This window comes from Kitasatospora sp. NPDC056731, from assembly GCF_040687675.1.
In the GTDB taxonomy this organism is placed as follows: domain Bacteria; phylum Actinomycetota; class Actinomycetes; order Streptomycetales; family Streptomycetaceae; genus Kitasatospora.
The window spans coordinates 1-57671 of sequence record NZ_JBFBNR010000005.1 but is presented as its reverse complement, the minus strand read 5'-3'; the positions used below and the strand labels follow the sequence as shown (position 1 = coordinate 57671).

32 protein-coding genes (1 of these 32 running past the window's edge) are annotated in these 57671 nt (G+C 72.4%); 19 read left to right on the top strand and 13 right to left on the bottom strand.

Translation table 11 applies throughout. The features are described 5' to 3' along the window. Positions 1-1160, bottom strand: the 5' portion of a protein-coding gene (locus AB0R04_RS06825) for an ROK family transcriptional regulator (protein ID WP_063349467.1). 19 nt of this gene lie to the left of the window's left edge; the window shows 1160 of its 1179 coding nt (coding positions 1-1160); the start codon lies at positions 1158-1160; the stop codon falls past the left edge of the window. Positions 1161-1566: 406 nt separating this feature from the next. Here AB0R04_RS06825 and AB0R04_RS06820 point away from each other — a divergent pair, with 406 nt between their 5' ends. Further along, positions 1567-3258 carry a PQQ-binding-like beta-propeller repeat protein gene (locus tag AB0R04_RS06820; RefSeq protein ID WP_363368834.1) on the top strand — a complete coding sequence of 564 codons (1692 nt, stop codon included), beginning with the start codon at positions 1567-1569 and terminating at the stop codon, positions 3256-3258. Positions 3259-3422: 164 nt separating this feature from the next. Beyond that, complete coding sequence (gene pepN, locus AB0R04_RS06815; protein ID WP_363368832.1) at positions 3423-6005, top strand: aminopeptidase N; 2583 nt, start codon at positions 3423-3425, stop codon at positions 6003-6005. 164 nt (positions 6006-6169) lie between these two features. Here the strand turns inward: pepN and AB0R04_RS06810 are convergent, their stop codons facing one another. Then, the gene (locus AB0R04_RS06810) at positions 6170-6403 is read right to left on the bottom strand and encodes a hypothetical protein (RefSeq protein WP_079135908.1); all 234 of its coding nucleotides are present in this window, start codon (positions 6401-6403) and stop codon (positions 6170-6172) included. A 132-nt stretch (positions 6404-6535) separates the two neighbouring features. Beyond that, positions 6536-8623, bottom strand: a complete 2088-nt coding sequence (gene malQ, locus AB0R04_RS06805; RefSeq protein WP_363369117.1) for a 4-alpha-glucanotransferase — start codon at positions 8621-8623, stop codon at positions 6536-6538. Positions 8624-8930: 307 nt separating this feature from the next. Between malQ and AB0R04_RS06800 the strand changes: the two genes are divergently transcribed. Further along, positions 8931-12959: a beta-N-acetylglucosaminidase domain-containing protein gene (locus AB0R04_RS06800; RefSeq protein WP_363368830.1), complete on the top strand. Its 4029-nt coding sequence runs from the start codon at positions 8931-8933 to the stop codon at positions 12957-12959. A 112-nt stretch (positions 12960-13071) separates the two neighbouring features. On the opposite strand, the gene AB0R04_RS06795 is transcribed toward AB0R04_RS06800, so the two are convergent. Next, positions 13072-13716 (bottom strand): HNH endonuclease, encoded by a 645-nt coding sequence (locus AB0R04_RS06795; protein ID WP_063349454.1) that lies wholly within the window; start codon positions 13714-13716, stop codon positions 13072-13074. 532 nt (positions 13717-14248) lie between these two features. On the opposite strand from AB0R04_RS06795, the gene AB0R04_RS06790 reads away from it, so the two are divergent. The 8 genes from AB0R04_RS06790 (at position 14249) to AB0R04_RS06755 (ending at position 23417) form a co-directional block, all read left to right on the top strand. Next, positions 14249-15334 carry a mechanosensitive ion channel family protein gene (locus AB0R04_RS06790; RefSeq protein ID WP_363369115.1) on the top strand — a complete coding sequence of 362 codons (1086 nt, stop codon included), beginning with the start codon at positions 14249-14251 and terminating at the stop codon, positions 15332-15334. A 235-nt stretch (positions 15335-15569) separates the two neighbouring features. Next, entirely contained in the window at positions 15570-16760 is a 1191-nt protein-coding gene (locus tag AB0R04_RS06785; protein ID WP_244293469.1) for an ROK family transcriptional regulator, read from the top strand. Between the two features lie 161 nt (positions 16761-16921). Continuing rightward, the gene (locus tag AB0R04_RS06780; protein WP_363368827.1) at positions 16922-18277 is read left to right on the top strand and encodes an ABC transporter substrate-binding protein; all 1356 of its coding nucleotides are present in this window, start codon (positions 16922-16924) and stop codon (positions 18275-18277) included. Positions 18278-18300: 23 nt separating this feature from the next. Continuing rightward, the gene (locus tag AB0R04_RS06775; protein WP_363368825.1) at positions 18301-19299 is read left to right on the top strand and encodes a sugar ABC transporter permease; all 999 of its coding nucleotides are present in this window, start codon (positions 18301-18303) and stop codon (positions 19297-19299) included. A 41-nt stretch (positions 19300-19340) separates the two neighbouring features. Next, positions 19341-20249 carry a carbohydrate ABC transporter permease gene (locus AB0R04_RS06770; RefSeq protein WP_063351434.1) on the top strand — a complete coding sequence of 303 codons (909 nt, stop codon included), beginning with the start codon at positions 19341-19343 and terminating at the stop codon, positions 20247-20249. Then, the gene (locus tag AB0R04_RS06765; RefSeq protein WP_363368823.1) at positions 20249-21538 is read left to right on the top strand and encodes a 6-phospho-beta-glucosidase; all 1290 of its coding nucleotides are present in this window, start codon (positions 20249-20251) and stop codon (positions 21536-21538) included. The genes AB0R04_RS06770 and AB0R04_RS06765 overlap by 1 nt, the downstream gene beginning before the upstream one ends. 153 nt (positions 21539-21691) lie before the next feature. After that, a complete protein-coding gene (locus AB0R04_RS06760; RefSeq protein ID WP_363368821.1) occupies positions 21692-22711 on the top strand; it encodes a BadF/BadG/BcrA/BcrD ATPase family protein in 1020 nt (339 codons plus the stop codon). 130 nt (positions 22712-22841) lie between these two features. After that, on the top strand, positions 22842-23417 hold the full coding sequence (locus AB0R04_RS06755) for a hypothetical protein (RefSeq protein WP_363368819.1): 576 nt from the start codon (positions 22842-22844) through the stop codon (positions 23415-23417). Positions 23418-23472: 55 nt separating this feature from the next. Here the strand turns inward: AB0R04_RS06755 and AB0R04_RS06750 are convergent, their stop codons facing one another. Both AB0R04_RS06750 and AB0R04_RS06745 read right to left on the bottom strand, forming a co-directional pair. Beyond that, positions 23473-24135 carry a response regulator transcription factor gene (locus AB0R04_RS06750; protein ID WP_350884773.1) on the bottom strand — a complete coding sequence of 221 codons (663 nt, stop codon included), beginning with the start codon at positions 24133-24135 and terminating at the stop codon, positions 23473-23475. Next, the gene (locus tag AB0R04_RS06745; protein ID WP_363368817.1) at positions 24132-25310 is read right to left on the bottom strand and encodes a histidine kinase; all 1179 of its coding nucleotides are present in this window, start codon (positions 25308-25310) and stop codon (positions 24132-24134) included. The genes AB0R04_RS06750 and AB0R04_RS06745 overlap by 4 nt, the downstream gene beginning before the upstream one ends. Positions 25311-25444: 134 nt before the next feature. Here AB0R04_RS06745 and AB0R04_RS06740 point away from each other — a divergent pair, with 134 nt between their 5' ends. Next, a complete protein-coding gene (locus AB0R04_RS06740; protein WP_363368815.1) occupies positions 25445-26359 on the top strand; it encodes an ATP-binding cassette domain-containing protein in 915 nt (304 codons plus the stop codon). Further along, complete coding sequence (locus tag AB0R04_RS06735; RefSeq protein ID WP_363368813.1) at positions 26356-27219, top strand: ABC transporter permease; 864 nt, start codon at positions 26356-26358, stop codon at positions 27217-27219. Before AB0R04_RS06740 ends, AB0R04_RS06735 begins: the two co-directional genes overlap by 4 nt. Before the next feature lie 20 nt (positions 27220-27239). Here AB0R04_RS06735 and AB0R04_RS06730 read toward each other — a convergent pair whose 3' ends face one another. Continuing rightward, complete coding sequence (locus AB0R04_RS06730) at positions 27240-28007, bottom strand: tyrosine-protein phosphatase (protein WP_063349445.1); 768 nt, start codon at positions 28005-28007, stop codon at positions 27240-27242. Between the two features lie 362 nt (positions 28008-28369). On the opposite strand from AB0R04_RS06730, the gene AB0R04_RS06725 reads away from it, so the two are divergent. The 4 genes from AB0R04_RS06725 (at position 28370) to AB0R04_RS06710 (ending at position 37494) form a co-directional block, all read left to right on the top strand. After that, positions 28370-29485 (top strand): helix-turn-helix domain-containing protein, encoded by a 1116-nt coding sequence (locus AB0R04_RS06725; protein ID WP_363368811.1) that lies wholly within the window; start codon positions 28370-28372, stop codon positions 29483-29485. 155 nt (positions 29486-29640) lie between these two features. Further along, positions 29641-30375: a hypothetical protein gene (locus AB0R04_RS06720; RefSeq protein WP_363368810.1), complete on the top strand. Its 735-nt coding sequence runs from the start codon at positions 29641-29643 to the stop codon at positions 30373-30375. Positions 30376-30507: 132 nt separating this feature from the next. Further along, positions 30508-32526: a flotillin family protein gene (locus AB0R04_RS06715; RefSeq protein WP_363368808.1), complete on the top strand. Its 2019-nt coding sequence runs from the start codon at positions 30508-30510 to the stop codon at positions 32524-32526. A gap of 72 nt (positions 32527-32598) precedes the next feature. Beyond that, on the top strand, positions 32599-37494 hold the full coding sequence (locus AB0R04_RS06710) for a DNA repair ATPase (protein ID WP_363368806.1): 4896 nt from the start codon (positions 32599-32601) through the stop codon (positions 37492-37494). A 58-nt stretch (positions 37495-37552) separates the two neighbouring features. On the opposite strand, the gene AB0R04_RS06705 is transcribed toward AB0R04_RS06710, so the two are convergent. The 3 genes from AB0R04_RS06705 to AB0R04_RS06695 form a co-directional block, all read right to left on the bottom strand. Beyond that, positions 37553-38668 (bottom strand): hypothetical protein, encoded by a 1116-nt coding sequence (locus tag AB0R04_RS06705; RefSeq protein ID WP_363368804.1) that lies wholly within the window; start codon positions 38666-38668, stop codon positions 37553-37555. A gap of 363 nt (positions 38669-39031) precedes the next feature. After that, positions 39032-40762, bottom strand: coding sequence for an FAD-dependent oxidoreductase (locus AB0R04_RS06700; protein WP_363368802.1), 1731 nt, complete (start codon positions 40760-40762; stop codon positions 39032-39034). An 80-nt stretch (positions 40763-40842) separates the two neighbouring features. Further along, entirely contained in the window at positions 40843-41772 is a 930-nt protein-coding gene (locus AB0R04_RS06695) for a diiron oxygenase (protein ID WP_363368800.1), read from the bottom strand. 186 nt (positions 41773-41958) lie between these two features. Here AB0R04_RS06695 and AB0R04_RS06690 point away from each other — a divergent pair, with 186 nt between their 5' ends. Further along, positions 41959-42654: a tyrosine-protein phosphatase gene (locus tag AB0R04_RS06690; protein WP_363368798.1), complete on the top strand. Its 696-nt coding sequence runs from the start codon at positions 41959-41961 to the stop codon at positions 42652-42654. 95 nt (positions 42655-42749) lie between these two features. Here the strand turns inward: AB0R04_RS06690 and AB0R04_RS06685 are convergent, their stop codons facing one another. The 3 genes from AB0R04_RS06685 to AB0R04_RS06675 form a co-directional block, all read right to left on the bottom strand. Further along, complete coding sequence (locus AB0R04_RS06685) at positions 42750-43802, bottom strand: alpha/beta hydrolase (RefSeq protein ID WP_363368796.1); 1053 nt, start codon at positions 43800-43802, stop codon at positions 42750-42752. A 437-nt stretch (positions 43803-44239) separates the two neighbouring features. Next, positions 44240-45301: an RNA ligase family protein gene (locus AB0R04_RS06680; protein ID WP_363368794.1), complete on the bottom strand. Its 1062-nt coding sequence runs from the start codon at positions 45299-45301 to the stop codon at positions 44240-44242. A gap of 215 nt (positions 45302-45516) precedes the next feature. Further along, positions 45517-49143, bottom strand: coding sequence for a ricin-type beta-trefoil lectin domain protein (locus tag AB0R04_RS06675; RefSeq protein ID WP_363368792.1), 3627 nt, complete (start codon positions 49141-49143; stop codon positions 45517-45519). A 549-nt stretch (positions 49144-49692) separates the two neighbouring features. Here AB0R04_RS06675 and AB0R04_RS06670 point away from each other — a divergent pair. Next, positions 49693-56934, top strand: a complete 7242-nt coding sequence (locus AB0R04_RS06670) for a polymorphic toxin type 43 domain-containing protein (protein ID WP_363368790.1) — start codon at positions 49693-49695, stop codon at positions 56932-56934. Positions 56935-57671 lie beyond the last annotated feature (737 nt).

The window sequence follows — 57671 nt, the reverse complement described above, 5'->3', positions numbered from 1 at the left end:
CCGGACTCCCCCATCTCGCTCATCACCAGCGCCAGCGCGCCGAGCACCTCGGCCCGGCCGCCCAGCGTGCCGGGGACCACCGAGAGCTGGCGGGCGGCGCTCGGGATGGCGTAACGGGCCACCGAGTCGCGGATCGGGGAGAGCACCAGCTCACCGGCCTCGGCGAGGTCGCCGCCGAGGATCACCCGGCGCGGGTTGAGCAGGTTGCACAGGGTGGCGACGCCGGTGCCGATCTGCCGGCCGGCGTCGGCGATCACCCGGCGGCAGCCGAGGTCACCCTGATGGGCCAGCTCGACCACCCGGGGCAGGGTGAGGTCCGGACCGAGGGTCGGGGTCAGCAGGGAGAGCAGGTAGCGGGAGCCCACGAAGGTCTCCAGGCAGCCGCGGTTGCCGCAGCGGCAGACCGGCCCGGCCTCGTCCAGGGTGATGTGCCCGATCTCACCGGCGGTGCCGCCCGGCCCGCGGTAGATCTGGCCGTTGACCACCAGTCCGGCGCCGACCCCGCTGGCGACCTTGATGTACGCGAGGTCGCTCAGCCCCCGCCCGGCCCCCCAGACCAGTTCGCCGAGCGCGCCCAGGTTGGCGTCGTTGTCCACGTGCACCGGCATGCCGAGCCGCTCGGCCAGCTCCCGGCCCGGGGCGATGCCCGTCCAGCCGGGCAGGATCGCGGTGGAGCCCAGCGCGCCGGTCTCCACGTCGATCGGGCCGGGCACGCCGAGGCCGACGCCGATCACCTTCTCCGGGCGGAACCCGGCCTGCCGGAGCAGCCGTTCCACCATCGCCTCGGCCCGGTCGAAGCCCTGCGCGGCGGAGACGTCCACGTCGATCGGGGCGCTCTCCTCGGCGAGCACCCGGTGCGCGAGGTTGCCGACCGCGACCCGCAGGTGGGTGTGGCCGAAGTCGATGCCCACCACGATGCCCGCGTCCCCGCTGAGCGAGACGCTGCGCGCCCGCCGGCCGCCGGAGGAGGTGTCGGCGACCACGACGGTGCCGCTCTCCTTCAACTCCCGCACGATGTTGGAGACGGTGGCCGCGGACAGGCCGGTGCCGCGGGCGATCTCGGCCTGGGTCAGCGAACCGGCCGTCCGCACCGCGCGCAGCACCCGCTCCAGGTTCGCCCGGTGCAAGGACGACTGCGAGCCCGGTGTGTCCGTCGACATGATCCACCCTCCCAGGGCGGGGACCCCTCCGCCGGACGTCCCCTTCAACTCCTGAAGGGTAGGGCCTGTGCCGTGGATCGGCGCGGATCGGGCCTGGGAGGTACGACGGGGGCCGGTGGCGGCGGGCCCGGAAGCGGCGGGGGAACGGACGGAAACGGGCCTGCGGAGTCCTGGGTTCGACCGAAAAACACTCGCCACTAGCATGGTGCCCTATCTCACGCGTCCCCCCGGACCGCGGGGCGGTATCGGCAGGGGGACGCTTCCAGGAATGACGGGGAATCAGATGGCAGGGGATCACCCTACGCCGGGGGCAGGCGAAGCGTCGGGCAGCAGCCCGCAGGACAATCGGGGCGTCTCGTTCGGGCGCCCGCCCGGCGGCGTGGACCCGGCCGCCGTGGCGGACCAGATGACACAGCTCGACGGCGCGGCGATCCCGCGCCCGGCCTCGCCCGCCGGGCCGCCGCCGGCCCAGCCGCCGGCTCCGCCCGCGCAGCCGCCCGCTGCCGGTGCCGGCTACCAGCCGTACGCGCCGACCGCGGCCGCCTTCCCCAGCCAGGCTCCGCCGCCGCCGGCCGGTGCGCCGGTCGGCCCGTACGACCCGATGCCCGGTGGCGCCTACGGCGCGCCGGACGGCGGGCAGGCCTACGGCGCCGGCTACGGATACCCGCAGCAGCAGCCCGGGTACTACCCGGGCGCGCCGGTGCCCCCCGCGCCCAAGCAGCGCAACCCCGTGATGCTGTGGGGCGGGATCATCGGCGGAGTCCTGGCGATCGCCATCGTCGCCGGGCTGGTCGTGCTCCTCAAGGGCAACGACCCCGACCCCACGCCGAACGCCACCTCCGGAGGCACCACCACGTCCGGCGGCACCGCCACCTCCGGAGGCACCGTCACCAACGCCCCGACCGCCGACAGCACCACCGGCAGCAGCACCGGTGGCAACACCGGCGGGGCCGGCTACAACATCGCCTGGAACGCCCCCAAGGCCGCCACCGGGGACAGCGGCTCGCAGCTGCTCGGCATCTGGGGCAGCGACAAGGTCGCGGTGCGCGCCGACAGCACCGGCATCCGGGCGTACAACACCTCCGACGGCAAGGAGGCCTGGAACATCCCGGTCCCGGCCGGCAGCAAGGAGGTGTGCACCGCCTCCTACTCGACCAACTCGAAGAACATCGCCGCCGTCTCCTTCAACACCGGTGACAGCGACTGCTCCACCATCGGCGCCGTCGACGTCAGCCAGGGCAAGCTGCTCTGGAGCGTCAAGGTCTCCACCGACCGGATGTCCTCGCCGACGCTCAGCGTCACCGACAAGGTGGTCGCCATCGGCGGCAACGTGGTCGGCGGCCTGAACATCGACAACGGCTCGGCGGCCTGGCAGTTCCAGCCGCGCGACAAGGACTGCAGCCTCTACGGCCGCGCGGCCGGCAGCCAGATCGCGGTCAGCGACCGCTGCTACGGCGGCTCCGGCCCGAAGTCGCAGCTGGTCGTCGTGGACGCCGACAGCGGCAAGGCCGCCAGCACGCCGATCACCCTCACCGGCAGCATCGAGCGGATCGACAAGGTCGTCCAGGACCAGCCGCTGGTACTGCTGATGAGCAGCGGCCCCAACGGCGACTACATCCTGCCGTTCGACAAGAGCAACAAGCCCGGCAACCAGATGTCGGTCAAGGAGCCCGGCGCGGACAGCCTGCGGCTGTCCGGCCAGTCCGACGCCTACACCCAGAACGTGGTCAGCGGCACCACCCTGTACGCCCAGATCACCGGCGCCAAGTCGGCCGTCAACGCGTACGACCTGACCACCGGCAAGCGGATCTGGTCCGCCGCCAGCGCCACGTCCAACCAGGACATCCGGCTGGTGTCCGGCACCGACAAGGACGGCAAGGTCCGCGCCATCGTCAGCCAGGGCTACAACAAGCCCGCCCGGCTGGTGACGCTCTCGCCGGCCGACGGCTCGATGACCGACCTCGGCACCATGGCCATGCCGAACGGCCTGGACATCGGGATGAGCATGTCCGAGTACGTCCTCTCCAGCGACGGCAGCGCGGTGTACGCCTTCCGCCGCGGCAGCTCCGACGCGCCGCTGACCAAGTGGAAGAAGTGACACCGGAGGGCTGAGCACTCCTCGAACGCGGGCCCTCGGGCCCGTACTGGCGGGGCGGGAACGGGCGATCTGTCCGTTCCCGCCCCGCCTGTGATTATTCCGGGAGCCCGTCCGTTGGGTCATGGGAGGATTCGCCCCATCAGCCTGACGAAGGAGTGCAGCGAGTGCCCGGCACCAACCTGACCCGCGAGGAGGCCCGCACCCGGGCCGACCTCCTCCACGTGGACGCGTACGACATCGAGCTCGACCTGAGTTCGGCCCGCGAAGGAGGCACCTTCCGGTCCACCACCGTGGTCCGGTTCACGGCCACGACCCCCGGCGCGGACACGTTCATCGACCTCGTCGCGCCGAGCGTCGAGGAGATCACCCTCAACGGCGCGCCGCTCGACCCGGAGAGCTTCGCCGACAGCCGGATCCCGCTGCCGAACCTGGCCGCCGAGAACGAGCTGCGGGTCGTCGCCAACTGCGCCTACACCAACACCGGTGAGGGCCTGCACCGGTTCGTCGACCCGGTCGACGGCGAGACCTACCTGTACACCCAGTTCGAGGTGCCGGACGCCCGCCGCGTCTTCGCCTCCTTCGAACAGCCCGACCTGAAGGCCGCGTTCGCGTTCACCGTGACCGCCCCCACCGGCTGGGTCGTGGTCTCCAACTCGCCCACCCCGACCCCGGTCGGCGAGGGCGCCGCGCAGGTCTGGACGTTCGAGCCCACCGGCCGGATCTCCACCTACATCACCGCGCTCGTCGCCGGCCCGTACGTCGGGGTCTTCGACACCTACGAGAACGGCGACCAGAAGGTGCCGCTGGGCGTCTACTGCCGCCCCTCGCTGCGCGAGTTCCTGGACGCCGAGGACATCTTCGCCGTCACCAAGCAGGGCTTCGACTACTTCCAGGAGAAGTTCGACTTCCCCTACCCGTTCGCCAAGTACGACCAACTGTTCGTCCCGGAGTTCAACGCCGGCGCGATGGAGAACGCGGGCGCCGTCACCCTGCGCGACCAGTACGTGTTCCGCTCCAAGGTCACCGACGCCGCCTACGAGGCCCGCGCGGCGACGATCCTGCACGAGCTCGCCCACATGTGGTTCGGCGACCTCGTCACCATGGAGTGGTGGAACGACCTCTGGCTCAACGAGTCCTTCGCCACCTTCGCCGAGGCCGTCTGCCAGGCCGAGGCCCCCGGCTCCAAGTGGCCGAACTCCTGGACCACGTTCGCCAACCAGATGAAGACCTGGGCCTACCGGCAGGACCAACTGCCCTCCACCCACCCGATCATGGCGGACATCAACGACCTGGAGGACGTCCAGGTCAACTTCGACGGCATCACCTACGCCAAGGGCGCCTCGGTGCTCAAGCAGCTGGTGGCGTACGTCGGCCAGGACGCCTTCTTCCAGGGCGTGCAGGCCTACTTCAAGCGCCACGCCTGGGGCAACACCCGGCTCGCCGACCTGCTCGGGGCCCTGGAGGAGGCCAGCGGCCGCGACCTGCGGACCTGGTCCAAGGCCTGGCTGGAGACCGCCGGCATCAACGTGCTGCGGCCCGCCATCACGCTGAACACCGACGGCGAGATCGAGTCCTTCGCCGTCCTCCAGGAGGCCCCCGCGCTGCCCGCCGGCGCCAAGGGCGAGGCCGTGCTACGCCCGCACCGCATCGCCATCGGCCTGTACGAGCTCGCCGACGGCGCGCTGGTGCGCACCGACCGGATCGAGCTCGACGTCGACGGCCCGCGCACCGAGGTGCCCGAGCTCGTCGGCCGGCACCGCCCGGCCGTCGTGCTGCTCAACGACGACGACCTCTCGTACGCCAAGATCCGGCTCGACGAGGACTCGATGGCCGTCGTCACCGAGCACCTCGGCGGCTTCACCGAGTCGCTGCCGCGCGCCCTGTGCTGGGCCTCCGCCTGGGACATGACCCGCGACGGCGAACTCGCCGCCCGCGACTACCTGGCGCTCGCCCTCTCCGGCATCGGGCGGGAGAGCGACATCGGCGTCGTGCAGTCCGTGCAGCGCCAGGTCCGGCTCGCCCTCGACGCCTACACCGACCCCGACTGGCGCGAGCAGGGCCTCGCCCAGTGGGCCGACGCCGCCGAGGAGCACCTGCGCTCCGCCGAGCCCGGCAGCGACCACCAGCTCTCCTGGGCCCGCACCCTCGCCTCCGTCGCCCGCACCGACGGGCAGCTCGGCCTGCTCGACGGCCTGCTCGACGGCACCGCCGAGATCAAGGGCCTCGCCGTCGACACCGAGCTGCGCTGGACCCTGCTCACCCGGCTCTGCGCCACCGGGCGCGCCGACGAGGCCGCCGTGACGGCCGAGCTGGCCCGCGACAACACCGCGGCCGGCCAGGAGCACGCCGCCACCTGCCGCGCCGCCCGGCCCACCGCCGAGGCCAAGGCCGAGGCCTGGACCGCCGTCGTCGAGTCGGACACCCTCACCAACTACGTCCAGGAAGCGACCATCGCGGGCTTCCAGCAGTCCGACCAGCGAGAGCTGCTCGCGCCGTACGCGGCCAAGTACTTCGCCGCCGTCAAGGAGGTCTGGGAGACCCGCAGCCACGAGATCTCGCAGCAGATCATCGGCGGGCTGTACCCGGCGCTGCAGGTCACGCAGGCCACCGTGGACGCGACCGACGCGTGGCTGACCGAGGCCGAGCCGGCACCGGCGCTGCGGCGCCAGGTCGTCGAGGCCCGGGCCGGGATCGAGCGCGCGCTCAAGGCCCAGGCGGTCGACCGGGCGGCGGGCGCCAGCCGCTGACCTGCTGAGGCGCCCGTCGGGGCCCCGGTCGGGGTCCCTTCGGGCACCGACGGGGCTCCGTTGGGGCGCCGTCGGGCGCCGTCAAGGTGATGGAAACGCCTGAAGGGGCACCGGAGATCTCCGGTGCCCCTTCGGGGTCGTGCAGGTCCTGGTGGACGCGGTGGTTACTTCTTCTTGCCCTTGCCCTTGCCGTACGGCAGGCCCGCGAGGGCGGCGATGATCACGAAGGCGGCGATCGGGATCAGCACGTACAGCCCGATGGTCTGGCCGACGCTCAGGCCAGGACCCGGGTCGTCGCCGTCGTCCCTGGTGAGGGCCATGGCGGGCGACGACAGCAGCATCATCAGCGTGACCGTTGCGGAGACCGCGCCGGCTCGCAAAGCGTTCCTCTTGTCCACGTTTCCAACTTACCCGCCGCTTATGACCCCCCGCGCGTCGGGGTCTGCCTTCCGGAAGGGGGCCGTCCGCAGTGCCGGGGTCAGGCGGCGGGATCAGGTGCCGGGATCAGGTGCCGGGGTCGGACGGCGAGGTCAGACGGCGGGGTGGGCGCCGGGCGGGGCCAGCAGGTGGGCGAGCAGGCGGGCGGCCGGGGTGGCGGCCAGGCGGTCGAGGGTGACCGGGTCGCCGGCGCCGTCGGCGACCGGCAGGCGCCAGTTCGGGTACTGGTCCCAGGTGCCGGGCAGGTTCTGCGGGCGCGGATCGCCGACCAGGTCCGGCAGCCAGACGCCGACCAGCTCCGCCGGGGTCGCGCGCAGGAAGCGGTACAGCACCGGCATCGACAGCGGCTCGCCCGGCGCGAGCAGCCCCCGCGCGGTCAGCTCGGCCCGCCAGTCCGCCAGCTCGGCCACCGCCTCCTCCTGCTCCTCGCCCAGCGGACGGACCAGCAGCCCGAGCCGGTGCCGCAGCTCGACGTGCTCGCCGGAGAGCCGGGCGGCGGTGCTCGGCAGGTCGTGGGTGGTGAGGGTGGCCAGACAGCCCGGGCGCCAGCGGTCCGGGGCGAGGATCTCCCCCGCCGCCTGCCAGTCCCGCTCGAACCAGAGCACGGAGGTGCCGAGGATCCCGCGCGCCGCCAGCTCCTCCCGGACGCCCGGCTCCACCGTGCCCAGGTCCTCGCCGATCACCGCCGTCCCGGCCCGGTGCGCCTCCAGGGCCAGCACGCCGAGCATCGCCTCGGCGTCGTAGCGCACGTACGCGCCCTCGGTCGGCGGGTGGCCGTCCGGCACCCACCAGAGCCGGAACAGGCCCATCACGTGGTCGATCCGGACCGCGCCCGCGTGCCGGGCCGCCGCGCGCAGCAGCTCCGCGTACGGGGTGTAGCCGGCCGCCGCCAGCGCGTCCGGGCGCCAGGGCGGCAGGCCCCAGTCCTGGCCGTGGGCGTTGAAGGCGTCCGGCGGGGCGCCGACGGAGATGCCGCCGGCCAGCACATCCTGGAGCGCCCAGGCGTCCGCGCCGTCCGGGTGGACGCCGACGGCCAGGTCGTGGATCAGGCCCACCGGCATGCCGGCCTGCCGGGCCGCGCCCTGGGCCTCGGCGAGCTGCTGGTCGACCTGCCAGGCGAGCCAGCGGTGGAACTCGACCCGGTCGGCGAGCTCCCGGGAGGCGCGCCCCACCTGTGGGCCGTCCGGGTGACGCAGCCCCTTCGGCCAGCCGTGCCAGTCGGCGCCGTGCACCTCGGCGAGCGCGTTCCACAGCGCGTTCCGGCGCAGCCAGTCGCCCTCGCGGCGCTGGTAGGCCTCGTACGCGGCCTGGCGGCCGGGGCCGCGCGGCACCTCGTGCAGCAGTTCCAGCGCCTCGCGCTTGAGCACCCAGACGGCGTCCCGGTCGATCAGGCCGTCGTGCCCCAGCACCTCGTCGCGCAGCCGGGCGGCCCGGCGGCCCAGCTCCTCCGCCTCGGCGCGCTGGTCGCCCGTCAGATAGGCGTACTCGGGGACGGCCTCGACCCGCAGGTGCACCGGATCGGCGAAGCGGCGGGAGGAGGGGCGGTAGGGGGACGGGTCGGTGGGGGCGGCGGGGGCGGCGGTCAGCGCCTGGTGCAGCGGGTTGATCTGGACGAAGCCCGCGCCGAGGCCGGCGCCCGCCCACCGGGCCAGCTCGGCGAGGTCGCCGAGGTCGCCCATGCCCCAGGAACGGTCGGACAGGACGGAGTACAGCTGGGCGAGGAAGCCCCAGCTGTAGCCGGGCAGCGGGGGCAGCTTCTCCGGTGCGACGATCAGCGCCGCCTGGGCCTTGCCCTCGCCGCACTCCGCCCTGAGCGTGTGCCGCCCCAGCGGCAGGTCCGGCGGCAGCCAGTGCGAGTGGCCGCGCGGCAGCTCCCACACCCCGCCGTCCTCCAGCTCCACGTGCAGCCGCGCGTCGGCCGGCACGTCCAGTGCCGTCCGCCGCCCTTGACGGACCACCACGCAGGGCGGCAGCAACCGGGCCTGCTGCGCGGCCCGGTGACGCTCCAGCGCCTCGCGCGCCTGCTCCGGCGTCCCCGCCGCCACCCCCAGGGCCCCCAGCACCGCGACCAGCGTGCGCGCCCCCACGGTCACACCCCCCGGCCCGGGGTACCGGGTGTCCACCCCGTACGCCTGCGCCAGCGCCACCAGTTCGGGCGGTGGCGGCGGCGCGTCCTGCATCGGCACCCTCAGCCCGTCGGCTCCGTCACGGTCGAGATAAGCGGCCACTCGCGGCTCCTGCGATGTCTCGGCAACGCCTGGTCAGGACGACCACAGTCCTACCCGGGTGACGGCCCGACGACGCTGCGCGACACGACCGCGCGGTCGGATCGGCCTGGCGGCCGGGGGCTGCCGCGACCCCGGACCGAATGCTCGAACCGGGGCAGACCCGGCATAGCGGGCGGCCGCGTTGACACCGGGTTGGGTAGCTGGTGGGGTTGCGGCGATGTGGTCCAGGCCTGGCGAGGAGGCTCCTGTGGAAGCCCGAGTGTCCGTTGTGGCCGGGCGGCGGCTGCGGCAGCGGTTGGAGCGGAGTGCGGCGTTGCGGGAGGTGCTGTACCACCCGGCGGCGCTGGCGGCGCGGCGGGCCACGGCACGGACGTGCCGTCAACTGGCGCCCAGGACGGCGGACCGGCTGATCGCCGGCCTCAAGGGGACGGAACCGCTGCTGGCGTCGGTGCGGGCGGAGCGGGCCCGGCGGGCGGCGGGGCGGCCGGGGCGGCGGACCCTGCAGATCGCGGCGGGGGTCGCGGCGGCGGCGGTGGTCGGCGGGCTGCTGGCCGGGCCGATGCCGTCGGCGGCGTACGCGGCGTCGGCGGGGCCGGACGTGGTGAGCAGCGCGCCGCAGACGCCGCTGGGGAGCATGACGAACCCGCAGGTGTTCCCGCGGCCGCAGGAGCAGACGGTGGCCGGCAAGCCGGTCGCGGTGCCGGCCGCGGTGACGCTGGTGCCGGCGCCGGACGCGGACCTCGGGGCGTTGGACGCCGTCCGGGAGGTGCTGGAGGTCGCCGGGGCGACGACCGTGACCCCGGAGCCGGACGCCGACGCGCCGGCCGCCGGGTCGCTGGTGGTGTACGTCGGCGGACCGGCCGAGGGCGCCGACGGCCGGACGGACCGGGCGCTGCGCGCACTGTCCGCCGCGGCCGGCGACAAGGACGGCGCCGCCCCCTCGACCGCGGGCATGCCGGCCGGCGGGTACGTGCTGTCGGTCGGTCAGCTGCCGGCCCAGGGCGGCGGGACGTACGGCGCGGTGGTGCTGGCGGGCGCGGATGCGGTGGGCACCTTCTACGCCGCGCAGAGCCTGCGCCAGCTGCTTGCCGCCGTCCCGGCCGGGCAGGGGCAGGCGCCGGGCGTCGCCGGGCTGGGCCTGCCCGGGATCACGCTGCGGGACTGGCCGAGCGGCGCGCCGGTGCGCGGCACCGCGGAGGCGTTCTACGGCAGCCCGTGGACGGCGCAGCAGCGGCTCGACCAGGTGGACTTCCTCGGCCGCTCCAAGCAGAACTTCTACCTCTACGCCCCCGGTGACGACCCGTTCCGGCTCTCCCGCTGGCGCGACGCCTACCCCGCCGCCCAGGCCGACGAGCTGCGCGAACTGGGCGGCCGGGCCCGGCGCGACCACGTCACGCTCGGCTACGCGATCGACCCAGGGCAGTCCCTCTGCTTCAGCTCCGGCAAGGACGTGGACGCGCTGGTGGCCAAGCTGGACGGGCTGCGCAAGCTCGGCTTCACCGCCTTCCAGCTCCAGTTCCTGGACGTCAGCTACGACGAGTGGCACTGCGGCGACGACCGCGACACGTACGGCACCGGCCCGGCCGCGGCCGCCAAGGCGCAGGCCGCGCTGGTGACCAAGGTGCGGGACCGGCTGATCGCGCGCAACCCGGGCCTGGCGCCGCTGTCCGTGGTGCCCACCGAGTACCACAAGCAGGGCGTCACGCCGTACCGCAAGGCGCTGGCCGCGGCGCTGCCGGACGGCGTGCAGGTGGCCTGGAGCGGGGGCGGGGTGATCCCGGAGAAGATCACCGGCGCCCAGGCCGCCGAGACCGGCGACCTGTACGGCCACCCGCTGGTCACCATGGACAACTACCCGGTCAACGACGCCAGCCCGGACCGGCTCTTCCTCGGCGCCTACACCGGGCGCGAACCGGAGGTGGCCACCCGCTCGGCGGTGATGCTCACCGGTGCCATGCAGCAGCCGGTGGCCTCCCGGATCGCCCTCGCCACGGCCGGCGACTTCGCCTGGAACCCGGCCGGCTACCGGCCGGAGGACTCCTGGCAGGCCGCGGTGCGCTCGCTCGCCGGCCCGACCGGCGCCGGCAGCACGCCCGTCGGCACCGCCCTGTCCGCGGTCACCGCGCTGGCCGGCAACAGCTCCTCCTCGCCGCTGTCCAAGCAGGAGTCCGGCTACCTGACACCGCTGCTCGACCGGTTCTGGGCCGCCGCCGAGCCCACCTCGGGCACCGCGTCGGACCTCGCCAAGCTGATAGAGGCCGCCGCGCCCCTGCGGGACGCCTTCGCCGCGATGGCCACCGCCCAACAGACCCTCGCCGGCACCCAGGCCACCGCCCAGCTCGCCGCCGAGGCCGCGCCCTGGCTCGCCCCGCTGCACGACTACGGGCTGGCCGGGCAGTCCTCGCTGGACATGCTGCTGGCCCAGCACGGCGGCGACGGCGCGGCCGCCTGGAAGGCCCGGGTGGAGCTCAACCGGCTGCGCGAGCAGCTCGCGCAGAGCCCGGCCACGATCGGCGCGGACGTGCTCGCCCCGTTCCTGGAGCGGGCCGTCCAGGCCGCCGACAACTGGGCCGGGGTGGCCGGCGGCGGGATCACCCCGACCACCACCATGGGCACCGCGCACGACCACCTGCCCGCGCTGATGACCGACGGCGTGGCCGACACGTTCTACTGGAGCTCCGCTCCCCCGCAGCCCGGCGACGCGGTCGGCGTCGACCTCGGCGGCGGGCGCCCGGTCGGCGCCGTCACCGTGCTGATGGGCTCCTGGGGCAACGGGCCGGACGGCCGGAGCGCGGTCGACGACTACCTCCACGACGGCGTGCTGGAGTACAGCACCGGCGAGGGCGGCTGGAAGCAGCTCGCCGTGGTCAAGAACCAGAAGTCGGTCAGCGCCAAGCTGCCGGCCGGCCCGGTGGTGCGGGCGGTGCGGCTGCGGGCCACCGCCGCCCAGAAGACCGCCGTCGCGGTGCGCGAGTTCACCGTCACCGCGCCCGACGACGCCCCCGCCAGCGTCACCGGCGGCCCCGCCGCGCTGCCGGGCTCCTCGGCGTCCGCGGTGCTGGACGGCAATCCGGACACCGCGTACCGGGCCGCCAAGCCGCCCACCGCGCAGGACGAGCCGCTCACCGTCGAACTGGGCGCCGCCCGCCCGCTCGACCGGCTCACCGTGCTCACCGACCCGGGCGTGCACGCCACCGCCACCGTCTCGGTGCGCCGCTCGGACGGCGGCTGGACGGACATCGGCACCGTGCAGCCCGGCTACAACGAGCTGCCGGCCGGCGGGCAGGCCGCCGACGCGTTCCGGCTGACCTGGAAGCCGGGCGGCGACCCCCCGGTGGTCAACCAGGTGATCCCCTGGTACGCGGACGTCCCGGCGGCCCGGCTCAGCCTGTCCGACCCGACCCTGGACGTGGTGACCGGCGCCGCCGCGCCCGCCCAGACCCGGGCCACCGTCGAGGCCGGCCGCCCCGAGGGGACCAGCGGCGAGCTGCGCACCGAGGTGCCGGCCGCGGCCAAGGGCCTGACCGTGACCCCGGCGGCCGGGGTGACCGTGCCGCGCGGCGGCCGCATCGGCGTGCCGCTGCTGGTCAGCGCCGATCCCGGGACGCCGTTCGGGACGTACCAGGTGCCGGTGCAGTTCGTGGCCGGCGCCACCACCGTGAAGCAGGTGCTCCAGGTGCGCGTGGTGCCGCCGACCAGCGGTCCGGACCTGGCGCTCCACGCGAAGGCCACCTCCTCGGGCGACGAGACGCCGAACTTCCCCGCCGCGGCGGTCACCGACGGTGACCCGAAGACCCGCTGGTCCTCCCCCGCCAAGGACGACGCCTGGGTGCAGCTGGAACTGCCGCAGACGACCCACCTGGGCGCTGCGGTGCTGCACTGGCAGGCCGCGTACGCCGCCGCCTACCGGCTCCAGGTCTCGGCGGACGGCACCACCTGGACCGACGTGGCGACGGTGGACAACGGCAGGGGCGGCGACGAGACCGTGCGCTTCGACGCGCCGGGCGCCCGGTTCCTCCGGGTGCAGGGCGTGGCCCGGGCCAACAAGTACGGCTACTCGCTGTGGGGCGTCGAGCTGTACGCCGTCACCCCGCCCGCCCCGCCGCAGCCGCCGACCGTCCCCCCGGCCCAGCCGGACGGCGGCGCCACCACCGCGCCCACCACCGCGCCCACGGCCCCGACCACGGCTCCGACCGCTCCGAGCGCCCCGGCCACGCCCCCGGCGGGCGGGACTCCGGGCGGTACGACAGGCGGCACGACGGGCGGGACAGCGCCGCCGAAGAAGTAGCCGCCGCGCTCCCCAGCGGACAACGCGGCGGGCCGCCGTGCTCCCCGGTGGGGGGCGCGGCGGCCCATGAGGCGTACCGACAATATGACGGGCTGGCCCTTGTGGAGCGGGGTCAGGCGGAGAGCGGTTCGGGCTGCTCACCGCGGCGGACGGGGGCGGAGTGGGCCGAGTGCGCCCGGCCGAGCGGGACGGGAAGGCCCTGCTCGGTATGGTCGAGGTGCTCGTACTCGCCCCACTGCGGGGCGCGCAACTGGTCGGAGCCGCCGTACGGCTCCAGGTAGGGGCGCCAGCGCGGGTCCTTGATACCGGTGCCGATGATCCGCCAGGCGAGGCCGCTGGGCGGGGCCGGTGGGCGCTTCATCCGCCAGCCGAGTTCGGTGAGGTGGCGGTCGGCCTTGGTGTGGTTGCAGCGGCGGCAGGCCGCCACCACGTTGTCCCACCGGTGCTGGCCGCCCCGGCTGCGCGGGATGACGTGGTCGACGCTGGTGGCGGCGGCCCCGCAGTAGACGCAGCGGCCGTGGTCACGGGCGAACAGCGCCCGGCGGGTGAGCGGGACGGGCCCGCAGAACGGGACCCGGACGAAGCGGGTCAGGCGGACGACGGACGGCGCCGGAAGGGCGCTGGTGGCGCTGTGCAGAGTGACTTCCGAGTCCTCCAGGCTGACCGCCTTGTGGTTGAGGACCAGGATGAGTGCGCGGCGCATCGATACGACGCCGAGTGGCTCGTAGGACGCGTTGAGGACCAGGACATGCGGCACGGATGCCTCCTTGGACGCCTGCGGCGCGTGGCTCGCGCCGGGACGAGCGGTTGGATCGCACAACTGGTGCGCGATCTCCCCCAGTGTCGCCTTACGCCTTTGTACGGCGCCACCACTCCTGTGTAACGGACCTGGTGTGAACTTCGGGTGTGGCTTCTGTCATAGCCGGTATGCCCTGGGGAAGGTCGGGTTGCACCCGGGTGCCCTCGGGGTGCCGCCCGTGGCCCTCCCGGGGGAGCGCTCGGCCGGTCGGAGCAGCGGTCGACCCCGTCGTCCGGGGGAGCGCACCGGTGCGCTGACGGGGCGTTCGCGTTGCTCCGTACGCCCTTCGGCGTGTCCGGTCGGGTGTTCGGCGCCGGTTAGGCTGAGGCGGACGGTCCGCGGGCCGCGTGCCGCGGCGCGGGCCCGCCACGCCCCCTTGCAGGAAGGCCCGCACGTGTTCCGCTCCGGCGCCACCGGTATCGCCGACGCGTCCTCGACGCTCTCCACTCCGACACCGGCGCCCAGCCCGACCGCGCCGCAGCTGCCGCAGCTGGACCTGAGAATCCCGACCAGCGCGCAGGAGGTCAGCGACACCACCAAGCAGGCCGCCAGCTGGTTCGACACGCACTGGCAGGGCTGGCTGGCCGGCGGGGTGCGGATCGTCTTCATCGTGCTGCTGGCACTGGTGCTGCGCGCCGTGGTGCGCAAGCTGATCACCCAGCTGATCACGCGGATGGCGCGCTCGCACGACCACCACGAGGAGAGCCGGCTCGGCGGGCTGCTGGCCAACACCGGGGTGGTGAACCCGGAGCGGCGCCAGCAGCGGTCGGAGGCGATCGGCTCGGTGCTGCGCAGCGTGGCGTCGTTCTCCATCCTGGGCACGGCCGCGCTGATGGTGCTGTCCGCGCTGGGCGTGAACCTGGCGCCGCTGCTGGCCAGCGCCGGTGTGGCCGGTGTGGCGATCGGTTTCGGCGCCCGCAACCTGGTGACGGACTTCCTCTCCGGGGTCTTCATGATCATGGAGGACCAGTACGGCGTCGGCGACGAGATCGACACCGGGGTGGCCGCCGGCACGGTGCTGGAGGTCGGCCTGCGGGTGACCAAGCTGCGCGGGGCCAACGGCGAGATCTGGTACATCCGCAACGGCGAGGTGAAGCGGATCGCCAACATGAGCCAGGGCTGGTCGACCGCCTCGGTGGACGTGCAGGTCGGGTACAAGGAGGACCTGCTGCGGGTCGAGGACCTGATCCAGGAGACGGCCGAGGCGCTGGCCAAGGAGTCGCCGTACGACGAGTTGGTCTGGGCGCCGGTGTCGATCCTGGGCGTGGAGTCGGTCGCGGCGGACTCGGTGATGGTGCGGATCGAGGCGCGGACCGCGCCGGGCAAGGCGCCGGCGGTGTCCCGGGCGCTGCGCCAGCGCCTGAAGACGGCCTTCGACCAGGCCGGGATCAAGGTCAAGGAGGAGGCCGCGCCGGTGGCCGCCGCGGCGACGACGGCCCCGGCCACCGGGGTGGTGATCTCCCCCGCGACCGAGTCGGCGCCGCCGTCCGCGCTGTCCGACCCGACCTCGCCCCGGTACCGGGCGACCGAGCCGATACCGGCACCGAGGCCGGCCGACGACCTCGCGAAGCCGTAGGGCGCCCCCAGGCCCGGCAGCGCGAAGCCCCGTTCCCAAGACCCTTGGGAACGGGGCTTCGTGCTGCCTGGTAACGCTTCGGCATCCTCCGGGCCGCGGACCATTGACACCCCGCTGACGGGGCCCGTACGGTCCTTCCCAAGCGACTGGAAACTTTCCTAACAGTTCGGCTCCCCGAATCCGAGGGTTCACCCTCGTCGCTCCCCCCACCAGCCGGAAGAGGAGGATTTCGCGCGTGACCAAGACCACCGCCAAGGCCCCCCTCGCCGGCACCCCCAGCCTGCTGCGCGCCATCAACGACCGCGCCGCCCTCGAACTGCTGCTGGAGAACGGACCGCTCTCCCGCACCCAGATCGGCACCCTGACCGGCCTCTCCAAGCCCACCGCCTCCCAGCTGCTGGCCCGCCTGGAGGCGGCCGGACTGGTCCTGCCGGTCGGCACCACCGCCGGCGGACCCGGCCCCAACGCGCAGCTGTACGAGGTGAATCCGGCCGCCGGCCACGTCGCCGGACTGGACGTCACCAACAGCGAGATCAGAGTCGCCGTCGCCGACATCACCGGCTCCACGCTGGCCGAGCACGCCGTGCCGACCAAGGGCGTGCCGGCCGCCGAGACCGTCGCCAAGGTCGCCGCCGCCGTCGCCGAGACCGTCCGCGCCGCCGGGCTGGCCGCGGGCAGCCTGCGCACCGCTGCGATCGGCGTCGGCGGCGCCCCCGACCCGGTCACCGGCAAGCTGCGCTACGCCTCCCACCTGCCCGGCTGGCACTCGCCGCGGCTGGTCGAGGAGCTGTCCGAGGCGATCGGCGCGCCCGTGTCGATCGAGAACGACGTGAACCTCGCCGCCGTCGCCGAACAGGCCTCCGGCGCGGCGCGGGGCTCCGAGGACTTCGTCCTGCTCTGGGCCGGTGCGGGCACCGGCGCCGCGATCGTCATCGCCGGCCGGCTGCACCGCGGCTTCACCGGCGGCGCCGGGGAGGTCGGCTACATGCCGGTGCCCGGCTCACCGGTCGCGCGGGACGTGCGCCGCCGCAAGTTCGGCGGGTTCCAGGAGCTGGTCGGCACACCCGCCGTCCGGACCCTGGCCCGCGAGCACGGGCTCGGCGCGCCCACCGCCGAGGACTCGATCGCCAAGGCCCTGGAGACCCCGGGCGCCGGCGACGCCTTCCTCGTCGAACTGGCCGGCCGGCTCGCCGTCGGACTGGCCGCGATCGTCGCCGTCGTCGACCCCCAGCTGGTGGTCCTCTCCGGCGCGGTGCCCACCGCGGGCGGCGAACGCCTGCGCGCCCTCGTCGAGGACGAACTGGCCAGGCTCTCCATCGCCCGGCCCGAGGTCCGCAGCAGTGCCCTGCCCGGCTCGCCCGTCCTGCTCGGCGCCCTGCAACGCGCGCTGGCGGACGCCCGCGAGGCGGTCTTCTCCACCCACTGACAGCCACCCACCGACGCTCACCGACGTTCACCGACGCCCACCCGCCGACGCTCCCCGGTCGCCCGCCACCCCGCACGCACCCTGCACCCACCTCTCCCCACCCCCGAACGCGGGCCCCGAGGCAATGACGCCTGCCCGCGCACCCCCAGGAGGACCTCGAAGTGCACTCCACCACCTCCCGCAGAGGCCGTCGCACGATCGCCGCCGTCACCGGCACCGCCGTCCTGGCCCTGCTCGCCACCGCCTGCACCGGCAGCAGCGAGAGCAGCGGCAGCGACGACTCGGCCAGCGGCAAGGACGTCACCATCACCTTCTGGCACGGCTGGAGCCAGGACAACGAGGTGAAGGCGATCAACGACAACATCGCCGCCTTCGAGAAGGCCCACCCCAACATCCACGTCAAGGCCGTGGACAACATCGCGGACGACAAGGTCAACCAGGCCCTGCGGGCCGGCGGCGACGACGCGCCGGACGTGGTCTCCTCCTTCACCACCAACAACGTCGGCATGTTCTGTTCGACCAAGGCGTTCACCGACCTCAAGCCGCTGCTGCAGAAGAGCGGCATCGACCCGGTCAAGACCTTCCCGGCCGCGATGCTCAACTACACGCAGTTCCAGGGCAACCAGTGCTCGCTGCCGCTGCTCGGCGACGCCTACGGCCTCTACTACAACAAGAAGGCCTTCGCCGACGCGGGCATCGCCAACCCGCCGAAGACCTTCAGCGAGTTCGCCGAGGACGCCAAGCGGCTGACCCTCGCGGACGGCGACGGCTACAAGCAGCTCGGCTTCATGCCGCTGTACCACGGCTACGAGTCGACCACCGAGCACTTCCTGGGCCAGTACGGCCCGACCTACTTCGGCGCCGACGGCAAGTCGAACGTCGCCGCCGACCCGAAGGTCGCCGCGATGCTCAAGTGGCAGAAGGGCATGGTCGACCAGCTCGGCGGCTACACCAAGCTGGAGAAGTACCGCGCCACCTTCGGCGAGGAGTTCAGCGCCAAGAACCCCTTCCTCACCGGCCAGGTCGCGATGGCCATCGACGGCGAGTGGCGCACCGCCGCCCTCGCCGACAACAAGCCCGACTTCGACTGGGCCACCGCCGCGTTCCCCGTCCCGGACGACCAGGCCGACACCTACGGCCGCGGCTACCAGACCGGCACCATCGTCGGCATCGCCAGCAGCAGCAAGAAGCAGGCCGCGGCCTGGGAGCTGGTCAAGTACCTGACCACCGACACCGACGCGGTGGTCGGCTTCGCCAACGCGATCCACAACGTGCCCAGCACCTTCGACGCGCTCAACTCGCCGAAGCTGACGAACGACCCGAACTTCAAGACCTTCATCGACGTCGCCAAGAACCAGTACTCGGGCACCACCCCGGCGGCCGTCAACGGCAGCGGCTACATCGCCTCCCTGCAGAACCTCGGCTACGACTACGAGTCCGGCAAGCAGCCCGATCTCGCGGCCGGCCTCGCGGCCACCGCCAAGGAGATCGACGCCGCCATCGCCCAGGCGAAGTAGCGGAAACGGTCCACGGAGCTCCCATGTCACTCGCGTTCGGCACCCGCAAGGGCACCGGATCGACCGACCCGGCGGCGCCCTCCACGCAGCACCTGCTGCGCCGGAAGCGCCGCCGGGAGGCGGCCCGCACCCTCGCCTTCCTCTCCCCCTGGCTGATCGGCTTCGGCGTCTTCTTCCTGTACCCGCTGATCTCCACCGCCTACTTCTCCTTCACCAAGTACAACGGCTTCGGCGCCCCCGCCTTCAGCGGCCTGAAGAACTGGGACTACGTCTTCAACGACCTCCCGGCGTTCTGGCAGGGCCTGCGCAACACCGTGTGGCTGGTCTTCATCATGGTGAGCCTGCGGGTCGCCTTCGGCCTCGGCATCGGCCTGCTCATCACCAAGGTCAAGACCGGCGCCGGCTTCTTCCGCACCGCGTTCTACCTGCCGTACCTGGCACCGCCGGTGGCCGCCACCGTCGCCTTCGCCTTCCTGCTCAACCCCGGCACCGGCCCGGTCAACCACTTCCTCGGCGAGCTCGGCCTCCCGCAGCCCGGCTGGTTCGCCAGCGCCGACTGGTCCAAGCCCGCGCTCACCATGCTCGCCATGTGGGGCATCGGCGACCTGATGGTCATCTTCATGGCCTCGCTGCTCGACGTCCCCAAGGAGCAGTACGAGGCCGCCGAACTGGACGGCGCCGGACCCTTCCAGCGGTTCCGGTACGTCACGCTGCCGAACATCTCGCCGATCATCATGTTCGCCGTGGTCACCGGCGTCATCCAGACCATGCAGTACTACACCCAGGCGATCGTCGCCGGGAAGGTCGCCGGCGGCATCGCGGGCAACTCCGGCCAGCAGTTCGAGCCCGGATTCCCGCAGGGCTCCACCTGGACCCTGCCGCAGATGGTCTACAACCTCGGCTTCCAGCGCTTCAACTACGGCGCGGCGTGCGTCGTCGCCCTGGTGCTGTTCGCCATCTCGATGGCCGTCACCTCGCTCCTGCTCCGCCGCAAGTCCGGCTTCATGGCGAGTGACGACTAGTCCGTGTGCTGCGGACCCAGCGGACCGATGAGGACCCGATCATGACTCTCAGCTCCACACTCACCAAGGCGCCCGCCCCGGCCGGCCCCTCCCGCGCCTCCGGCCCGGCCGCCCGGGCGGCCCGCCGCCGCGCGATGCTCCACTGGGTGGCCGTGCACTCGCTGGCCATCGCCGCCGCGCTGTTCTTCCTGCTGCCGTTCGTCTTCGCCTTCCTCACCTCGGTGATGACCGACCAGCAGGCGCTCACCACCGACTACTGGCCGACCTCCTGGCAGTGGGGCAACTACGGCAAGGTCTGGGACACCCCCGGCTTCCTCACCTGGTGGCGCAACACCCTGCTCTACGCGGGCCTCGGCACCGTACTGACCATCGTCTCCAGCCTGCCGGTCGCCTACGCGCTCGCCAAGTTCCGCTTCCGGGGCCGCAACCTGGCGCTGATGGCCGTCATCGCCATGATGATGCTCCCGCCGCAGGTCACCGTCATCCCGATGTACCTGTTCTGGGCCAAGCAGCTCGGCCTCGGCGGCTCGCTCTGGCCGCTCATCATCCCGATGGCCTTCGGCGACGCGTTCTCGATCTTCCTGCTGCGCCAGTTCCTGCTGACCATCCCCAAGGAGTACATCGAGGCCGCCCGGATCGACGGCTGCGGCGACCTGCGCACCCTGCTGAAGGTCGTGCTGCCGATGGCCAAGCCGGCCATCGCCGCCGTCGCCCTGTTCCAGTTCTTCTACTGCTGGAACGACTACTTCGGCCCGCAGATCTACGCCAGCAACAACCACGCGGCCTGGACGCTCTCGTACGGCCTGGAGTCGTTCAAGGGCGCCCACCACACCAACTGGAACCTCACCATGGCCGCCACCCTCCTCGTGATGGCACCGGTGATCATCCTCTTCTTCTTCGCACAGAAGGCCTTCATCGAAGGCGTGACACTGACAGGGGTCAAGGGCTGATGTCCGCACTCAAGTTGGCAATCGTCGGCGGCGGTTCGACGTACACCCCGGAGCTGATCGACGGCTTCGCCCGGCTCCGCGACACCCTGCCGATCGGCGAGCTGGTGCTCATCGACCCGGCCGCCGACCGGCTGGAGCTGATCGGCGGGCTCGCCCGGCGGATCTTCGCCAAGCAGGGGCACGCTGCCGTCGTCACCACCACCGTCGACGTCGAGGCCGGTGTCGCCGACGCCGACGCCGTGCTGCTGCAACTGCGCGTCGGCGGGCAGGCCGCCCGCAACCGGGACGAGACCTGGCCGCTGGAGTGCGGCTGCGTCGGCCAGGAGACCACCGGCGCCGGCGGCCTCGCCAAGGCGCTGCGCACCGTCCCGGTCGTCCTCGACATCGCCGAGAAGGTCCGGCGCGCCAACCCGGACGCCTGGATCGTCGACTTCACCAACCCCGTCGGCATCGTCACCCGCGCGCTGCGCAACGCCGGCCACAAGGCCGTCGGCCTGTGCAACGTCGCCATCGGCTTCCAGCGCAAGTTCGCGACCCACCTCGGCGTCGACCCGGAGCTGATCCGGCTCGACCACGTCGGCCTCAACCACCTCACCTGGGAGCGCGGCGTCACCCTCCTCGACGCCCCGGGATCGGCGACGGGCCGGGAAGTGCTGCCGGAGCTGCTCGCCGCGCACGGCAAGGCGATCGCCGAGGACCTGCACCTGCCGCAGCCCGTCATCGAGCGGCTCGGCGTCGTACCGTCCTACTACCTGCGCTACTTCTACCAGCACGACGCCGTCGTCGAGGAACTCAAGGTGCAGGGCTCGCGGGCCGCCCAGGTCGCCGAGATCGAGCGGCAGCTGCTGGAGATGTACGCCGACCCGGCCCTCGACACCAAGCCGGAACTCCTCGGCCAGCGCGGCGGCGCGTTCTACTCCGAGGCGGCGGTCCAGCTGATCGCCGCGCTGCTCGGCACCGGCGGCGGGACGTCCGTACAGGTCGTCAACGCGCCGAACAACGGCGTGCTGCCGTTCCTGCCCGACGACGCCGTCATCGAGGTCCCGGCCGAGGTCGACGCCAACGGCGTCCGGCCGCTCCCCCAGCGGGCCGTCGAGCCGCTGTACGCCGGCCTCATCGCCGCCGTCACCGCGTACGAGCAGCTCGCCCTCGACGCCGCCCTGCACGGCGGCCGCGACCGGGTCTTCGACGCCCTGCTCGCCCACCCGCTGGTCGGCCAGCTCGAACTCGCCGACCAGCTCACCGATCGGCTGCTCGCCCACAACCGCGAGCACCTCGCCTGGGCCTGACGGCCCGGGGCCCGGCTACGCCCCCGGGCCCCGCCGGGAAAGCCGCCCGGCCCGCGATATGAGGGTGTCGCGGGCCGGGCACTGCGAGGAGACCGACCACCCCCGGCCGGGGACAACGCCACGGCCGGGCCACGTACGAGCCGCGGGGACCTGATGACCCACCAGCCCGAACCGATCCTGCCAGGCGTCCTCGCCATCGACGCCGGCAACTCCAAGACCGACGTCGCCCTGATCGGCGCCGACGGCACCGTCCACGGCACCGCCCGCGGCGGCGGCTTCGCACCCCAGAAGATCGGCGGCGCCGCCGCCGTCGCCGGCCTCGCCCCGCTCGTCGAACAGGCCGCCGCCGCGGCCGGCCACCCCGCCTGGAGCGGCGTCCTCACCAGCCACGTCAGCGCCTGCCTGGCCAACGCCGACCTGCCCGTCGAGGAGGAGGCCCTGCGCGCCGCGCTGGAATCCCACCCCTGGGGCGCCAGCAACACCGTCGTCAACGACACCTTCGGCCTGCTGCGGGCCGGCACCGACGGCCCGCGCGGCGTCGCCGTCGTCTGCGGCGCCGGCATCAACTGCGTGGGCCTGCTGCCCGACGGCCGCACCGCCCGCTTCCCCGCCCTCGGTGAGCTCACCGGCGACTGGGGCGGCGGCGGGGGCCTGGCCGTCACCAGCATGTGGCACGCCGTCCGCCACGAGGACGGCCGCGGCGGCCCCACCGGGCTCTCCCGCGCCATCGCCGAGCACTTCGGCCTGCCCAGCGCCGGCGACGTCGCCGAGGCCGTCCACCTCGGGCACCTGCCGACCAGCCGGCTGCACGAGATCGTCCGGGTGCTGTTCGCCGTCGCGGAGCAGGGCGACGAGGTCGCCCTGGGGCTGATCGACCGCCAGGCCGACGAGATCGTCCGGCTCGCCGTCGTCGCCCTTCGGCGGCTGGAACTGCTCGACACGCCCACCCCGCTGGTGCTCGGCGGCGGCGTGCTCGCCTCCCGGCAGCCGCTGCTGATCGACAACCTGACCGCCCGTCTGGCCGAGGCCGCGCCGCTCGCCGAACCGCGGGTCGTCGTCGCGCCGCCCGTCCTGGGCGCGGCCCTGCTCGGACTCGACCACCTCAGGGCGGGCCCCGCGGCCCAGGCCCGGCTGCGCGAGGCGTACGAGGCGCAACGGCCCGTCGCCGCCTGACCGTTACGCCGCCCCTCAAGACTCCCGCCGCCGCCGGATCCGCACATCCGGCGGCGGCGGGAACCACAGCCCGTGCACCAGTCGTCTACCTGTGTGACGAGTTCCGCCGTTGTCCGGGGAGACTAGTGCCATGGCCGTGCCCCGAACCCTCCTCGCCGCGCTGCTCTGCTGCACCGCCGCAGCCGCCCTCGCCGCCTGCACTCCCGCCGACTCCGCGCCCACCATCGCCGCCGCCTCCGCCGCCGCCGTCGCCGACGGGGCGTACGACGACGAGGACGACCTGCTGGACGACGACCTCGCCGGCCCCGAGCCCAGCATGGACACCTCCCCCTCCCCCGCCGCCGACTGCGCCACCCCGACCCCGACCGAACGCCCCGGGCACACCGTCCTCGTGGTCCTCGCCACCGAGGACGGCGACGTCACCGCCCAGCCCGCCCGCTACTCCTGCGACGAGGCCCGCTACGAGGGGACGGGGGCGCCGGCCCGCTACGGCTTCGCGACCGCCGGGGTCGAGGCCACGCTCGTCGACCACCCGCACGCCGACCCGACCAGACCCGTCCGGCTGGAGGACGTGCTCGGGCACCTGGAGGACTGTCTGGCCGAGCACGAACCCGACCCGCCGTACGGGTGCTACGGCAACGTGTACGACGTGGTGCTGGACTCGCACGGGCGGATCATGCGGATCGGGGAGCTGGTCGGGCCGTGATCCGGCCGTGGACCGGCCGTGGTGCGGCCGTGATCCGGCTGGGCTCGGAACCGGCTCAGGACGGGGCGACGAGGCCGAACTCGTAGGCCTGGATGACCAGGTGGACCCGGTCCCGGGCGTCCAGCTTGGTGAACAGCCGGGCCACGTGCGCCTTGGCGGTGGCCACGCTGATGGTCAGCTCCTCGGCGATCTCGCCGTTGGACAGCCCGCGGCCGACCAGCGTCAGCACCTCGCGCTCGCGCTCGGTGATCCCGTCGACCGTCGCCCGGCCGGACCGGGCGGCGGCGGGCTGCGGGCGGGCGGCGAACTCGCCGATCAGCCGGCGGGTGATGCTCGGCGCGATCAGGGCGTCCCCGGCGGCGACCACCCGGACGCCGTCGAGGATGGTCTCCAGGGCGAGGTCCTTGACCAGGAAGCCGGCCGCCCCGGCCCGCAGCGCGCCGTACACGTAGTCGTCGTCGTCGAAGGTGGTGAGGACGAGGACGTGGGTCGGCAGGCCGGGGTCGGCGGTGATCCGGCGGGTGGCCTCGATGCCGTCCATGCCGGGCATCCGGATGTCCATCACGGCGACGTCGGGGCGCAGCCGGCCGACCAGTTCCACCGCCTCGGCGCCGTTGCCGGCCTCGCCGACGACCTCCAGGTCCGGGGTGTCGGCGATGAGCACGCGCAGACCGGTGCGGATGAGCGGCTGGTCGTCGACCAGGACGACACGGATCACGGGGAGACCTCCACGGGGAGCGGCAGTCGGGCGGCGACCTGGAAGCCGCCCGCGGGGCGCGGGCCGGCGCTGAACTCGCCGTGCAGCAGGCCGACCCGCTCGCGCATGCCGGCGATGCCGTAACCGGAGCCGGCGGACGGCCCGCCGGCTCCGGCGCCGAGGTCGACGACGGTGACGGCGACCTCCTCGGGGCCGTAGTCGACGGTGACCCGGCAGTCCCGGGTGCCGGAGTGCTTGACCACGTTGGTGACCGCCTCCTGCACGATGCGGTAGGCGGCGAGGTCCACCTCGGGCGGCAGCGGGCGGGGCTCGCCGAGGCGGGTGAGCGCGACCCGCACGCCCGCGCCGGCCGTCTGCTCGACCAGCCGGTCCAACTCGCCCAGCCCCGGGGCGACCTCCATCGGCGCGGACTCCGGCTCGCCCTGGCGCAGCGCCCCGAGCATCCGGCGCAGCCCGGCCAGGGTCTCCCGGCTGGTCGCCTCGATGGCGTTCAGCGCGTTGCGGGTCTCGGCGGGCTGGGTGTCCATGACCCGGCTGCCCATCCCGGCCTGGATCGCGATGATGCCGATGCTGTGGGCGACCATGTCGTGCAACTCGCGGGCGATCCGCAGCCGTTCGGCGGTGATCGCCTGCTCGGTGGCGCGGCCGCGCAGGGCCTCGACGTGTGCCCGGCTCTGCCGGACGGTGTTGCCGACCAGCCAGGCGATCGCGACGGTCGCGGCGAGGGCGCCGAAGGCCAGCGGGTTGACGGGGTACTCGCACACGGCGCCCCAGGCCAGCATCGTGGTGACCATGGCGACCGGCATCCCGGCGGCGCACAGGGAGACGAGGCGGGACCGGGTGGCGGCGCAGTAGCCGACGATCACGTCGGCGATCAGGAACTGCACCACCGGCGTCTCCTGGACCTCCCGCATCCCGATGGTGTAGGCGCAGCCCGCGAGCGCCACCGCGACGGCGGCCAACGGCACGCGGGCCAGCAGCAGCGCGACCAGGGTGGTGACCACCGCGGTGACCAGGAGCGGCATGTCCTCCAGGTTGCCGTTGTACTGGAAGAGGTGGTGCAGCTCGTCGGCGCGCGTGAGCACCCGGATCCCGATGACGGTCAACCAGAACGCCGCCACCCACACGCCCAGGGGCAGGCGTCTGAACAGGGGCGGACGAGGGTTGGTGATCATCGCCCGATGGTAGCGGCGGCCCGTGCGGCGGCGCATTGGCCCGAGGGCGTAATCCCCCGGGCCAGTGCGGCCGCGGGCGGTTGTGGCCCGCGGCCCGATGCCCGGCCGGGGCCCCGGACGGCACCGTTGTCCCCGTGATCGAGATCGAGCGACTGACCAAGCGGTACGGCGCCACCACGGCCGTCGACCAGTTGACCTTCACCGTCCGGCCGGGCACCGTCACCGGCTTCCTCGGCCCCAACGGCGCCGGCAAGTCCACCACGCTGCGGATGATCCTGGGGCTGCACACCCCGACCGAGGGGTCCGTCACGGTGGACGGCGTGCCCTTCGCGGACCGGCCGCGCGGACTGCGCCACGTCGGCGCCCTGCTGGACGCCCAGGACGTGCACGGCGGGCGCAGCGCCCGAGCCCACCTGTCGGCGCTCGCCCGCGGCAACCGCATCCCGCTCCGGCGGGTGGACGAGGTGCTCGCCGAGGTCGGCCTCGGCAAGGCCGCCGGGCGCCGGATCGGCGGCTACTCGCTGGGCATGAAGCAGCGGCTCGGCATCGCCGGCGCGCTGCTCGGCGACCCGCCGGTGCTGCTGTTCGACGAGCCGCTCAACGGCCTCGACCCGGAGGGCGTGCTGTGGGTGCGCGGCCTGTTCCGCCGCCTCGCCGAGGAGGGGCGGACGGTCTTCGTCTCCAGCCACATGATGGCCGAGATGGAGCACACCGCCGACCGGCTGGTGGTGATCGGCCGGGGCCGGCTGATCGCGGACGAGAGCCTGGCGGAGTTCTCCGCCCGCAACGCCGTCACCAGCGTGGCCGTCCGGACGCCCGAACTGCCGTCGCTCGCCGAGGTGTTGCGGGCCGAAGGGGCGGCCGTACGGCAGGCGCAGGAGCCGGACGGGGCGGTGGTGACCGGGCTGCCCGCCGCCCGGATCGGCGAACTCGCCCTGCGGCACGGCCTGGTGCTGCACGAGCTCGCCACCCGTACCTCGTCCCTGGAGTCGGCGTTCATGTCGCTGACCGCCGACAGCGTCGAATACCTGGCAGGAGATGCCCGATGAGTACCGCCGCCCTCACCCCCGCCCGCCCCCACACCCGCCCGGCCGAGCCGCGGGCCCGGTTCGGCGACCTGCTCGCCGCCGAGTGGATCAAACTGCGCTCGCTGCGGTCCACGTACTGGGTGCTGGCGCTGGCCTCGCTGGCCTCGATCGTGGTCAACCTGAACGCCGTCCACACCGACCTGACCTACATCGACCATCCCCGCCCGCCAGTGCCCGGCTTCCCGCCGTACCGGTACGACCCGCTGTACCACGGCCTCAGCAGCATCTCCGGCGCCCTGATGGCCGTCGCGGCCGGCAGCCTCGGCGCGATCACCGTGTTCGGCGAGTACACCACCGGCATGATCCGCACCACCTTCGCCGCCGTGCCCGACCGGCGGGGCGTGGCCGTGGCCAAGGTGGTGCTGGTCGCCGGCCTCACCTCGCTCGCCGGGGCGGCGGTGTCCGCGGTGTCCTTCTTCGGCAGCAACGCCATGCTGGCCTCCCGGCACGCCGGGCTCTCCATCACCGACGAGGGCTGCCTGCGGGCCGTCCTCGGCTACGCGGCGATCGTGCCCGTCTGCGCGCTGATCGGGATGGCCCTCGGCGCCCTGCTGCGGCACGCCACCGCTTCGATCGTCTCGCTGGTCATGCTGCTGTTCATCGTGCCGATGCTGTTCGGCGGCGACCGCTACCGCTGGTTGAAGGAGATCGGCAACCACCTGCCGCTCGCCGCCGAGGGGAGGCTGACGATCAACCCCAACTCCTCGACGACGATGGGCAAGTACGCGCCGAGCGTGCTCGACTCCTGGATCACCCTGGGCGCCTGGGCGGCCGTCGCGCTGGCGGCGACGGTGGTCCTGATGCGGCGGCGGGACGTCTGAGCCCGACGGAAGCCGGGGTGTCAGGCGGCCGAGGTCGCCGCGGCGGCCGCCTTGGCGCGGAAGGCTCCGAGGGTGGCGGCGGGGACGCCGCAGGCGGGGAGGAAGGCCTCGGCGCCGCCGTGGCGGGTGCGGACGCGGTCGAGGAAGACGGCCATGGCCTCCGCCGGGGCGTCGAGGAGCGGGGCGGGGATGGTGAGTTCGCGGCCTTCGGAGTCGGTGACCCGGGCGCCGCGGGCGTTGAGCGCGGTGCGGTGGCGCTCGGAGAGGCCGGCGAAGATCTGCGGCAGGGCGTCGGCGGTGCGGGCGTAGTCGGCGACGATCCGCTCGGCGGGCACGCCGAGGAGGTCCAGCAGCAGGGCGGTCAGCAGGCCGGTGCGGTCCTTGCCGGCGGCGCAGTGCAGGAGGACGGCGCCCGGACGGGCGGCGGCCTCGACGGCGGCGGTGACGGCCTCGGGCGCGGACTCGGCCAGCAGCACGTAGTAGTCGCCGAGGTCGGCGGCGGTGGCCATGGTGCGCATCCGGGCGGCGAGGCCGTCGCCGGTGGGGTTCACCGGGGCCGCGACGACGGCTATCCCGGCGGCCTCGGCGGCGGCCCAGTCGGCGGGGTCGGTCTCGCGGGTGTCGCGCAGGTCGACGATGGTGCGGATGTCGCAGGCGCGCAGCTGGGCGACGGTGGCCTCGTCGGCGGCCGGGAACGGCTGGGCGGAGCGGTACAGCACGCCGGGGCGGATCCGCCGGCCCTCGGGGTCGCCGAGGACGGCGGGGTCGCGGAAGTTGACCAGGGACATGCGCGGGGCCTTTCGGTGGGGCCGTGGGGGGAGGGGGCCAGACATCCAGACGTCCATCTAGACGTCTAGATGTCTAGTCCCTCCCCGGGGTGCGGAGCAAACCACGGTCGCCCGCACCCCTCCATCCCACCCCTGCCGACCGGTCCCGTCGACCGGAGGGAGGGGACGGGAAGAAGGAGGGCGGGGAACCGGCGGTGGACGGGCGGCGGCCGAGCCGCCCCGGATGGACACGGTGATCCGGGCCTCCGCCCGGCCCGCGATAGCGCCAGGTCAGCCGCCCACCCCGCACCGTTCGGCGCCGTATCGATCCTGCTAAAGTTCCGCGCCGGATCATCACGCGTCACGGGGGGCGGAGTACCGCGGTGTCCGAGGGGACCGAGCACGACATACCCACCGAACTCGCCGAGGTCTACCTCGGGCTGCTCGCCGACGCCTCCCGCACCGGGAGGCTGCTGCGCCGGGACGAACTGGAGTGCCTGCGCACGCTCGGCGAGCACTGCGCCGAGGCCGGGTACGGGCTGCGCGACGTCGTCGCGCACTGCCTGTCGGCCACCCGGCGGGCCTGGCAGACACTACCGGGCATCACCGCGGCGGGCGGCGTCGGGGAACTGCGCCGGACCGGCGACGCCGTGCTCGCGGCGACCGAAGCCGCACTGGCCGCACTCGGCGAGGGGCACGATCGCGCACAGCGCATGGCGGTCCGCCAACAGGAGTCCGCACGGCGCGAGTTCATCGACGACCTGCTGTACGGCCGCAGCGACCTGGGCCTGCTGGCGGAGCGCGCCGAGCGGTTCGGGCTGCGGCTGGCGGGCGCGTACGCGGTGGCGGTGGCGGTCGGCGACACGCCGTTCGCGGACGTCCACCCGCTGGTGCACCGGGTGGAACGGGAGCTGGTCGGGCGGTTCGGCGAACGGGACGTCCTGCTCGCCGGCAAGGACGGCCGGCTGGTGTGCATCGCCCCGGACACCGAGCGCGCCGTCCTGGAGGCCTTCGCCGACCTGACGCTGCGCCCCGGCCCCGGCTACCGCCCGGTGCTGCGGGTGGCCACCGGGCGCCGGCACTCGGGGGCCACCGGGGTGCTGCGCAGCTACGAGGAGGCGCTGGGCGCGCTGGACTACGCGGACCGGCTGGACCTGCCGGCGCAGCAGCTGAAGGCCGAGGAACTGCTGGTCTTCCCCGTGCTGATGCGCGACCGGGCGGCGATGGCCGACCTGGTGCGCAGCGTGCTGGGCCCGCTGACCGAGGCGCGCGGCGGCGCCCGCCCCCTGCTGGACACCATCGCGGTGCAGGCGGAGGCCGCGTACGTGAACGCGGAGGCGGCCCGGCGGCTGGGGCTGAGCGTGCGCACGCTCGGCTACCGGCTGGAGCGGATCAAGGCGCTGACCGGCTACGACCCGTCGGACGCCCTGCAGCGGTTCACCCTGGAGACGGCGGCGATGGGGGCCCGGCTGCTCAACTGGCCGGAGCAGCCGCTGTAGACGGCGGCCAAACGCCCCCGGGCGGTGCGTTCCAGGGTGTCAAAGGGCCGTAAAGATTGCCGGATCCTGGCAATGTGCGAACGGCCCCTCCGCTGTCACGATCTCCATGGCGCCGAGGTGCGGTGCCGTGGGAACAGCGGGGGAGCGTGGCCGGGATGGGGGGATTCGTCGCGGCCGCGCTGGCTTTTCCGACGGCGCTGTTCAGCTTCGCGCTGGTGGTGGTCGTCGGGTACTGGCTGCTGATGCTGGTCGGCGGCCTGGGCTTCGACGCCCTGCACGGGGGACACGGCGTCGGGCATGCCGGTCACGTCGGCCATGCCGGTCACGCGGGCGACCTGGGCCACGGTGCCGGGGGGCACGCGGCCCACGCGACCCACGGGGGACACGGTGCCCAGGACGGGCACGGCGCCGACGGCCGGGGCGCCCACCACCACGGAGGCGTGCTGGGCGCGCTGGGGCTGGGCGGGGTGCCCGTGACGGTGGCGGTGTCGCTGCTGGTCGCGCTCGCCTGGTTCGTCAGCCTGGCTGGCACCGTCCTCACCTCGGGGGCACCGGCGCGCGGCGGCGTGTTCGCCGTCGCGCTGGTCGCCTCCTGGGCGGGCACCCGGCTGCTGGTCCGGCCGCTGTCCCGGCTGTTCCCCGAGGACCGCCCGGCGACCCGGGGGGACTTCGTCGGCCGCGTCTGCGTGATCCGCACCGGCCGGGTGACGGCCGACTTCGGGCAGGCGGAGGTCACCGCCGAGGACGGCTCCACCGCGACCGTCCAGGTCCGCACGCTCACCGAGGAGCCCGGACTGGCGGCCGGCCGCACCGCCCTGATCTTCGACTACGACGCCGACGGCGAGCACTTCCTGGTGGCGCCGTTCGACCCGGCGCTACCGGGCGACTGACTCCCCCGGGCGTTCCCTTATCCCCTTATCCCCTTTGTTCTGCTTGCTCCGTTTGTTCTGCTTGCTCCGCCCTCATCCGCTTTCATCCGCTCGACTTCGCACCATCTCGTCATCTCGTCAAAGGACTCCGTGATGGACACCATCGCCGTGGGTTTCGGCATTCTCGTCGCCGTCGTACTGCTCATCGTGCTCGCCATGCTGCTGTTCGTGGGCCGCCTGTTCCAGAAGGTCGAGCAGGGCAAGGCGCTGATCGTCTCCCGCACCAAGAAGGTGGACGTCACCTTCACCGGCGCGATCGTCCTCCCGGTGCTGCACAAGGCCGAGTTGATGGACATCTCGGTGAAGACGGTGGAGATCCACCGCGCCGGCCGGGACGGGCTGATCTGCCGGGACAACATCCGGGCGGACATCCGGATCTCCTTCTTCGTGCGGGTGAACAAGACCGTCGAGGACGTCATCAAGGTCGCGCAGGCCATCGGCACCGCCCGCGCCAGCGACCCGTCCGCGATCCAGGACTTCTTCGCGGCCAAGTTCGCCGAGGCGCTGAAGACCGTCGGCAAGCAGCTCGACTTCACCGACCTCTACACGCACCGGCACGAGTTCCGGGACCAGATCATCGCGGTCATCGGCACCGACCTCAACGGCTACACCCTTGAGGACGCGGCCATCGACCACCTCGAACAGACCCCGATGAACCAGCTGGACTCCGACAACATCCTCGACGCCCAGGGCATCCGCAAGATCACCGAGCTGACGGCGATCGAGCACGTGCGCACCAACGAGTACCAGCGCACCGAGGAGAAGGAGATCACCCGGCAGAACGTGGATGCCCGGGAGGCCGTCCTCGAACTCCAGCGCCGCCAGGCCGACGCCGAGATCCGCCAGCGCCGCGAGATCGAGACCCTGCGGGCCACGGAGGACGCGGTGATCGCCCGGGTCCAGGAGGAGGAGCGGCTGAACGCCCAGACCGCCTTCCTCCGGACCGAGGAACTGCTCGGCGTGCAGCGCGAGAACCAGGCCCGCGAGGTCGCGGTGGCGCAGAAGAACCGCGAGCGGGTGATCGCCGTGGAGAACGAGCGGATCGAGAAGGACCGCCTGCTGGAGGTCATCGGCCGCGACCGGGAGACCGAACTCGCCACCATGGCCAAGCAGAAGGAGGTCGAGTCCCGCCGGCGGGAGGTCGCCGACGTGGTCCGCGAGCGGGTGGCGGTGGAGCGCACCGTCGCCGAGCAGGAGGAGGCCGTCAAGACGCTGCGCGCCACCGAGGACGCCGAGCGCACCCGCCGCGCGGTGATCATCCAAGCCGAGGCGCAGGCGCAGGAGAAGCTCGTCAAGGACATCAAGGCCGCCGAGGCCGCCGAGCAGGCCGCCTCGCACAAGGCCCGCGAGTCGCTGGTGCTGGCCGAGGCCCGGCAGCAGACCGCCGAACTGGACGCCACCGCCAAGATCCGGATGGCCGAGGGCATCCGGGCGGAGGCCGCCGCCGAGGGGCTGGCCCAGGTGCAGGTGCGCGAACAGGAGGCCGCGGCGGTGGAGAAGGTCGGCCGCGCCGAGGCCGCCGTCCAGGCCGAGAAGGCGAAGGCCGCCGCGCTGGAGATCGGCGCCAAGCTGAAGGCCGAGGCCGAGGGCCTCACCGAGAAGGCCGCGGCGATGGCGAAGCTGGACGAGGCCTCGCGCGGGCACGAGGAGTACCGGCTGCGGCTGGCCGCCGAGAAGGACGTCCGGCTGGCCGGGCTGGACACCCAGCGGCAGATCGCCGAGGCGCAGGCCGCGCTGGTCGCGGCCGGGCTGGAGAAGGCGAAGATCGACATCGTCGGCGGGGACGGGGTGTTCTTCGACCGCCTGGTGCAGTCGGTGACGGCCGCCAAGAGCGTCGACGCCTTCGTCGGGCACTCGCAGACCGCCCAGGCCCTGGCCGGGCCCTGGCTCGACGGCAGCGCCAGCTTCACCGAGGACCTCACCCGGGTGCTGTCCTCGGTGTCCACGGCGGACGTGCAGAACCTGACGGTGTCCGCGCTGCTGATGCGGATGATCGGCGCCGGGGGCGGCGAGCAGGCCGGGCAGCTGCGGCAACTGCTCACCTCGGCGCAGAAGTTGGGGCTCGCAGAGACGTCGATCGGGGCGCTGGCGTCGGTCAACGGCTCCAGGTGAACGTGAACGCCTGAGTCGCCTGAGTACCCGACCTCCTGAGTAGTCGAGAAACTGAGTAGTTGAGGAACTGACGTGGTGGACGCCCTCGACGCCCGGCTCGACGCCGGCACCTACGAGGTCCTGCGCGGCCGACTCGCCCGGTCCGCCGCCGAACTCGCCGACCGCGCGCAGGCGTTGAACGCCCGCCGGGTCGGGGAGTTCGGCGGCGGGGAGCTGCGGCTGGCAAGCACCGGCCGGCTCACCACCGGCCGGGCCTGCCTCCCGCAGGACCTCACCGCCGCCGGCGGGCTGCTCCTGCTCGGAACCCGCCCGGGCGGCGCGCCCGACGCCGCCGTCTCCGCTTCCGCCGTCTCCGCCTCCATCTCCGCTTCCGCCATCTCCGCCGCCGCTTCCGCCGGCGCCCCGGCCGAGGGCTCCCCGGGCGCCGGGCCGCTCGGGGAGGTCCTGAGCGTCCACCACCCCGACCTCACCCCCGCCCCCGCCGAGGGCACCCTGCTGGACGACCCGCGCCTGCGCCAGGACCTCGCCGACCTGCACCGCTACTTCCGCGACGCCCGGCTGGAACGACTGCGCCCCGTCGGCGGCCGCCTGCTCGCCGTCTTCCGCACCGGCCCCGCCGCCGCCGACGTCCGGGTGCTGCGCTGGCGCCCCGTCGACGACCTCGCCGACGACGGGCCCCTTGCCTACCAGGACGGCCGCGGCGAACGCGACCACACCGCCGCCGACGGCCAGCAGCTCGCCTGGACCGCCCTCACCCGGGACGACCAGCTGCCCGCCGCCCCCGGCAGCCCGCCGCGCGCCGACCTCGGCGGCGAACTCCGGCTCGGCATCGACGGCGGCCGGCTGACCGTCACCGCCCCCGACGGCCGGGAGCTGCACCACGAACCCCTCGCCGAGGCCCTGCAGACCCTCGCCGACACCCAGATCGCCCACGCCCGGCTCGGCACCCTGCTGCTGGTGCGCGTGCGCCCGTACCAGGAGGAGACCGTCCGGCACCTGGTCTGCCACCTGCCCACCGGCCGGGTCACCCGGATCGACGCGCTCGGCCAGGCCTGCCTGCGGCTGCCCGCCGACCAGGGCGTGGCCTTCCCCGGCGGCTGCCACCTCACCGACGGCACCGTGCGCAGCTACGACCAGCCGGTGGACGGCCTGGTCTACGAGCGCACCCTCGTCTCGCCCAACGGCGAGGACGTGCTGTACGAGTTCCGCTCCCCCGCCGACGGCCGCGCCCTGCTCCAGCCGTACAACAGCGTCCGCCAGGAGGCCGCCGCCCCGCTGCCCTGCCAGGGCTACGCGCTGCTCGCCGACGGCACCCTGATCGCCCTCCGCCCGGCCGAGGACGGGCCCACCCGGCTGCACCCCGTCCAGCTGTGGCAGACCCCGTTCACCAGCGAGCGCCACGCCGCCGCGCAGCCGCCCGGCACCGGCCCGCTCGCCCGGATCGGCAACGCCGACCTCGTCCGCGGCCTCGCCGACTGCCTCTCCCTGGCCCGGCTCGCCGCCGCCGGCGCCGACACCCCGGCCGGCCACCAGGCCGTCCTCGCCGCCTGCACCCGCACCGCCGACCGGCACCACTGGCTGGGCCAGCCCGGCCTCGGCGACCTCGCCGCCCCGCTCGCCGAGATCCGCGACACCGCCCGGCAGGTCATCGCCGAGTACGAGGCCGTCGCCGAACTCACCGCGCACGCCGCCCGGCAGACCGAACAGGCCGCCGAGCACGTCGAAGGCCTGCTGCGCACCGCCCGCGGCGAGACCCTCGCCGACGCCGCCGAATGGGTCGACCGGCTCGCCGGGCTGCGCCGCGCCCAGGGCCGGGTCGAGGCGCTGCGCGACCTGCCGCGCGCCGAGCCCGCCCGGATCGACACGCTCGCCGCCCACCTCGCCGAGGGCCTGACCGAGGCCGCCGCCCGCGCCGTCGGACACCTCGCCGAACCCGAGGCCTTCGCCCCGCACCGCCGGCGCGCCGGCGAACTCGCCGACCGCTGCGCCGCCCTCGCCACCGCCGCCGGAGCCGAGCCGCTGGGCCTCCAGATCTCCGAGCAGAGCGAGGCGTTGCAGACCGTCTCGGAGCTCGTCGGCACCCTCGACCTGGCCGACGCCACCACCCGCACCGCCATCCTCGACCGGCTCGCCGACGTCCTCGGACTGCTCAACCGCGCCCGCGCCGCCCTCACCGTCCGCCGTCGCGACCTGCGCACCCGCGAGGCCGCCGCCGAGTTCGCCGCCGAAACCGCCCTGCTCGCCCAGGCCACCACCGCCGCGCTCGCCGCCGCCGACACCCCCGAGGCCTGCGACGACCAGCTCGGCCGACTCCTGCTGCGGATCGAGCAGTTGGAGACCCGCTTCGCCGACGCCGACCCGGCGCTGGGCGAACAGCTCGCCGACCGGCGCACCGGAATCCACGACGCCCTCACCGCCCGCCGCCAGCACCTGCTGGAGGAGCGCGCCCGCCGCGCCGACCGGATCGCCGCCTCCGCCGAACGCATCCTCGACACCCTGCACCGGCGGCTCACCGCCCTCGACACCGCGGCCGAGATCGACGCCGCCCTCGCCGCCGACCCGACCGCCGTCAAACTCCGCGACCTCGCCGCCCAGTTGACCGCACTCGGCGACCGGGTCCGGGCCGAGGAGCTGACCGGACGGCTGCGCGCCGCCCGCAGCCGCGCCCACCGGGCCCGACGCGACCGCGCCGAACTCGCCGGCGACGGCCCCGGCACCCTGCGACTGGGCCGCCACCTGTTCGCCGTCACCACCCAGCGGCCCGAACTCACCCTCGTCCCCTGGCGCGGCCGCCCCGCCTTCACCCTCACCGGCACCGACTACCGCTCCCCCGTCACCGACCCGGCGTTCGCCGCCACCGAGCGCTACTGGGGCCGGCCGCTGCCCTCCGAGACCCCCGCGCTGTACCGGTCCGAATACCTCGCCGCCAGCCTGCTGCTGGCCGCCGAACCGGACGGGCTGGACGCCCTGCGCGCCGAGGGCGACCTGCTGGAGTTCGTCCGCCGCGCCGCCGAACAGCGCCCGGACGAGGGCTACCAGCGCGGCGTCCACGACCACGACGCGGCGCTGCTGCTCCGCGCCCTGCTCGAACTCCACGCCGAGGCAGGCCTGTTGCGCCACCCGGCGGCGGCCCGGGCGGCCGCTCAGCTGTACTGGGCGCACGGCGCCGACGAGCGGCAGCGACTGGTCTGGCACACCCGGGCCCGCTCGCTCTCCCTCGCTCGCACCCTCGCCCGGCAGGCCTTCGGCGCCGCGCCGCGACTGGGCCTGCCGGCCGCACCGGACCCGGCCGCACCTGCCCCGGCCGCACCGGCGGCCCTGACCGCGCTGTCCGACCTGTCCGACGAACTGAGCTCCGCCGTCACGGAGTTCACCTCGTGCCCGCAACCCGCCGGCCCATACCTGGTGGCCGAACTCGCCGCCGCCACACCCACGTTCGCTTACGCGCCGGGGGCCGCAACCCTGCTCGACAAGTTCCACGCCGCACCCGAGTCCGCCGGTCTCACCGAAGCGCTGGCCGCACTGCCCGCCGAGCCCGCGCTGCTGCCCGCCCGGCGCCAACTCGCCCAGGCCTGGCTGGAGTCCAGCGCCGTCGACGCCGACCCCGGCGACCTCGCCGAGGCCGCCGCCGCGCTCCTCTGCCCGTCCCTGCCACGCCGGCCCGCCGAAGGCGCCGCCACCACCCGCCTCACCGGCCTGCTCGGCGACCACCCCCGACTCCCGGGCGGCACACTCGACCTTCGCCTCGACGAACTCCTCACCCGGGTAGCGGAGTTCGCCGCCACCGAGGCCCCCGGATACCGCGCCTACCAGCGACTGCGCGCCGACCTGCTGGCCGCCGAGCACACCCGGCTACGGCTCGACCAGTACCGGCCGGCCCCACTCAACGGCTTCGTCCGCAACCGACTCATCGACCAGGTCTACCTGCCGCTGGTCGGCGACAACCTCGCCAAACAGCTCGGCACCGCCGACGCCGGCGGACCGGTCGACCGCAGCGGCCTACTGCTCCTGGTCTCCCCGCCCGGCTACGGCAAGACCACCCTCGTCGAGTACCTCGCCGAACGGCTCGGCCTGCTGCTGGTCACCGTCAGCGGCCCCGCGCTCGGCCACCGGGTCACCTCCCTCGACCCCGCCGAGGCCCCCGACGCCACCTCCCGCCGCGAGATCGAGAAGCTCAACTTCGCCCTGCACGCGGGCGACAACGTGCTGCTCTACCTCGACGACGTCCAGCACACCTCGCCCGAGCTCCTCCAGCGCTTCATCCCGCTCTGCGACGCCCAGCGCCGGATCGACGGGGTGTGGGACGGCGAGGCCCGCGAGTGGGACCTGCGCGGCAAGCGCTTCGCCGTCGCCATGGCCGCCAACCCGTACACCGAGTCCGGCCGCCTCTTCCGGCTGCCCGACATGCTCGCCAACCGCGCCGACGTCTGGAACCTCGGCGACGTCATCGCCGGGCGCGAGGACCTCTTCGCGCTCAGCTTCGTCGAGAACGCGCTGCCCGCCAACCCTCACCTGGCCCCGCTCGCCACCGCCGAGCGCGCCGACCTGGACACCCTGCTGGCCCGCGCCACCGGCACCCCGGGCGGCCCCCTCACCGGCGCCTGGCCCGCCGCCGAGGCCGAACGGATGACCGCCGTCCTCGCCGGACTGCTCCACCTGCGCGGCACCGTCCTCGCCGTCAACCGCGCCTACCTGGCCTCCGCCGCCCAGGACGACCGCACCCGCACCGAACCCCCGTTCCTCCTCCAGGGCTCCTACCGCAACATGGCCAAACTCGCCCAGCGCCTCGACCCGGCCCTCACCCGCCCCGAACTCGACGCCCTCCTCACCGACCACTACCGCGCCGAAGCCCAGCCCCTCGGCGCCGACGCCGAAGCACAGCTGCTGAAGCTGGCCGAACTCCGAGGCGGCCTCACCCCCGCCCAGGCCACCCGCTGGGAGGAGCTCAAGCACACGCGGCGGAGGTGACGGGCCCGGGCGGCCGACCCGGATCCACCGGAGTCGGCCGCCGACGAGGACCGGCCGGCTACGCCCGGCCGAGGACGTCGTCCACGAGCTCCAGCCACAGGTCGAGTTCAGGCGCCGCGAGCTTGAAGATGTGCTTCGAGCCGCGCAGCCGCTCGTAGGAGGCGACCAGCTGGTGGGCGACCCGCTCGGTCTCGGCCGGTAGGACACCGTGGATCAGGTCGGTCCAGCGCGGCGCGTTCCTGCCGCCGTCGTAGAGCTTCTCCAGCGGAAGGACCCGGCAGGCCGTCCAGGTCACCAGCTCAGGCGCGTACTCCAACAGCTTGTAGCAGCCTGTGTTATGACGCTTTCGGATGCGGGCGATGGCCTTCTGCGTCTCGCGCCTGGCCTCCACCGCGACCTGGACGCTGGTCGCCCGCAGGTGCTCGTGCACGATGCTCCGGTAGGGGGCACCGGCGATGTCCGACCAGAGCGCGTCCAGGCCTTCAGCGGTGTGGAGTTGATGGCTCAGATAAGGGCGCGGCGCGGCCGACAGCGCCGCGAGCGACCGGAACACGTCCGCGGGTGTGAATCCCACCGGGTGCGGCCCGGCCACGATGCCTCGCCGGGGATCGAAGTAGCTCCCTTCCGCCTGGAACTCGGCCTGCACCGCGAGCAGGTGCGGACAACGGGCGAGGTTGTCCTGCGGCACGGCGAAGTTGACGTAGCGATCGGTCTGGTCGCAGAACTCGCGGACCCGGTGGCGGCCGTCGCCGGTCACGACGATGACCGACAGGACGGCCTTCGCCAGGTCTGCGGGCGGCAGTTCGCGGGAGATGTGGGCGATCGTGACGAGTCGCTGGAACCCGTCGAAGCACTGCACCCCCGCCAGCCCGAGCCGCCCCGCCCCGGCCGCCCGGTCCGGCTCCCAGTGCAGGCTCTGCGCACCGAGGATGATGGGGCCGGCCAGACCGAACTCCTCCGGCCGTTCGCGCAGCAGGGTTGCGAGGGCCTGGTTCCCCGGACTGTCCGCCAAGTAGCCGCGTCGACTTCCGAGCACGACGGCCGCATCGGGCATGGCGGCCAGGCCCGCCAGTTCGGTCGCGCTGATCTGGGTGAACCACCGGTTGCCGAACGTCGTGGCATGAAGCGCCCTGAGGATGTGGCGGTCGGGAACCCAGCCGGTCTCTGCCGCCAACGAGAGTCCTCGCCAAGCACCGAGCGGTGCGGCATTGTTGTCCATGCCCGGTTCAACGTCGTAGCGGCGACCAGGTTGCGGCGCAGGGCGCCCCCGTGCGGGAGAGTTTCGATCGAGTCGGACCGCGCCGGTTCGGCGACCCGGCGAGGTGGCTCAACCCCCGTTCCACGATTCCACGATGCACGCCGTCGGCGGGGGCCATTTTGCTCCCGGGGAAATATGTAGACCGGTCTACATTTGGCTGCTCGATGGAGCCCGCGCACAGGAAGTCGGCCGGTCCGACTTCCTGTGCGCAACCGGTTCAGATTAAGTAGACCGACCGACATATTCTTTCGCGCCGACCAGCATCAACCCGCTGCCCGTCTACCGTCGGCGGGCGGCCGCCAGCAGCTCGGGGACGGTGGCGAGCTTGACGCGGGGGCGGCCCTCGGCCTCACCCCGGGCGCGCTCCGCCCGCTCCACGGCCCGCAGTCCCTTGAGCCCGACGGCGTCCGGGCGACGGTGGCGGACGAGGCGGTCGAAGTCCGTGCGGCTCGCCGCCGGGGCGGCCAGCGCGCGGGCCGCCGCGTCGTCCAGGAGCGCGTCCACGGTCTCGCGGGCGCACGCCCGGTTGGCGCCGATCCCCCCGGACGGCCCGCGCTTGGCCCACCCCACCACGTACGCCCCGGGCAGCGGCCGCCCCGTCGCCGGGTCCACGACCCGCCCGCCCCGGTGCGCGACCGTCGCCGTCCGCTCGTCGAAGGGCAGCCCGGGCACCGGTACGCCCCGGTGCCCTATGGAGCGCACCACCAGGCCGGCCAGCAGCGTGTCCGTCTCCCCGGTCGGTTCGGCTGCCCGGCCGCCCGCGAGGGTGGTCCGGGCGACGGTCAGGCCCGTCACCCGCCCGCCCCCGGCAGCCGCGCCGGGCCCGCCGGGTTCACCGGGTTCACCGGGCGGGGTGAACGCGGTGAGCGCGGTCGGCGCGGACAGGAAGCGCAGCACGATCCGCCGGCCCGGCGCCGGCTCGGCGCCCCCGTCGAACGCCACCAGCGGCAGCCCGGCGAGCAGCGCGGCCCGCGACTCCGACGCAGTCGTCCCGGCCGCCTCCTCGATCGCCGCCCGCACCTCCGGGTGGTCCTCGACCACCACCTCGACGCCCGGCAGTTGCCGCAGCGCCAGGAACTCCGCCTTGGTCCAGGCCGCTTGGGCGGGCCCGCGCCGGGCGAGCAGCACGACTTCCCGCACCCGGCTGCGGCGCAGCGCGGCGAGGGCGTGGTCGGCGATGTCGGTGGTGGCGAGCCGGTCGGGGTCGGTGAGCAGGATGCGCGCGATGTCGACGGCGACGTTGCCGTTGCCGATGACGACCACCCGTTCGGCGCCGGGCCCGGACAGCTCCACCGCGTCGGCGGGCACGGTCGGTTGGGCGTTGTACCAGCCGACGAAGGTGGTCGCGGGCAGGCTGCCCGGCAGGTCCTCGCCGGGGATGCCGAGCCGCCGGTCGGCGGCCGCGCCGACGGCGTACACGACGGCGTGGTGGTGGGCGGCGAGTTCCTCGTGGGTGAGGTCGGTGCCGATGTCCACGTTGAGGTGCATCCGCAGCCGGGGGTCGTGGAAGACGCCGGCGAAGCTGTCCGCGATGCGTTTGGTGGACTGGTGGTCGGGCGCGACCCCGTGCCGCAGCAGGCCGCCGGTGACGGGCAGCCGGTCGATCATGGTGATTTCGGCGCCGGTGCTGCGCAGCAGTTCCTGCGCGGTGTACCCGGCGGACGGGCCGGTGCCGACGATGGCGACGCGCAGCGTGCCGAGCCCATCGGGCAGGCTGCGCGGGAAGGTGGGCGCGCCCCAGGCGTGGTCGTTGGGGTGATCGCGGTACCAGTCCCGGTTGAGGTCGCCGAACACGGTGTCGGGCCCGCGCAGCCGGTCGACGGGGAACACCGCGTCCACGGGGCAGGCGTCCGCGCAGGCGCCGCAGTCGATGCAGGCCGCCGGGTCGATGTACAGCATGTCGGTGGTGCCGAACTCTGGTTCGCCCGGGGTCGGGTGGATGCAGTTGACCGGGCAGACGGACACGCACGAGGCGTCGTTGCAGCAGGTCCGGGTGATCGCGTAGGCCATGGCCGGGGTGGGGTCCCTCGCTACAGGTGGTGAAGTGCGGGAGTCGGAGCCTTTGTTGACGTGTCGCCTTTGACGTGTCGTCACAACATGTGGATGCGCCGGTAGATGGCGGCCGAGCGGCTGGTGAGCAGCCCGGTCTCGGCGAGGAACGCGATCAGGTGCCGGGAACTGGTGCGCATCATCGCCTTGCGGTGCTCGTTGGCCCGCACTTCGGCGATCGCTCGCTGGGTGTCGAGCCCGGCGGCCCGGTAGACCCCGGGGTGCACCATGCTGGAGACGATGACGTACGCGCCGACGGCGATGCCGGTGGCCGAGGCGCGGCGGCGGGCGGGGCCGGCGTGGCGCACCCGTTCGCGGATCTCCTGCCGGGCGAACTTCATGTGCCGCGACTCCTCGACGACGTGGATCCGGGAGGTGCCACGGACGATCTCCAGGACGTTCTCGCCGCGCATCCAGTCGCGCTGCATGACGTCGAGCACTTCTTCGGCCACCAGGATGCCGCCGTAGGCGAGTTCACCCTTCGCGAGGGCCTTGAACGCGCGCCCGGCCTGGGCGATGACCTTGTTCGGCCGGTACGCGGGGACGCCCATCTTCTCGCAGGCGCGGGCGAACATGATCGAGTGCCGGCACTCGTCGGCGATCTCGGTGAGCGCGAACTGGAACTCGGCGTTGGCGGGGTTCTTCAGGTACTGATCGCGCAGCACCATCTGTTGGAGGATCATCTCGAACCATATCCCGGTGTTCATGATCGAGCAGACCTCGTGCCGGGTGAGGGTGACCCGCTGCTGCTCGGTCATCTCGTCCCACAGCCGGGTGCCGTAGAGGGTGCTCCACTCCGGGTTGAGGCCGTAGTGGTCTGCTGGGAGGGGCGCGTCCCAGTCGATCTCGGTCGAGGGGTCGTAGGAGAGGGTCGCGGCGGACTCCAGCAGCCGCTTCGAGACGTCGTCGTCGGCCGCGGTGTGCCCGTGCGCACTCGCCGCCCGCCCTGCCGCCGCGTTGGTGAGAGCCATGGCTGCCTCCAGATGCCTGCCCCTACGGGTGCCCGCTCACCCGCTTATTAGACGGACAGTACAATAAGAGCCCGCTGCCGAGAACCCCCTGCGCAGCACCGGGCGGGCGCACGACCACAACTCCCGCGCCCCTTCTCGTCCGTGGCCTCCCCCAGCCGCCCCCTCCACCCCTGGATACAGTGAGGCGTGATCACCGACCAGCCCGAGGCAGGGCCGGAGCGCGTCGCCCCCACCGGCGTACGGAACTTCCGCGACGCCGGCGGCGTCGGCTCCCTGCCGCGCGGCGTGCTGTACCGCTCCGCCGCCCTGCACAGCCTGCACGGCCTCACGGCGGAGGGCGCGGACACGCTGCGACGCCTCGGCCTGCGGACGGTCGTCGACCTGCGCAGCGACCCGGAGGTGGCGGAGCGCCCGGATGCCGTCGACCTCGTCGACGCCCGGCACCTGCACGCACCGGTCTTCATCGAACGGCGTTGGCCCGCCGACCAGTTGGAGTTGTACCCGCTGATGGCCGAGCGCGCCGGCGCGGCGTCGGTGGCCGTTCTGCGCCGACTGCTCGCCGGTGGGGGCGAGGCCGCGCCGGTGCTGGTCCACTGCGCCTCGGGCAAGGACCGCACGGGCGTCGTCGTCGCCGTCCTGCAGACGCTGCTGGGCGCCTCCGAGGCGGAGGTCCTCCAGGACTTCCTGCACTCGAACGACGAACTGGGCCTGACCAGCCGGCCCCCGGCCGGGGCCGCGCACAACGCCCTGCCCGTACGCGAGGTGCATCTGCGGCGGGCGCTGCTGTCGATCCGGAGCCACCACGGATCGGTGGCGGAGTACCTCCTCGCGCACGGCGCGCAGGTGTCGGAGCTCGCCGCGGCGCGGCGGATCCCGGCCTGAACGAGCAGCCGGGCAGGGGCCGTTGAGTCCTCCGAATGAGCCCCCGCCCGGTGCTGCGCCGAGCGCCTCCGATCCGCATCGCCCCCGGTTGCGCGCTACGCGGCGCCCAGCGCCTGCCGCAGCGCCTCGGCCGCCTCCGCCGTCGCCTCCCGGAATCGGCGGCCGATGCCGAGGTAGCTGGCGTAACCGTGGATGAGGTCCGGCTGCCGGCTCAGGCGCACCGTCACCCCGGCCGCCTTCAGCGCCTCGGCGTACGCCTCGCCCTCGTCCCGCAGCGGATCGAAGCCCGCGGTACCGACGTACGTGGGCGGAAGCCCGGACAGGTCGGCGGCGAGCAGCGGCGACAGGCGCGGGTCCGTCCGGTCGGCCGGCGCGGGCGCGTAGCGGTCCAGGAACCAGTCCATGTCCGCGCTGGTCAGGAAGAAACCGTCGGCGAACAGGTCGCGCGAGGGCCGCCGGACGGAGGCGTCGACCGCCGGGTACAGCAGCAACTGGAACACCGGCGCCGGACCGCCCCGCCGCACCGCCGCCTGTGCGGTGACGGCCGCCAGGTTCCCGCCCGCGCTGTCGCCACCGATCGCGATCCGCTCCGGATCCGCGCCCAGGTCGGCCGCCTTGGCGTACGCGAAGTCGAACGCGGCCAGCGCGTCGTCCGCAGCCGCCGGGAACGCGTGCTCGGGCGCGCGCCGGTACTCCACCGACAGCACCCGCACCTGCGCCCGCTGCGCCAGGAACCGCACCACGTGGTCGTGGCTGGCCCGACTGCCGACCACCCAGCCCCCGCCGTGCAGGTACACCAGCAGCCCGGAGCCCGCCGCCAGCCCGCCCGGCGTGTACAGCGTGGCCGCCAACTCGCCGTACTCCTGCGGGATTCCGACGCTCCGGACGGCGACCGGCTGGATCGTCGCCCCGCCCACCAGGTACCGCGCGTGCTCCATCGCCTCCCGCGACGGCCCGACCCCGGCGGGCAGCACCAGGGCCGCCTTCGACAGGCGCTGCAACTTGAGGATCAACTGCGCGTCCAGCGAGAGCACTTGACCGTCCCGCACCACCGGCGCGCCCGCGATCGCCCGCCGCAGCCCCTCCGGCAGCGCATACGCGCCCCGGACGACCGCGGCCTGGATCCGGACAGGGAAGGGAATCGTCATCTCTGCTGCCTCCTGGAGCCTCACCCGGAGCCCTCGAACCGGGAGCTCGGACCGGGAGCCCATGATGGGCCCGACCCACCCCAGGCGGAAGCCCCCCTCGACGCCCCCTTCACCCACCCTCGACCGCCAAGGCCCTCTCCGGCAAGAAATATGTAGACCGGTCTACAGTTTCTCCATTGCCCACTTGCACCGCCTCCATCCGCACAGGAAGTCGGCCAGACCGACTTCCTGTGCGCACACCACCCGGGTGGCGGCAAGGAATCAGTAGACCGACCGACATATTTTCCCCGAACGCCTCTCCCACACCCACGCCCCACCCACCCTTGCGCTGTCCCCCTTCGGTCGGGGTCGGCGACGGGCCCTCCACATGGGCGAGCGACTTTCTTCAGGAACCTTTCCGCGCCCGACCGACCTGACCAGCCCGACCGCTCAGCCCTTCAGCTCGTCAGCCCGGCCCGGCTCGTCGGCGAGCGCCGGTCCTCTGCGTCGAACGCCGCCAGGGAACGCGCTCCGGGCCCAAGGGCGGCTTCCAGTGCGCGCAGGACGTCATCGTCCAATCCCCCTACTGCCTCCGCGAGTTCCTCCGACACGTCCCGGGTGAGCTCCGCCGCCACGACGTCCTCGGGCGCGCGCGGACCGAGCTTGCTGACGGCGGCTGCCGCCCGGGCAGGGGTGAGGAGTGCCGCAGCCTGGACCAGGAGCCAGGCGGGGACCCCGGCCGCGCCCTGCGGCGGCGGCAGGTACGGGCGGGCACCGTCGTAGCGCTCGTCCTCGGCGAAGGCCTGCTGCTTCACCTTCACCACCGGACGCGCGCCGCCCCCCTCGCGGCCCGTCTCCCGCCAGGTGCCGGCGGGTTTGAGGACGTAGCCCTCGGCGAGGTTGTCGGCGAGTTCGGGGAGCCCGAGGAGCGCGGGGACCAGGGTGGGGAAGGCGGCCGGCAGTTCCTGGAGCACGGTGAGCGCGCCGCGCCCGATCGAGGGGACGCATGCGAGGCCGGCGGTGCCCGCGGCGTCACGCAGGTCGCGGTCGGAGATCCAGGACCGGCCCTCGGCGGTGTCGACGGTGGCGTCGAAGAGCAGCCACTCCAGCCCCGGCGTGTACCAGACGCCGGTCTGCACGGGCTCGACTCCGGCGACAGCGGGCACGTCGAGGTGCGGGTAGCACCCACCGGCCAGTTCACCGTAAACAGTCACCACAGCGCCCCCACCTGCACCCCCGCCCGCCGCCTCACGCACCGCCGAGGCGAACCGGGCCGCCCCCACCGCCAGCGCTGGCCAGACCCGGCTGACGCCGAAGAAGCCGTCCAACTCGTCCTCGCCCAGGAGCTCCCGCCGCTTGGCCGGACGGACCGCACTCCCCTCGCAGACCACGGCGAAGTGCGCCCCGTGCACCTTCTCCACCGCGACCCACTCCCGATTCCCGGACGCGGAGAGCCGCCCCCTCCCCGAGATCTTGGGGTACGGCCGCAACGCGGAGCCTTCGAACCTGGTGTCAGCCACACCCGAAATCATCGCCGCGAGCCCCACCCCCGAACAACGGAGTTTCACCTCCCACCACAACCCCCGCTACGCGCAGCCCCCGCCGTCACAGAGCGCCCGCACCAGATGGGCCACCACAGGCCGGTGGGCCTCGACGCAACGTCGAGGCCCACCGGCCTGTCTACAGGCTGTTCACGATCTTCGGATCGGATCGGCTCGCCCCACGGCGAGCGCCATCAGGGCGCGTGCTGCTCATAGTTGAGGCTCCACTGCTGGTTGGCCTGCAGGCCGGGACAGTTCCAGATCCCGAGCCGGGTGCCCTGCTCGGTGGCCCATCCGGGCAGTTCGAGGCAGCGGCCGCCGGGGTTGTCCGCAGTGACGGTGGCGGGGAGGTAGATCCGGCCGTCCGGGCGGACGGCCCACTTCTGGCCGGTGTTGCCCACGCAGCGGGACAGGATCAGGCCGGTTCCGTTGCCGAGGGCGTTGCCCTTGGTGGAGACGCACCAGCTGCCGGAACGGATGGTGCCGTCGGTGGCGAAGTTGAACCGCTGGTTGATGGTCTGCCAGCAGGCGTAGGCGGCGACCTCGGTGCCTTCGTTGGGTCCGCCGATGGAGTCGGCGCACAGCCAGTTCACCAGCTGGGAGTGGATGGTGACGCTGGAGTCGGAGAAGCCGGCGAAGGCCGGCGGGACGAAGCCGTCGACCTTGCCCTTGGTGCCGGTGCTGCTCTTGCCCGCGAAGATGGAGAGCGCGTTGCTGTTGTCCATGACCCAGAGGTCGGGGGTGCCGTCGTTGTTGAGGTCTCCGGCGCCGATCCGGGGGTAGTCGCCCGCCTTGACCGGCTGGCCGACGTCCAGCTTGATCCCCTGGTCGGGCTTGGTGAGGGCGGAGTAGTCGACCGTTCCGTCGGCCTTGTAGCCGAGCGGGTAGGCGAAGAGGTCACCCGTCGTACGGTTCCGCGCCCAGATGGTGGTCTGGTAGGTGGGGTCGGTGGTGCCGGGGACGGCGGTCGCCCCGTTGCCCGCACCCGGGTTGAGCAGCTCCAGGTCGGCCCAACTACCGGAGACGGCCGGGAGGTAGGTGGCCGCGTCGAGGGAGTCGGCGAGGCCGTTGGGCTGGAAGAGGTAGAGGTTGTTGTTCTCCAGGGAGAGGATGGACGTCTGAGTCATGATGACCTTGCGGGCCTCGTTGCCCGGCTCACCACCCACGGCCTCGCCGTCGGGCGTGCCGATCGCGATGACCTGCGAGGCGCCGCTCCAGTTCTTCTGGCTGTAGCCGGAGCAGGGCTTGCCGGTCTCGTAGGTCGTGCAGGCGGGCCGGTTGAGGGCGATCGGGGTCAGGGTGTCGAAGCGCCCGGTGCCGTTGTTGGGGATCAGGTAGAGGGCCTCGCGCAGCTTGGAGGTCGTGTCCTTGGTGTAGTGGGCAAGGATCTCGTCGACGGCCTGTCCGACGGCGAAGGTGCCGTGGTGGCTGACCTGGTAGTCGGACCAGGTGGCTCCGTAGTCACGGTTTCCCGGGGCGGCGGCAGCGGGGGCGGCCAGGGACGTGGTGGGGTCGATGGTGCCGCCGATGACGCGCAGGTCACCGTTCCTGTCGACGGTGATGACGTCGGGCTTCTGATCGTTGTCGACGTCGCCGAACAGGGGCTGGGTGTCGGGCTTCCAGGGGACGTAGAAGTTGTAGACGGCCGGCTGGCTGTAGTTGCCGGCGTTGTCCATGGCCCAGGCGTACAGGGTGTTGGTGCCCCAGTCCCTGGGCTTGTAGGTGTACGGCTGGCCGGGGGGCAGGGTGCCGTTCTGGCCGCAGCGCCAGCCGACGACCGGTGTCGGGTCCGTGCTCACGCGCACGCAGGCCACGCCGGAGGCCTGGAGCCCGGCGCCGGGGGCGGGATCCTCGGCGTTGATGGTGAAGGCGCCCGGGTCGTTCATGTACTTGGCCGGGGTGGGGTTGGGGGTGCCCGACGGCGGGAAGTCGGTCGAGCTGATGCTGACGCGGGGGTTGGTCCTGTCGACGCGGAAGTAGCACCACGGGGTCATGGGCGAGGTGAGGATCTCGTCGGTGGCGCGGGCGGTCCAGCCGTACTGGTGGCCGTCCGACAGCGATCCCACGCTCACGGAGGGGCCGGGGTCGTTGTAGCTGGTCCCCCAGCGTCCCTGGGTCCAGCTGAAGTTGGCGTCGTTGTCGTCCCACATCTGGTAGTCGGTGTGGAGGGTCTGCCCGGCGGGCGAGTAGCTGTTGGCCGTGAGGTTGATGTTCTGGTTGGCGCCGATCCAGCCGGGGTTGTCCCAGGGGTGCGCGCCGCCGGTGGTGCACTCGGCGGCGCTGTTGTTCCAGGCGAAGCCGGGGGCGGGGCTGGTGCGCGGGTACCAGACGGTCGGAGTGATGTCGTAAGTGGTGGTGATGGACGGATTGTTGGCGATGTAGTGCCGGAACGTCATGTCCCACTCGTTGCCCATCGGGGCGATGCCGACGGTCCACCACGGCCACTGGCCGGCGATCGCCTGCTTCATCATGTCGGTCACGTCGACGGCCAGCGGGCCGGTGCCGATGATCCACTGCCCGTTGACCGTCGGGCAGTTCTCCATGACGACGGCCTTGTTGTCCCCGCAGGGCTGGTCGGTCCAGTTGGTGTGCTCGTGGATGGGCTTGGGAGCCGAGTACACCACGAGCGGCGTGTTCGTGCCCGGGCTGGAGGCGCCGGTGACCTGGAAGTTGAGGGTGGAGCTGTAGATGCTCGGCGGGCTCTCGGCGCCACCGGGCTTGGTGTAGAGCACCGGGTTGATGCCGAACTGGAAGTAAGCGCGCTGGCGGCCCAGGTCACCGCAGTCCAGGCTCGGGTCACTGCTGTGGTAGCCGCAGTAGCCGGTGGCCAGATTGCTCTTCTTGTTGAAGTTCTCCGCCTTCTTGTGGTTCTCCTGGACCTCCACCGAGCCCTGGACCGAACTCGTCGCCGCCACCAGGGACGGGTCGAGGTACCAGGGACCGTCACCGGACCCGAGGGCGTTGTGGTCCGGCGTCAGTTCGATCGCCGCGGGCGTGATCGTGGTGGTGATGGCGGCCACGTTCGCGCCGTCACCCGGTTCCTCGGCGGTCGACGGAATCCCGCTCGCACTCCCCGTGGGCGCGGGCGTCGAGGCGGCCGCCAACGCCGCGCGCGCCGAGTCCCTGGAAGCACGGTCGGCGGTGACGGTCGAAGGCGCGGGCTTGCTGGAGTCCCACTGCAGCGGCACGGGAGCGCGGAAGCGCGTGACACCGCTGTCGTCGACGACGGTGATACCGCCGGACTGGTCCTTGGCCATCGACAGGCCCTGCGCGGAGACGGGGAAGGTCAGCGACTTGAGCGCCGCGCTCTCGGCGGCCTCCTTGGTCCGCACGATGATGGCGTCCCGCCAGCCGCCCTGGGACAGCGCGGTCAGCTGCAGGTCCACACCGGGGAGGACGTCGGTGTAGGTGGCGTTGGCGCCGGTCACGGACGGCTTGGGCAAGGCGAACGGGGCGTTCACCGCGAGGCTCTTGCCGTCGTCGGTCGTCACGGTGGCCATCGGGCCCGCCCCGCCGCCGGAGAACTTCACCCCGGTAGTCGCGACAAGCGGGCTGAACGTGCCGTCCGCGTTGACCCGCAACGTCGAGTCGATGTCCGCCCAGGCGCCTCCGCGTTTGGTCCGTACGGCCTGGGCGTTGTCGGTGCTGGTCAGCGTGCCGTCGGGGTTGGCGATGGTCCTGGAGGCCTCATTGGTCAAGGTCTCGACGGTGACCGGCTTGCCGGTCGTCTTGGCCTTGGCGAGCGCGTCCAGCATGGCCTGCTGCGCGGGGGTGCGGGCGGGTGCCGGTGACGAGGGGACGATCGGTGCCAGTCCACCCACAGGGCCGTGGGTCGGCGGGGCGGGGGTGGTGTCGGCCGCGAGCGCTGCCGGCGCGCTGAGCAGGGCCAGACTCAGGGCGCAGCCGGTGCCGAGGGCGGTCAGCGCGAGTATGCGCCTGCGTATGGAAGGTGTTGGTGGTGTGTGCGCGATTGTGCCTGGAGTGCTGGTCATGCGGATTGCAGGGTCCCTCCCGGTCGGGCCGCACCCTCGATGGGGTGCGTTCGGGTGGGAACGATGCGTGCTGGTCGGCGGATCGGTCAAACCCTTTGTCAGTTCATGCCGATGTGTCCGGATAAGCCGCGGATCGCGAGATCAAGACTTCATAAACATCTCATGCACAGCACCGGCGCGACCTGGTGGCGTGTCAGTGGGTGCACATATCGTCACCTCGATCCTGACACACCCATGTCCATATGACGCCGTGTCGACAATGACCGAGGAGACGCCACTGTGGTGGTTTGGCCTGCCCGGAAACGGGCCGGAAAACGAATAGGCGGCCGATGGCGGTCGCCGGCTGTGGCGGCCCTGGTCGCCCTGACACTGACCGGGGTGAGCGTGCCGCCGGCGGTGGCATGGACCTACCCCGAGCCCGAGGGGGAGGTCTGGGCTCCTCCGAACACGCCCCTGGGAAGCGCGACCCCCTCCGTCAAGGGACACGATGCCCAGCCGCCCGGCGCCAGGACGGCGGTCAAGGCGGCGGACTGGAAGCCGGAGACCGCTCCGCCGGTCATCACCGGCACCGCGACGGTCGTGCTCGGCTCCGACAGCGCCGAGGCCGAGGCGGCCCGCAGGGCCACCGGTGGGGTTTCACCCGCCTCCGGTGGCATGACCGGAACCAAGGCCGGGGATCTGGCTGTGCGGGTCGCACCGGGAACCGGCCAGGGTGAGAGCGCGCACGCCGTCACCGTCGAGGTGGCCGGACAGGACAAGGGCAAGGCCGCAGGCGTCAACGGGCCGCTGGTGGCGCTGGCCGACGCCAAGGCGTCGGTCGGTGGCGACGGGCGGCAGGCGAGCGTCACCCTGGACCTGAAGGCCCTACAGGCGGGCGGGTGGTCGGACCGTGCCGGCCTCGTCGCGCTCCCGGCCTGTTCACTGACCACGCCGGAACTCCCCGAGTGCCGTACGCAGACCCCGGTCCCGGTGAAGAACGACGGCTCCGGCACGATCACTGCGGATGTCACCCTTCCCCCTGCGGCACCTGGCAACGCCCAAGGCGGTGCGGTGAAGGCGTCGTTCACCACGGCGAAGTCGACCGCCCAGGCACCTGCTCAGGCCCTGACCGCCGGCAGCACCGGGGGAACCGGCGGCTCCGTGGTGCTGGCCCCCGCGGTCTCCCCGTCGGGCCCCCTGGGCAACTTCACCGCGACGCCACTGTCGTCGTCGGTGGCCTGGTCCGCGGGCTCCAACACGGGCAGCTTCACCTACAGCTACCCGCTCCAGACACCGCCGGCACTCGGCGGCGCCGCACCCACCGTGGCGCTGAGCTACAACTCGGCGAACGTGGACGGCAAGACGTCCTCCACGAACGCGCAGCCCTCGTGGATCGGCGACGGCTGGGGCTACGAGCCCGGCTACATCGAGCGGTCCTACCGCAGCTGCGACAAGGCCGGCATCACCGGCTCGGGCGACCAGTGCTGGGCCGGGCAGAACGCCTCCCTCTCGCTGGGCGGGCGCTCCGGCACCATCGTGCGCGACGACGCGACCGGAACCTGGCACCTGGCGAGCGACGACGGCTCCAAGGTCGAGCAGCTCACCGGCGCGCCGAAGGCCGCGGGCGACGTCGACTACCAGGGCATGGAGTACTGGCGGATCACCACCCCGGACGGAGTGCAGTACTACTTCGGCCTCAACCACCTGCCGGGCGGCGACGGCAGCGACCCTGCGGCGAACTCCGCCCTGACCCTGCCGGTGTACTCGCCCAACAGCGGCGACCCCTGCTACAACTCCGCCAGCGGTAACAAGTCCTGGTGCCAGATGGCGTGGCGCTGGCAGCTCGACTACGTGGTCGACCCGCACGGCAACCTGATCACGTACAAGTACGCCGCCGAGGGCAACAAGTACAACCGTGGCCGCGTCCAGAGCGGCGGCACCGGCACCCTCTCCGACTACCAGCGGTCCGGCTACCTCAAGGAGATCGCCTACGGCCAGCGTCTGGACGAGCAGAAGGCGGCCAAGGGCGGCGCGAACCCGGCGGCGAAGGTCCTGTTCACCATCGCGGAACGCTGCATTCCCGGCGGTTCGATCACCTGCTCCGAGGACCAGCGCACCGCGGCCAACGCGGACGCCTGGCCCGATACGCCGATCGACCAGATCTGCACCGACGGCTCGTGCATGAACTCGGCGCCCACGTTCTTCACGACCAAGCGCCTGACCGGGATCTCGACACAGGTCATGGTCGGCTCCGCCTACCGCACCGTCGACACCTGGAACCTCAACCAGGAACTTGCCGATCCCGGGGACGCCACCAAGCGAATCCTGCAGCTGGATTCCGTCCAGCGGGTGCCGAGCAACGGACAGGCGGCGATCGAGGACCTGCCCGCCGTCCAGTTCAAGTACACGATGCGCGCCAACCGCGTCGACGGCCTGGACTTGGGCGAGAAGATGTACATGCGCCCGCGCATCCAGGAGATCACCACCGAGACCGGCGGGCGGATCGGCGTCGTCTACGCCGACCCCGAATGCTCCCGGGTGAACAACCACATGCCGTCCTCCGAGGACAGCAACACGATGGCCTGCATGCCCGTCAAGTGGTACCCGACGTTCCTATCCTCGAAGGACCCGATCAACGACTGGTTCGACAAGCCCCTCGTCAAGACCGTCGTCGAGCTGGACCTCGTCAGCACACCCAATGTCGGCAAGACCACCGAGTACACCTACAACGGTGAGGCCGCCTGGCACCGCAACGACGCGGAGTTCACCGACTCCAAGACCCGGACCTGGGACCAGTTCCGCGGCTACCAGTCCGTCACCACCACCACCGGCAGCGGTGGCTCCAGCGAGGCCCCCAAGACCCAGCAGAAGGTCACCTACCTGCGGGGCATGAACGACGACTACCTCGCCAACGGCAAGACCCAACGCAGCGTCCAGGTCCCCAGCCCGCTCGGCGGCACCGTCACCGACAGCGCCCAGCTGTCCGGCCGCGTCGTCGCCACCGAGGTCTACGACCAGGCCGGCGGGACGGTCACGGCGGTGGCCGGGAAGACCTACAACGGGCAGACGAGCTCCGCGACGCATGCCCAAACTGCGGGTGCGCCGAAGATCCTCGCCTGGCGGAAGGACTCCGAGACCACCGCGATCACCAAGGCCAGGCTCGCCGACGGCAGCTGGCGCACGACCATGACGGTCACCACCAGCGAGCCGGCCAACGGCAACCGGGTGGTCAAGGTCGACAACAAGGGCGACGGCACCACCGCCACCCCCGAGACCTGCACGACCACCGGCTACGCGGTCAGTGACAACCCCCAGCTCCTGACACTGGCTTCGGAGATGACCACCTTCCAGGGGTCCTGCGGCGCGACGGCCACGGCTTCCAACACCCTATCCAGCAGCCGCATCATCTATGACGGCAAGGACTTCAAACAGGCCGGTCCAGCCGGCGACCCGACCAGCGCCCAGGTCCTCGACCATTTCGACCAAGCGGGCAACCCCATCTATATCCATGACGGTAGTTCAGCTTTCGATGCCTACGGACGTCCCGTCACGACTGAGACGACCGAAGGCTCGACCTATGACCGCAACGGGGCCCAGCTGAGCGGGCCGTCGGTCACGCCTGCCATCACGTCGCTCGCCCGCACCCCGGCCGCCGGACAGCTGCCGACGGAGATCCGCACCACCGGACCGATGGGAGCGGCTTGGACCACCAGCGTCACCCAGGATCCGGCCCGCGGCTCACTTCTGGTCAGCAAGGACATCAACGGCCGGGTCACCACTGCCCAGTACGACGCCCTCGGCCGCATCACCGCAGTCTGGGAGCCCGACCGGCCGACCGAGGAACTGCCGAGCCGGAAGTTCACCTACCTCCTGAACGGCTCCAAGGCACCGTCCACCGTCAAGACCGAATCGATCAACGACGACGCGGTCACCTACTCCGCGAGCATCGACATCTACGACGGCCTGGCACGGCCTCGGCAGACCCAGAGCACCAGCGCCGCCAAGCCGACCGGGCGCCTGATCACCGACACCGTCTACGACACCCACGGCTGGGTGATCAAGACCTCGGACCCGTACTACGAACAGGGGTCATTCCCCACCAACTCCGTCTTCGTCCCGGCAGCAGACGGCCAGGTCCCGGGCCAGACGTGGAACACCTACGACGGAAACGGGCGCGTCGTGCGCTCGGAGTTCCGCTCCTACGGGAACCTCCAGTGGGCCACCAGCACCGCCTACCCTGGCGCTGACCGCACCGACGTCACCCCTCCCTCGGGCTCCACGCCAACCTCGACCGTGACGGATGCCCGAGGCCGCACCACCGCTCTGGGGCAGTACCGGACGGCAACTGCAACCGGGAACCTGGCCGACGCGGACGTCACCAGCTACGGATACACGCCGACCGGTCTCACCACGTCCCGGACCGACAGCAGCGGCAACGCCTGGAACTACTCCTACGACCTGCTCGGGCGTCAGACCTCGGCCTCCGACCCGGACACCGGAGTGACCCGGACGTTCTACGACGTCAACTCGCGCGTCGACCACACCCTCGACGCCAAAAACAACACCCTCTCCTACACCTACGACCTGCTCGGCCGTAAGACCGGCACGTTCAACGGTGCCGTGGCACCGGCGAACCAGCTGGCCTCCTGGAGCTACGACACCCTCGTCAAGGGCCAGCCCACCTCCTCCACCCGCTACGTCGGCGGCGCAGGCGGCACCGCCTATACCAAGGCCGTCACCGACTACGACACCGCCTACCGTCCTCTCGGCTCATCGATCACCATCCCGTCCGCCGAGGGCGCACTCGCCGGTACCTACACGACGACCAACACCTACAGCCCGGTCATCGGCTCCCTGAAGACGGTCAGTGTCCCCGCCGCCGGCGGCCTGCCGGCAGAAACCGTCAGCTACGGCCGGACCATCACCGGCCTGCTCACCTCGGCCGCCAGCCTCAGCAAGGCCGTCATCGCCAAGGTCGAGTACGACGCCGTCGCGCGCCCCGTGCGTACGACGGTCGGCCAGTACGGCAAGCAGGTCGTCTCCACCCAGCAGTACGACTGGGCCACCGGACGGGTCATCAACAACTTCACCGACCGTCAGGTCGGAACCGTCTCGGTCGACCAGACCAGCTACACCTACACCCAGTCCGGCCAGATCACCTCGGCCACCACCATCCAGGACGCCTCGGCAACCGACACCCAGTGCTTCACCTATGACCACCTCCGCCGGCTGACCGGCGCCTGGACCGACACTGCGGGCACCTTCACCACCGCAGACTGGACCGACTCCTCGGGCGAGGTCCACGGCACCGGCAGCTCCACCACCGTGCCCGGCGTCGGCGGCTGCAACAACGCGAACGGCCCGGCCACCGTCAACCCCGGTGGACGGACCATCGGCGGACCGGCGCCCTACTGGAACACCTACACCTACGACGCGACCGGCAACCGCACCGACCTCGTCCAGCATGACATCACCGGCAACAGCCTCAACGACATCACCACGACCCAGACCTTCGGAGCCGCCAAGAGCACCAACTCCCCCACCAGCGCCCCCAACACCGGCGGCGGAACCGGCGGGCCCCACGCCCTGCTCACCTCCACCACCAGCGGGCCAGCGGGCACCAAGGCCGTCAGTTACCAGTACGACGCCAAGGGCAACACCACCGCCATCACCGACACCGGCGGCACCACCACCCTGGCCTGGAACGGCGAGGGCAGGCTCGACTCGCTCGCCAAGACCGGCCAGGCCGCTGCCACCACCTACCTCTACGACGCCGACGGCAACCAGCTCATCCGCCGCAACCCCGGCAAGACCACGCTCAACCTGCCCACCGACGAGCTCACCCTCGACACGGCCAGCGGCTCCACGAGCAACGTACGCTCCATCACCGCCCCGGGCGGACTGACCTACACACGCGTCACCGCCGCCATCGGCGGAGGCACCGTCCTGATCCAGGCCGCCGACCCGCACGGGACCAACGGCGTCCAGGTCAACACCAACGCGACCCAGACCGTCACCCGCCGCCCCACCGACCCCTTCGGCAACCCCCGCGGCACCCAGCCTGGCACCAACCAGTGGGCCGGCACCAAGGGCTTCGTCGGCGGCACAAAGGACGACACCACCGGACTCACCAACCTCGGCGCCCGCCAGTACGACCCCGTCCGCGGACGCTTCATCAGCCCCGACCTCATCCTCGACACAGCCGACCCCCAGCAGTGGAACGGCTACGCCTACAGCAACAACAACCCCGTCAACCTCTCCGACCCCAGCGGCCTTCGCCCTGAGGGCAAGTGCAGCGGAAACTGCGCCAACGTCGACGGCAGCATCGACCTCTGGGCAGGCGGCCCCGGCAACTACCAATACGCCAACATCAAGGTGGCGGAGGACAAAGACGACTACGTCATCACCACCCAGTACATCAACTTCAGCCACCCGGCCGCATCCGCCATTGCCCAGGACCGGGTCGCGAAGCCGAAAGAGGCCAAGCCCACCTGTTACTACGCCATGGGGGCCAAGTACAACTGCGGGCCAGACGTGTCCACGTCGCCGAACTGGAACTACCCGTCGACCTACATGAAAATCGACAGGGGAAAACTGGAAAGCTGGCAGAAGGTCTTCGTCGGCGCAGTCGGGATCATCAGCCTCGCATTCATCGCCGCTCCTATTGCCGTCGAAGCGGCCCCGGCTTGCCTCGCAGCCATCATCGAGTGCGGTGCCCTGGTCGCTGACGTTGCTTCGGGAGAAGCTGCGGCAGGCAGCACGGCCCTCGCCGGCGCGGGAATAGCCACAACCGCAACAGCGGCGCGGATGCTGGCTTGCGGCGGTGGAAACAGCTTCACACCCGACACACCAGTTCTCCTCGCCGACGGAACTTCCAAGCCAATCAGCGAAGTAAAGCCCGGGGACAAGGTCGTCGCCACCGATCCGGAATCCGGCAGCACAAACGCCGAACCGGTAACCAACACCATCACAGGATCAGACGACCGTGACTTCACTGATCTGACAGTCGCAGATCTGGCCGATCCCACCAAGACCTCAACCATCACCTCCACCCAAGGGCACCCTTACTGGGATGAAACCACCCGACGCTGGACCGAAGCAGGAGACGTCAAGACCAGCGAGCAACTGCTGACTGCAGACAGAAAGACCGTCTCCGTTCTCCAGGTCAGCACCTACCACACCAATCCCCAATCGGCCCACAACCTCACCGTCGCCAACCTCCACACGTACTATGTACTCGCGGGCGCAACCCCAGTCCTAGTGCATAACACAGGACCCCTCTGTGGTAGCGGTCCAGTTGCCGGCGTCCTTGAGGTAAGCGATCGCTTTAAGTCAGTTGGCGCTATTAAAAGCTTTAATCCGGCAGGTGAGCGGGACTTCGTCTTCGATCCGGCAACTGGGCGTTTCGCGACTGGCGCGGACCAGGGAATCAAGGGGCATGACGGTCTTAGAACGGCAATCGGAGCAGACGAGTCGACAGTCGTTGGTGGGAGGCTGTCACGCGGACCGAATGGCGAGTTCCTTACCAATGAGTGGTCCGGTCACTACGGCCATCAATGGACTCCTGCCATTAGAGAACAGTTTTCTCAATTCATGCAGGGCTATGGATTGAATGTGGTACATACCCCCTGGGGTGGATAGCGTCGGGCAGTACGATCGTAATTCGAGAGGCGAGCAAGCGGCATGGAATTGGTTAACGGTCGGCATTATGAAAATAAATCGCCTAGCTGCTCTGCCGGTGGCGCGTGATGGCAGAGGGTGATCTGGTCGAGCAGCTGGCGCGCGTTAGGGCCGATTTGTGGCGCTCCTCGGAGCTCGGCGAGATATTCGTCTTGTGGTTGCCGTTGGTTCCGATTAGCGAGTCCGGTCTATGGCTAGGGGTCGACAGGGAAGGAAATTGGATACTGGGTAGACTTCGGGGGGGTGTTGTTTCTTCGATTGACACCCTTCCGCAGCCCTGGTTGACAATTCTGGACATGGATGAGGCTGCATTCCGAGAGTTGCTTGATAGGGCATCGCTTCAACACGGCCTCCCTCTAGAGGTTATTCAAGACATGGCGCCAGTTAATGACATTTTGTCCATGGCGCTCAGAAGTGGCAGTAAGCATTGGGCTGAGCGGGCGACGCGTTGGCTTGTCGCGAGAACTCCTCGCGAGGACCATCTGGAGCTTCTGAGTGAGTTGGTTACAGCCCGGTGGGCAAGCCAATGGACTCGCCAAGCTGCACGACAACTTGTATCTGCATCTAGTCGATAATGGCGGTAGCGATGTTCGAATAGAGTGAAGCGGCCCCGCCGAAATCGATTTCGGCGGGGCATGGTGGTTCCGCAAGCTCGGCACGCCGCATGCTCGCAGGAGGACTGGTCCTCCCGGTGCGCT

Excerpts from the sequence above, each read along its gene's own strand:
- AB0R04_RS06820 (WP_363368834.1), top strand. The coding sequence starts at position 1,567 with ATGACACAGCTCGACGGCGCGGCGATCCCGCGCCCGGCCTCGCCCGCC.
- malQ (WP_363369117.1), bottom strand. The coding sequence starts at position 8,623 with ATGCAGGACGCGCCGCCGCCACCGCCCGAACTGGTGGCGCTGGCGCAG.
- AB0R04_RS06775 (WP_363368825.1), top strand. The coding sequence starts at position 18,301 with ATGTCACTCGCGTTCGGCACCCGCAAGGGCACCGGATCGACCGACCCG.
- AB0R04_RS06770 (WP_063351434.1), top strand. The coding sequence starts at position 19,341 with ATGACTCTCAGCTCCACACTCACCAAGGCGCCCGCCCCGGCCGGCCCC.
- AB0R04_RS06765 (WP_363368823.1), top strand. The coding sequence starts at position 20,249 with ATGTCCGCACTCAAGTTGGCAATCGTCGGCGGCGGTTCGACGTACACC.
- AB0R04_RS06760 (WP_363368821.1), top strand. The coding sequence starts at position 21,692 with ATGACCCACCAGCCCGAACCGATCCTGCCAGGCGTCCTCGCCATCGAC.
- AB0R04_RS06755 (WP_363368819.1), top strand. The coding sequence starts at position 22,842 with ATGGCCGTGCCCCGAACCCTCCTCGCCGCGCTGCTCTGCTGCACCGCC.
- AB0R04_RS06745 (WP_363368817.1), bottom strand. The coding sequence starts at position 25,310 with ATGATCACCAACCCTCGTCCGCCCCTGTTCAGACGCCTGCCCCTGGGC.
- AB0R04_RS06735 (WP_363368813.1), top strand. The coding sequence starts at position 26,356 with ATGAGTACCGCCGCCCTCACCCCCGCCCGCCCCCACACCCGCCCGGCC.
- AB0R04_RS06730 (WP_063349445.1), bottom strand. The coding sequence starts at position 28,007 with ATGTCCCTGGTCAACTTCCGCGACCCCGCCGTCCTCGGCGACCCCGAG.
- AB0R04_RS06720 (WP_363368810.1), top strand. The coding sequence starts at position 29,641 with ATGGGGGGATTCGTCGCGGCCGCGCTGGCTTTTCCGACGGCGCTGTTC.
- AB0R04_RS06715 (WP_363368808.1), top strand. The coding sequence starts at position 30,508 with ATGGACACCATCGCCGTGGGTTTCGGCATTCTCGTCGCCGTCGTACTG.
- AB0R04_RS06700 (WP_363368802.1), bottom strand. The coding sequence starts at position 40,762 with ATGGCCTACGCGATCACCCGGACCTGCTGCAACGACGCCTCGTGCGTG.
- AB0R04_RS06695 (WP_363368800.1), bottom strand. The coding sequence starts at position 41,772 with ATGGCTCTCACCAACGCGGCGGCAGGGCGGGCGGCGAGTGCGCACGGG.
- AB0R04_RS06685 (WP_363368796.1), bottom strand. The coding sequence starts at position 43,802 with ATGACGATTCCCTTCCCTGTCCGGATCCAGGCCGCGGTCGTCCGGGGC.